Origin of the sequence: Mycolicibacterium xanthum (genome assembly GCF_019710635.1) — a bacterium.
In the GTDB taxonomy this organism is placed as follows: Bacteria; Actinomycetota; Actinomycetes; order Mycobacteriales; family Mycobacteriaceae; genus Mycobacterium; species Mycobacterium xanthum.
The window spans coordinates 1-56,826 of the sequence record NZ_JAIFZS010000040.1 but is presented as its reverse complement, the minus strand read 5'-3'; the positions used below and the strand labels follow the sequence as shown (position 1 = coordinate 56,826).

Sequence of the window (56,826 nt, the reverse complement as noted above, 5' to 3'; positions counted from 1 at the left end):
CGCCGACGTGGTGGTGTCCGATCTGCTGGCGGTCGCCGTCCGCGACAACTTCGACCGCACCGACTCGATGGCCGACGCGCTGGAGTCCGGCAGTGAGATCCAGACCTTGATCGCCACCAGGCAGCCGGTGGTGTGCCTGGACTTCGACGGCACGCTCTCGGAGATCGTCGACGATCCCGGCGCGGCCCGGTTGATCCCCGGGGCCGAGGCCACACTTGCCGCACTGGCCGAGCACTGCCCGGTCGCGGTGCTCAGCGGCCGGGATCTGGCGGACATCCGGAGCCGGGTCGGCGTGCCCGGTATCTGGTACGCGGGCAGTCACGGCTTCGAGCTGGTGTCGCCCGAGGGCGAGTACCACCAGCACGAGGCGGGCGCCGAGGCGGTCCGGTCGCTGGCGGCCGCGGTCGCCGATCTGCAGCAGCGGCTGGCCACGGTCGACGGGCTGTTGATCGAAGACAAGAAGTTCGCGGTGGCGGTGCACTACCGCAACGTCGCACCCGAACGCATCGACGAGGTGGTGGCCGCCGTGCGGACCATCGGCCAGCATCACCGGCTGCGGGTGACGGGCGGGCGGATGGTGGTCGAGGTCCGGCCCGACGTCGACTGGGGCAAGGGCACGGCCCTGGAGTGGATCATGGAGAAGATCAACGGCACCGATCTGATGCTGCCGATCTACATCGGCGACGACGTCACCGACGAGGACGCCTTCGACGCGATCCGGCTCAACGGCATCGGGGTGGCCGTGCGTCAGGCCGACGGCGAGGATCGGCGGTCGGCGGCCCGTTTCGTCCTCGACGATCCGGAGGCCGTCCTGCGGTTTCTGCAGCGGATCGTCGGCCGGCTCGCCGCCGAGAAGAAGGTCACTCCCAGCCCCTGGGAGCAGACTTACGGCGGCTACGACGCGCACGACGAGAAGCTGCGCGAGGCCCTGTGCACCATGGGTAACGGATACCTGGCGGTGCGGGGCGCGGCGCCGGAGTCGTCGGCGGGCGAATTCCACTACCCGGCAACCTATGTGGCGGGGATCTACAACCGTCTCACCGACGAGGTCGCCGGTACCGTCATCGACAACGAGAGCCTGGTGAACCTGCCGAACTTCCTGTCGTTGACCTTCCGGATCGACGGCGGGCCGTGGTTCGACATCGACGCCGCCGACATCGCCTCCTATCTGGTCACCATCGACCTGCGCCGGGCCACGCTGACCCGCGACCTCGTGTTCTGCGACCCCACCGGGCGCAGGACCCGGATCATCCAGAAGCGCTTCGTCGCGATGCACCTGCCGCACGTGGCCGCCATGGAGACGACGGTGGAACCGCAGAACTGGTCGGGCCAGTTGGAGTTCCGTTCGCTGATCGACGGCGACGTGGCCAACCGCGGGGTGGAACGGTACCGCGACCTGTCCTCGCGCCACCTCGAGGTCGTCGAGACCAGGGCACTGTCCGACGACTCGGTGTTGTTGAGCGCGGAGACGGTGGAGTCGCGAATCCGCATCGCCGTCGCGCTGCGCACCCGCGTGCGCGGCGAACCGGGCGCCCGGCGCAGCCCGTGCACCGGGGATCTCCGCGTCGGCCATGACGTCACCGTCGAGGTCGGCGAGGGCCGGAGCGTCACGCTGGACAAGGTGGCCACCGTCTTCACCAGCCGTGATCACGGCATCTCCGGGCCGGACGCCGCGGCCGAACGCGAGCTGATCCGGGCCGGTGGGGTGCCCGACCTCGAGGTCGGCCACCGGCTGGCGTGGGCACACCTGTGGGAGCGGGTCAACATCGAGCTGGCCGACAACACCGACCTGTCGCGCATCGTGCGGATGTATCAGCTGCATCTACTGCAGACGGTGTCCCCGCACACCGCCGATCTCGACGTCGGGGTGCCCGCCCGCGGGTTGCACGGCGAGGCCTACCGCGGACACGTGTTCTGGGACGAGCTGTTCGTGTTCCCGGTGACGAACATGCGGCTGCCGGAGGTCACCCGTTCGCTGCTGAGGTACCGGTATCGCCGGCTGCCCGAAGCGCGCCGGGCGGCGGCGCTGGCCGGTCATGCCGGAGCGATGTTCCCCTGGCAATCGGGCAGCGACGGGCGCGAGGAGAGCCAGCAGCTGCATCTGAATCCGCGCTCCGGGCGGTGGAACCCGGATGCCAGCGCCCGGGCGCATCACGTCGGCATCGCCATTGCCTACAACGTGTGGCAACACTACGAGGTGACCGGTGACGGCAGCTTCCTGATCGACTACGGGGCCGAGATGCTCGCCGCGATCGCCCGGTTCTGGGTCAGCCTGGCCCACCTCGACGAGGCCAGGGGCCGGTACGTGATCCGCGGCGTCATCGGCCCCGACGAGTTCCATTCCGGTTATCCGGGAAGAGATTTCGACGGCATCGACAACAACTCCTACACCAACGTGATGGCGGTGTGGGTGATCCTGCGTGCGTTGGAGGCCCTCGAGCGGATGCCGCTGTACTACCGGCTGGCGCTGCTGGAGAGACTGGGGATCACCGATGAGGAGCTGTGCCGCTGGGAGGACGTCAGCCGGCGGATGTTCGTCCCGTTCCACGACGGGGTGATCAGCCAGTTCGAGGGCTACCAGGAGCTGGCCGAGCTGGATTGGGACGGTTACCGTGCCCGCTACGACGACCTCAAGCGGCTCGACCGCATCCTGGAGGCGGAGAACGACAGCGTCAACAACTACAAGGCGGCCAAACAGGCCGACACGTTGATGCTGTTCTACCTGTTGTCCGCCGACGAGCTCTACGAGCTCTTCGACCGGCTCGGCTACCCGTTCACCCCCGACCAGATCCCCAGGACCATCGACTACTACTGCTCCAGGACGTCGCACGGCTCGACGTTGAGCGCCCTGGTGCACGCATGGGTGCTGACCCGCGGCAACCGGCGCGTGGCGATGGGGTACTTCGAGCAGACGCTGGCCTCCGACATCGCCGACGTCCAGGGGGGCACCACGGCCGAGGGCATTCATCTGGCGGCGATGGCGGGAAGCATCGACCTGGTGCAGCGCTGCTTCACCGGGCTGGAGATGCGGCGGGACCGCATCGTGGTCGGACCGATGTGGCCGCCGTCGCTGGGCACCCTCGAGTTCACCTTCCGCTACCGCGGTCATCGGCTCCGGCTGGCGGTGACCGGGCGTACCGCGACGTTGAGCGCCGAACCGGGCGATGCCGCCCCGGTGATGGTGCAGTGCCGTGACGACTGCCGGACGCTGGCGGCGGGCCGCACGATCGTCTTCGCCGACTGAAGGCCGGATTGTCGTCTTCGTCGACTGAAGGCCGGATTGTCGTCTTCGTCGACGGAAGCCGGATTGTCGTCTTCGTCGACCGGAGCCGGATTGTCGTCTTCGCCGACGAGATACGGGACTTCCGTCCCTAGTGACGGCCCGGCCACCGTGGTCTGCTACAGAAGCAGGCACCGGCCGGGTCCAGGGCCGGCGCGCCCAGCGAGCGGAGGCGCATCATGACAACCGCGCGACGGGCTGCGGGCAACACCCCGCGGCGGGTCTTTCGCGATCGACGCGAGGCGGGCCGGGTACTGGCCGGTCTGCTCGCCGGCTACCGGGGCCGGGAGGGCGTGGTCGTGCTCGGTCTGGCGCGCGGCGGGGTCCCGGTGGCCTGGGAGGTGGCGGCGGCCCTCGGGGCTCCGCTGGATCCGTTCATCGTGCGCAAGCTGGGTGTTCCCGGCCATGAGGAGTACGCGATGGGCGCGCTGGCCAGCGGTGGACGGGTCGTCCTCAACGACGACGTCGTGCGGGCCGCCGGGATCACGCCCGAGCAGTTGCGCGAGGTCGCCGAGCGGGAGGGGCGCGAACTGCAGCGCCGTGAGGCCACGTACCGCGGTGGCCGCCCCCCGCTGGAGGTGGCGGGCAAGACGGTCATCCTGGTCGACGACGGGCTGGCCACCGGTGCGAGCATGTTCGCCGCGGTGGGGGCGCTGCGCGACCGCGATCCGGCCGAGATCGTCGTCGCCGTTCCCGCGGCCCCCGAGTCGACCTGCCGTGAGTTCGCCGGCCTGGTCGACGAGGTGGTCTGCGCGTCCATGCCGACACCGTTCCTCGCGGTGGGCGAGTCGTTCTGGGACTTCCGTCAGGTCACCGACGACGAGGTCCGGGGTTTGCTGGAGACCCCGACCGGGCAGGAACAGGAGGTTCCGGCAGCCGAATCGCCCGCGCAGGTCATCGCGCGGTGTGCCGTCGAGGCGCCGTCGGGCGTGCCGCCGTCCGCTGCGCTGGAGGCCATCGTCGGGGATGCCCGCATCGTCCTGATCGGCGAGAGCTCGCACGGGACCGACGAGTTCTACCGGGCCAGGGCGGAGATCACCAAGTGGCTGATCGAGGAGAAGGGGTTCTGCGCGGTCGCTGCCGAGGCGGACTGGCCCGACGCCTATCGCGTCAACCGCCACGTCCGCGGGGTCGGTGACGATGCCTCGGCGGACGCGGCGCTTTCCGGGTTCGAGCGCTTCCCCGGATGGATGTGGCGCAACACCGCCGTCCGCGACTTCGTGGACTGGCTGCGTGACCACAACGCCGGCCGACGGTCGGCGGGCGAGCGCGAGACGGGGTTCTACGGGCTGGATCTCTACAGCCTGCACCGGTCGGTCCGCGAGGTCATCGCGTATCTGGACACCGTCGATTCGGCGGCGGCGCAGCGGGCGCGGGAACGCTACGGGTGTTTCGACCACACCGCGGCCGACGACGGGCAGGCCTACGGTTACGCCGCCGCGTTCGGCGCCGGGCCGTCCTGCGAACGGGAGGCCATCGATCAGCTGGTCGATCTGCAGCGCAACGCGCTGGACTACCTGCGTCGCGACGGGATGCTGGCCGAGGACGCACTGTTCTACGCCCAGCAGAACGCCCAGACCGTGCGCAACGCCGAGGTGTACTACCGCGCCATGTTCGGGTCACGGGTGACGTCGTGGAACCTGCGGGACCGGCACATGGCGCAGACGCTGTCGGCGCTGCTGGCCCATCTCGACCGGCACGGTAGCGCTGGAGGCGCCGATCCGGCCCGGATCGTGGTGTGGGCGCACAACTCTCACGTCGGGGACGCCCGGGCCACCGAGGTCGGCGCGGACGGCCAGCTCACCCTGGGGCAGCTCGCGCGTGAACAGTACGGCGACGCCACCCGGCTGATCGGTTTCACGACCTACACCGGCACGGTCACCGCGGCTACCGAATGGGGTGGCCCCGCCGAGCGCAAGGTGGTGCGGCCGGCGCTGGCCGGCAGCATCGAGGACCTGTTGCACGACGCCGACAGGTCGCCGTTCGTGGTGTCGCCGTTGCTCGCCGGTGAGGCCGCCGGGCCGTTGGACGCGGTGCGACTCGGGCGCGCGATCGGCGTGATCTACCTCCCCGCCACGGAGCGGCAGAGCCACTACTACCACGTGCGGCCGGGTGACCAGTTCGACGCGATCATCCACATCGACACGACCACGGCCCTGGAGCCCCTGGAGGTCACCAGCCTCTGGGTCGCCGGCGAGACGCCCGAGACCTACCCGAGCGGCCTGTGAGCGGGTCGTCGATCGTCACCCTGACGATGAACCCCGCACTCGACATCACCACCGATGCCGACGAGGTGCGGCCCACCAGCAAGATCCGGTGCGTCGCCGACCGGTGCGACCCCGGCGGCGGGGGGATCAACGTCGCGCGGTTCGCCCATGTGCTGGGCGCGTCGGTCTCGGCCGTCTGCACCGCGGGCGGCCCGGCCGGCGCCCGGCTCGTCGAGCTGCTCACGGCATCGGGTGTGGCGAACATCGCGGTGCCGATCCGCGGATCGACCCGCGAGAGCTTCACCGTCAACGAGCGCACCACCGGCCTGCAGTACCGGTTCGTCCTGCCGGGCCCCGCGCTCACCCTCGCCGAGCAGGCGCAATGCCTCGACGTCCTGCGCAGCGCCGCGGCTTCCGCGGAGTTCGTGGTGGCCAGCGGAAGCCTGCCACCCGGTGTCGCCCCGGACTTCTATCAGCGTGTCGCGGCGGTGTGCCGGGACGCCGGCGCGCGCCTGATCCTCGATTCGTCCGGCGGCGGGCTGGCGCACATGCGCGGCGGGGTGTTCGTGCTCAAGCCGAGCGTGCGTGAGCTGCGGGAGTGCTTCGGCCACCCGCTGAAGACCGAGTCCGAGCAGTTGGCCGCGGCCCGTGAACTCATCGAGCGGGGAGTGACGGAGGCCGTGGTGGTGTCACTGGGAGCCGACGGCGCCCTGCTGGTGACCCGGCGCGAAAGCCTCCGGTTCTCGGCCATCCCGGTGCACGCAGTCAGCGGCGTCGGTGCCGGTGACGCGATGGTCGCGGCGATCACCGTCGGGCTGAGCCGCGGCTGGCCGCTGCGCGAGGCCGTGCGGTACGGCATCGCGGCAGCGGCGGCCAAACTGCTCACCGTCGGCACCTCGGCCTACGTCCGCGCCGATGTCGAACGCTACTTCGGTATGGTCGCGATGCCGTCGGAGATATCGGAGGTGCCGGAAGCGGTCCAGCCGTCCGGAGCGCCGGAGATGCAGCCCTGCCTGGACTGACCGTCGGGTGGGGCGGAGTTCCGCGTCAGCGGTGGTCGTCCTCGTGCCGAAGTGCGATGGCCAGCAGCTCGTCGCGAACCGTGGAATCCGGCAGTGCATTGATCCGCGCATAGAGGCGACGTCGATCGACGGATCGCTTCAGGTCTGCGCGAAACTGCGCGAAGGACATGGTGACTCAACTCCTTGATCGGTCCCCGGATTGCGGGGATCTGTTTGCTGTTCCGCTGATCCCGATGGGGATCACCCATCAGTGGAACACCTCGATGGTCCTTGTTAATTCTGGGTAAATCAACTTTGGCGGTGTGAGATTGGCTACATGTGACCAGATCTGGATGAGGGCCCGGCGTTGGTGCGGGGGTGAGGGTGAGGTGGCGTACCTGCCGGCGGTGGTGTGACCGCGGTCGCGTCGACCGGAAGGTTCCGGTGTCCATGTTTGCTGTGTGATTTGTCAGGGCACGGCGGGATGCCGGCCGTCGGCCGGGACGCGCGCTCACCCCGCCGCCACGGCCTGTTGTAATCTCGCCGCATGGAATTACTACGGTCTGTAGTTGTCCTGCTGCACATCATCGGCTTCGCCGTCACATTCGGGGCGTGGGTGGCCGAGGCGGTGGCGGGGCGGTTCCGGGTCACCCGCCTGATGGACTACGGGCTGCTGGTATCCCTGCTCACCGGCCTGGCATTGGCCGCGCCCTGGCCCGCCGGAATCGAGTTGAACTACCCCAAGATCGGCCTCAAGCTGGTGATCCTGGTGATCCTCGGCGGCCTGCTGGGGATGGGCGGCGCCCGCCAGCGCCGCACCGGTGAACCGGTGGCCCGGGGGGTGTTCGTCGCGGCCGGGGTGCTGGCGTTCGCCGCGGCCGCGGTCGCCGTGCTGTGGTGAGGCGCGAAGCTACTGCTCACCCAGGCCCATCAGCTCGGTGACGCCGTGGTCGCGGCCGGCGGTGTAGCCGCCGTCCACCGCGATGGCCTGTCCGCTGACGAAGCTGGCATCCGGCGACACCAGGAACGCCGCGACCGCGGCCACCTCGTCGGGCCGACCGAACCGCCGCAGCTTGTGTTCGTGCCGCAGGCCCTCCCTGGGGCCGTCCATGCCCGGGATGCCCATCACCGACTCGAACAACGGCGTCTCGATGAACCCCGGGCAGATGGCGTTCACCCGAATGCCGCTGGGCCCGTAGTCGATTGCCGCATTCTTGGTCAGCAGCACGACACCGCCCTTGGAGGCGTTGTACGCGCTGCCGCCGGCGGTGCCCTCGAGGCCCTCGATGCTCGACAGCGTGACGATCGCGCCGCGCTCGCCGCCGCTGCGCGGCTGCGTCATCATCTGCGCCAGGGCCGCCCGCATCACCAGGAAGGTGCCCTTGAGGTTGACGTCGAGCACCCGGTCCCACTCCTCGTCGGGCAGCAGGTGCACCGGGCCGCCGCCGCCGACGCCCGCCGAGTGCACGACGCCGTCGAGCCGGCCCGTCGCGGCGAGCACCGCGTCCACCGCACGCGCGATGGTCGCGGCGTCCAGCACGTCGCCGGTCAGGTAGGTGAAGCCCGAGGGCAGATCGGGTGCGTCACCGGCCAGATCGATCCCGACGACCGCGGCGCCCTCGTCGAGCAACCGGGCGGCGGTGGCCCGCCCGATGCCGGATGCCGCGCCGGTCACCAGAATGCCTTTGCCCGCAAGACCGTTCATCGTCGCTCCCCGTGCTGGTCTGGCATCGGGCAAGTATGGCCCACCGGCCTGTCGGCGCGGGGGTGTTCGTGCGCCGGGGCCCGCTCGTGGGCGCCGACCGGGCGCCGTCGTACGCGACATGCCGCGCGCGGTCGTGCAGACACGCGCGCTCGGCCGGTGGAGGGTGGGTCTTACCATCCGAGGATGAGCTCTGTGTCCCGGCAGTTCGTGACCGACGGGCACGGCGGGGTGCGGATCGCCGCCGACCGTTTCGGAGACCCGGGTGCGCGGGCGGTGGTCTTCCTGCACGGCGGGGGCCAGACCCGCCGCTCGTGGGGCAGGGCGGCGGCGGCCGTCGCCCGGCGCGGGTGGCAGGCGGTGACCGTCGACATGCGTGGTCACGGCGAGTCCGACTGGTCGCCCGACGGTGACTACCGGGTGTCCAGCTTCGCCGCCGACATCCAGGCCATCCTTGCGACGTTGCCGGCCCGACCGGTGCTGGTGGGGGCGTCGCTGGGCGGGCTGACCTCGATGCTGCTCGCCGGTGAGCTGGCCCGCGGGATCGCCGCCGCGGTCGTGCTGGTCGACATCGTCCCGGACATGGACCCGTCCGGCGCCGAGCGGATCCACGCGTTCATGGCCGACAAGATGGTCGAGGGCTTCGGCTCGCTCGACGAGGTCGCCGACATGATCGCCGAGTTCAACCCGCATCGGCCCCGGCCCGCCGATCTGGACGGCCTGCGCACCAACCTGCGCCGCAGGGGAGACCGCTGGTACTGGCACTGGGACCCGCAGTTCATCGACGGCTCGGCGGTCTTCCCGCCGATGGAGGTGGCCGACACCGACCGGCTGCACGCCGCGGTCGCAGCCATCCTCGACGACGGCGTGCCGATGCTGTTGGTGCGCGGCCAGGTCAGCGACCTGGTCAGCCGGCAGCGGGCCGACGAGTTCCTGGCGCGTTTCGACCAGGTCGAATTCATCGACGTCGAGGGTGCCGGGCACATGGTGGCGGGCGACCGCAACGACCTGTTCGCCGACGCGGTGCTCGGCTTCCTGGACCGGTGCGGCGCCGGCGAACCCTGACCTTCCATCAGCGGAACTCGCTACGGTCTGCTGCCTGCCGCGGGTGGCCGGTGCGACGCCCGTCATCGCAGCGAAACGACGACCTTGCCCCGTGCGGTGCGGTCCTCCAACGAGGCGATCGCCTCTGCGGCCCGCTCGAGTGGGAACACCATCGGCTCGGGGGCGCTGACCGCGCCCGAGGCCAGTAGCGGCTCCAGGTCGGCCCACTGCTCCTGCAGGTAACCCGGGTGTCCCGCCGTCCAGGCCCCCCATCCCACGCCGACCGCGTCGACATTGTTGAGCAGCAGCCGGTTCACCTTGACGGTCGGTATCTCACCGCCGGTGAAGCCCACCACGAGCAGTCGGCCGCCGGGCGCCAGCGAGCGCAGTGAATCGGTGAACCGGTCGCCGCCGACCGGGTCGACGACGATGTCGACGCCGCGGCCGCCGGTCAGCTCTTTGACCGCGTCCTTGAAGCCGTCGGCGAGCACCACGTCGGAGGCGCCGGCCGCGCGCGCGACGTCGGCCTTCTCCGTGCTGCTGACCACCGCGATGGTGCGGGCAGCGCCGAACGCGGGCGCCAGCCGCAGCGTGGAGGTTCCGATGCCGCCGGCGGCCCCGTGCACCAGCACCGTCTCGCCGGGCGCCAGCCTGCCCCGGTTGCGCAGCGCGAAATGGACCGTCAGATCGTTGAACAACAGCCCGGCGCCCGCCTCGAAGGACACCGAATCGGGCAGCTTGAACACCCGCTCGGCCGGCAGAGCCACCACTTCGGCCATCGCCCCGCACAGCATCGTCAGGCCGGCGACCCGGTCGCCCGGGGCAACGGGTGCGTCGCCGGGCGCGCTACGCACCACCCCGGCGATCTCGGCGCCCGGCGTGTAGGGCATCGCGGGCTTGTACTGGTAGAGCCCGCGGGACTGCAGCGCATCGGGAAAGGCGACCCCGGCGGCGTATACGTCGATCAGCACGCTGCCGTCCCCGCCGGTGGGTTCGGCGATGTCGACGAGCTCGGCGGCCTGTGGCCCGTCCAGCCTGGCAATCTGTATCGCTCGCATCCGACCATTTAACTGCACGGGTGTCGGGCGTCCCGGGGCGGCGTCCGGCGGTAAAGTCGGCTTCCCGGCCGATTCGATGGCAACGTCGCCAGCAACCGAGGAGCACGCCGATGGCACGAGGTGGTGCCGACCGACTGCGCGGCGGGTTCGCGCCCGCGCGAACCCTTCCTCCCGGCCGGATCGTCGACGTGCGCTCCGTCGACGGGGTGCGCCTGCACGCCGAGGTGTTCGGTCCCGAGGACGGCTACCCGGTGGTGCTGGCGCACGGCATCACCTGCGCGCTGCGGGTGTGGGCGTATCAGATCGCCGACCTCGCCGAACATTACCGGGTGATCGCGTTCGATCACCGCGGCCACGGCCGAAGCTCGGTTCCGCCGCGCCGGGGCGGCTACACCATCGACTACCTCGCCGCCGATCTCGACGCGGTGCTCGACGCGACGCTGCGGCCCGGCGAACGTGCCGTCGTCGCCGGTCACTCCATGGGCGGGATCGCGATCACGTCGTGGGCCGAGCGTCACCCGCACCTGGTGGCCCAGCGCGCCGATGCGGTGGCGCTGATCAACACCACCACCGGCGACCTGCTGCGCAACGTCAACTTCCTGCCGGTGCCCGCCCAGCTCGCCCGGGCCCGGGTGCGTGCGGCCGGAACGCTGCTCAAGGCCTTCGGTGGGGCGCCGCTGGTGCGGGTGGCCGACCGCCCGAGCCGGCGGTTCGTCTCGACCATCGCGGTGGGCCGTGACGCCGACCCGGCCATCGTGGATTTCGTGTTCGAGTTGTTCAACGCCACCCCGCCCGCCGGGCGCGGCGGCTGGGCGCGGGTGCTGGTCGATCATCTCGGCCCGCAGCACATCGGGATGAGAAACCTGACCGTGCCGACGTTGGTGATCGGCAGCCAGAAGGACCGGCTGTTGCCGATGGTGTCTTCCCGGCGCATCGCCGCCACCGCGCCCAACCTGGCGAGATTCGTCGAGCTCACCGGCGGTCACTGCGCCATCCTGGAACGCCCCGTCGACGTCAACGAGCAGTTGCGCTGGCTGATCGACTCCGTGGGTCAGGCGCGCCGGGCGAGTTCCTGATGCGCCTCGGCGGCGGCCCGCCGGCCTGAGCGCACCGCACCGTCGAGGAACCCGGTCCACCGGTCGGCGGTCTCGGTGCCCGCCCAGAAGATGCCGTCCACCGGTTCGTGCAGGCAGCGCCCGTGGCTGGTCCACGCCCCGGGTGGCACCGCGGCGGTGGGGCCGCCCGGGGCGAACCGGTCGGCGCCCCAGCGGTGGTCGAGGTAGTCCACCGGGCGCAGCGCGGCATCGCCGAACAGCGTGGCGAAACCGGACAGTGCGGACTCGCGCCGCTGTGCGTCCGGCAGCGGGTCGAATGTCCGGGCGTCGGTGAACCCGAGCAGGATGCCCGGGCCGGAATCGTCCGGGCTGACGTCGAACGTGATGAACACCGGGCCCTCGTCGGACAACGCCTCGCCGGAGTGGCCGTCGGCCCGCCAGAACGGTGTGTCATAGGCCGCGTAGGCCTTGCTGAGGTTGCCCTGCGGCCAGTGCCGGTGCAGTTCGGCGTGCCGGGGCGGTAGTGGCGGATCGAACTGGATCGCGGCGCGATGCGCCGGCGGGACGGCCACGACCACCGTCCGGGCGGCGAAGGCGCCGCGCGGAGTCGTCACCGTCAGGGTGTCGTCGGCGCCGCGGCGGATGCACCGCACCGGAGCGTCCAGCACCACGCGCTCGCCGAGCTGCCCGGCCATCCTGACCGCGATCTGCTGGGTGCCCGCCGGGAACCGGTCCTGCTGGGCGCCGCCCTCGACGTCGAGCATGCGGTCCAGCCCGCCGGCCGCCTTGACGTAGCGCACCGCGTGCAGCATCGACACGGTGTCGGGTTCGGCGCCCCACGTGACCCGCGACATGATCGCCATCAGATCCCGGGTGGAGGCGCCGGCGCCCACCGAGCGCAGCCACTGCTCCAGCGACACGGCGTCCAGGCCTGCGGCCAGCGGCGAGATCCACGGCTCGGCGACCGGAACCTTTCTGCTGACCCGGTCGAAGCGCCACTGGATGCGGGAGACGTCGAGCAGTTCGATGATCGACAGCCGCGGGATCGTGCTGCGGTAGGAGCGCACCTTGCCGCGCCAGCGGATCAGGTTCTTGCCGCGGCGGAAGGTCGGCACCGATTCACAGCCGAGCTCGGCGGCCAGCTCGGCCACCGCGTCCTGTGTCGGCCCGACGAAGGTGGCACCGAGGTCGACCGGTACGCCTGCCAGCGTCGCGGTCAACGAGCGCCCGCCGACCCGGTCGCGGCCCTCGAGGACGACGACGTCGCGCCCGAGCCGGGTCAGTTCCCGGCCGGCGGCGAGTCCGGCGAATCCCGCCCCCACGACGACAACGTCGAGAACATCGGCAACGTCCCCCATGCCCCCATCTTGGCGGATTCGGCGACGACTCCGGGCAGAACACGTCGGGTAGCGACGATTCGCACACCGAAATCGCTTAGGGTCGGGGTTCGTGCGGGTGATGACGGCCCTGTTCGGGCCCACCGACGCGGTCGACCGGGCCCGGGCGCTGCGCGAGGCCGGCGCCGCCGGGGTGTTCACCTTCGAGGGGCCGCACGACGTGTTCACGCCGCTGACGCTGGCATCGACGGTCGGCGGGCTGGACCTGATGACCAACGTCGCGATCGCGTTTCCCCGCAACCCGATTCACCTCGCCCACCAGGCCGTCGACCATCAGCTGCTGTCCGGCGGCCGGTTCACCCTGGGGCTGGGCACCCAGATCCGCACCCAGATCGAGAAGCGCTTCGGCGCCGACTTCGACCGCCCGGTCGCCCGGATGCGCGAGCTGGTCGGTGCGCTGCGGGCGATCTTCGCGGCGTGGAGTTCGGGGGAGCGTCTGCGCTTCGCCGGCGAGTTCTACCGGCACACGCTGATGACGCCGACGTTCAGCCCGCGGTCGGACTTCGCGCCGATCCCGATCTACGTCGGGGCGCTCGGGCCCCAGCTCACCCGGATGACCGCCGAGGTGGCCGACGGGCTGCTGGTGATGCCGTTCGGGTCCAAGCGCTTCCTGCACGAGGTCACCCTGGCCGCGGTCGCCCGGGGCCTGGCGGCGGCCGGACGGGACCCGGGCCGGTTCGACGTCGTCCCGGAGATCATCGTCTCGGTGGCCGGAGAACCCGGAGCCGAACCCGACCACGCCGCCGCGCGCCGGCTGCTGGCGTTCTACGGGTCCACCCCCGCCTACCGGCCGGTGCTCGACGTGCACGGCTGGGGTGACCTGCAGCCCGAGCTCAACGCGCTGTCCAAACAGGGGCGATGGGCCGAGATGGGCAAGCTGGTCGACGACGACGTGCTGCACACGATCGCGGCCTGCGGCAGCCCGGCCGAGGTGGCCGCGCACATCCGCGACCGGGTCGACGGCGTCGCCGACCGGGTCTGCCTCTATCAGCCGGGGCCGATCGCGGTGGATTCATTGAGCCAGATCATCGACGCGCTGGGGTAGTGGGCCATATCGTGGTACGTGGCCGGACCAAGGGAGGTTTGCAGGTGCACCAGCACGATTCATCGGCGGAATTCTCGGACGTGCTGATCATCGGCGCGGGGATCTCCGGTATCGGGGCCGCCTACCGCATTCAGGAACGCAATCCGCAGATGACCTACACGATCCTGGAGCGGCGCTCGCGCATCGGCGGCACCTGGGATCTGCACCGCTACCCCGGCATCCGCTCGGACAGCGACATCTTCACGCTGTCGTTCCCGTGGGAGCCGTGGGCCCGCCCGGAGAACGTCGCCGACGGCGCGGACATCCGCGAATACCTGGTCGAGACGGCCCACAAGCACGACATCGACCGGCACATCCGCTTCGACACCCGGGTGGTGTCGGCCGACTGGGACTCGGCGACCGACACCTGGTCGGTGCTCACCGAGTGCAACGGCACCCCGCAGACCCTTCGGGCCCGGTTCCTGTTCTTCGGCACCGGTTACTACGACTACGACGAGCCCTACCGCCCCGAATTCCCCGGCCTGGATTCCTTCGCCGGCCCGGTGGTGCATCCGCAGCACTGGCCCGAGGAGCTGGACTACGCGGGCAAGAAGGTCGTCGTGATCGGCAGCGGGGCGACCGCGATCAGCATGATCCCGGCGCTCGCGCAGCGCGCCGGGCACGTCACGATGCTGCAGCGCTCGCCGACGTATCTGCTGTCCGGGCAGCGCGTCAACCCCGTCGTGAACCTGTTGCGCAGGGTGCCGCCCCGCCGGCTGGGCTACCGGCTGGCCTGGCTGTACAACGTGGTGTTCATCGTCGCCGTCTACGCGCTGGCCCAGCGGGCGCCGCGCCTCATGCGGCGGATCATCCGTGCCGTCGCGAAGGGCTACCTGCCGGAGGATTATCCGGTCGACGTGCACTTCAAGCCCGAGTACGACCCCTGGGATCAGCGGATGTGCCTGATCCTGTCCGGCGATTTCTACAACTCGATCGCCGAAGGCCGGGCCGAGGTGGTGACCGACCGGATCGACCACATCGACGACTCCGGCGTGGTGCTCCGCTCAGGAGCGCACCTGGATGCCGACATCATCGTCACCGCCACCGGGCTGCGGTTGCAGGCCCTCGGTGGGGTCGCGCTCAGCGTGGACGGCGACGAGGTCAAACCGGCCGACCGGTTCGTCTACAAGGAGTACCTGCTCGAGGACGTGCCCAACCTGGCGTGGTGTGTGGGCTACATCAACGCGTCGTGGACGCTACGGGCCGACCTGACCGCGCGCGCGGTGGCAAAGCTATTGGGCTACATGGATTCTCACGGCTACACCCACGCCTACCCGCACCTCGGCGACGAACCGATGGGGGAGAAGCCGGCGTGGAACCTCAAGGCGGGCTATGTGCTGCGGGCACCGCACGTGCTGCCGAAATCGGGGACGCGGCGGCCGTGGAATGTGCGGCACAACTTTGTCCTCGACTCGATCGAGCACCGGTTCGACCGGATCGACGAGTCGATGGTCTTCGGTCGCACGCGGGTGGAGGCAGCCAAGACTGCGTAGCCTTTCTCCCCCCGCCGAAATGGCATTCCGGCAGGGGCGCTCTCGACTTTTCCCTGCCGGAATGCCATTTCGGCGGCCTCGGCGGGCCGTCAGGGCGCTACCGACAGCCAGTCGGCGAAGCCCGACGGGTCGTGGCGGCCCAGGGCGCCGTGCTCGAACAGCCCCCACCCCTCGTGCTCGGTGCCGTCGGCGTCCCGGCAGACCGCCCGGCCGACGTGATCGATGACGCCGAACCCGGCCCGCCCGACGATCGCCGGATCGGTCATGTCGTAGGTGAGGCGTTCGGTGAAGTTCTCGCCCTTCCACACGCCGTGCAGCCAGTCGGAGTCCCCGCCGTAGCCGCCGCCGACATGGATCGGCAACGGCAGTTTGGACTCCACGTCGAAGCGCAGCGGCGCACCGGCCGTGTCGGTCGCGTCGATCGTGGCGCCGGTGGGGATCCGGGTGCCGGAGCGGTAGTGGATCTTCACCCGCGGCCAGCCCAGCTGCTCGACGCGGCCGTCCTTCCAGATCCGCGTGCAGTCGTTGAGCGACCGGAACCCGTGCGGGTCCTCCTGGATGATGATGACGATGCCGAAGTCGTCGAACGCCATCGGCACGTAGAGCCACCACATTCCCTCGAACGGCGGGTCGTCGGGCCGGCCGGCGGGTTCGGGCTCGCCGATCGGCCGGATGCCCCAGGACCGGTCCCGGGTGCCGATCCAGCGGGCCGGGTCGACGGCGATGTCCTCGCCGTCGATCGACAGCCGGCCGCTCCACGTGCCGACCTGCGCGAAGCGCTGGGCGTCCAGGGTGATCCGGTTGCCGCGCCGCATGATGTGCGGCTGCTCCTGGACGACGTCGAACAGTCCCTCCCAGGTCAGATCTGCCGCGATGCCCTCGGTCTCGTCGAGGACGATGCGCAGCTTGCGCAGCGGTTCGATCACCTCGATGCGGTAGTCGCCGACGTGCTGGTTCAGCCGGTCCTGGTCGATGGCGTCGGACAGGTGCACCGCGGTCTGGGTGTCACCGCGTCGTACCAACAGGAACGCGTCCTTGACCCCGAGGTTGGGGTAGTAGCCGATTCCGGTGATGACGAAGACGTCCCCGGTGCGGTCGTGGGCGTTGTAGTAGGCCCGGTCGTAGAAGTTGCGGTCCGACGAGCCGGGCCAGGCAATCGGCTGCGGCACCTGATGTACCGGGTATTCGTCCATGGGTCCGAGCATCAGCCGGCCTCTCCGATCATTCGTTTCAGCAGTGACGCGTGGTAGAAGAGCGTCTCGATGTCCTCGGGCCGCTCGATCTCGCCGAAGTGCACCCGTCGTGCTCCGGTGCGCATGAACACGCACGCCCACACGACCCCCGAATAGACGTAGAACCAGTGCAGGTCGCCGAGCGTGATGCCGGTCATGTCACGGTAGGTGGCGCGCACATCCTCTTCACGCAGGAAGCCGGGCATGCCGGGCAGTCCGGCGAGCTTGGTCAGCTCCTGGAAAACCATGTGCGCGTAGCTGATCCACGCCACATCGAACTCGCGTGGGCCGACGGTCGCCATCTCCCAGTCCAGCACCGCGACAGGAGTGAAGTCCCGGTACATCACGTTGCCGATGCGCGAATCGCCCCACACCAGAACGGGTTCGGTGGCGGCGACGTCGTCCGGGAAGTTCTCCTCCAGCCACCCCAGCGCGCGCTCGACCAACCCGGAGCGCCCGATGTCGGGCACGCTGAAGGCGTACCAGTGCTTGAGCCACGCGAAGTGTCGGTGCAGCGCGGTCTCACCTGGCGGGTCGGTGTCCTGCAGGAACCCGAAGATGTACTGCGCGTTGGGAATCGAGTGCAGCTTGGCGAGCACCTCGACGGTGTTGTCCTGCAGTCGGCGTTGTTGGTCGGGGGTGGCGTCGTAGAGCCAGTTGTCGCCGAACGTGTAGGGCATGACATCTGGGGGCACAACACCGTCGATGCGGTCCATCAGGAAGAACGGCCGGCCCAGTACGTCCCCGGTCGGTTCCAGCCAGCGCACCGGGGGTACCGCGACGTCGGTCAGCTCGGCCACCAACCGCATCACCTCATGCTGATGGTCGAGGCGGTAGTGCTCGAAGACGGGGATGTCGGCGTCGCTGGGGGCCACCCGGGCCACCCACTGCCTTTCGACCGGGCGCCCGTCCTCCAGCCACCGTCCGGACAGTAGGATGGTCTCCGAGGACATGCCGTTGGAGTCGACGCCGCTTTCGACGGTGATCTCCGGAGTCCTGTCGGGAAGCAGCTTCGACAGCCACTGCGACAGGGCCGCGGGCACGTTCGTCAGGTCGCGACTGGACCTCTGGAGCCGTCCGACGTCCTCGACGGCTGGTTCACTGGGCACGGACCGAATCCTTCCCGCCACAATTACGATACCGGGGGTAGCGATATGAAAGCAGACCCGTTGTCGGCTGACAAGACCCCGAGCGCAGGCCGCCCGCGGGATCCGCGTATCGACGCTGCCATATTGCGCGCGACCTCGGATCTACTTGTCGAAATCGGATACTCGAACGTGACGATGGCCGCGGTGGCCGAACGCGCGGGCACCACCAAGACCGCGTTGTATCGCCGGTGGTCGAGCAAGGCCGAGCTGGTGCACGAAGCCGCCTTCCCGGGTAGCCCGTCGGCGATCCAGACCCCGCCCGGCGACATCGCCGCCGACCTGCGCGCGATGGTCGGGGCGGCCCGCGACGTGTTCACCAGCCCGGTGGTACGGGCCGCGCTGCCCGGGCTGATCACCGACATGTCGGCCGACGCCGCGCTGAGCGGCCGGGTCAGCGCGCGTTTCGGCGATCTGTTCGCCGCGGTCCGGGCACGGCTGCACGACGCCGTCGAACGGGGTGAGGTGCGGGCCGATGTCGAACCCGACCGGCTGGTCGAGCTGATCGGCGGCGCGACCCTGCTGGCGGTGCTGCAGTCGTCCGACGACCTGGCGGCCCCGTCATGGGTGGACGACACCGCCACGATCCTGCTTCGCGGGGTGCTGGCCCCGTAGGCCGAGCGCGCGCGTCTGCGCGGCGGCGCGCCGCGCCGGCCGTGCAGCAGCGCGCGCTCGCTGGGCTCAACGGGGCTCGATCTGCTCCTTGTTGTGCTGCGCCACAGCGTTGAACCGGATGTCGAGGGTGTCGAAGTCGCGGTGCTGGGCGAACGCGATCGTCTCCTCGGCGGCCAGCGCGGGATCGAGCACGGCAGCAGCCCCGGTGGTGTAGATCTCCTTGAGGCTGCGCATCGTCGGGCGCGGGACGTCGGCGATCTGCGCCGCGAGCCCGACGGCGCGCCCCAGCAGGTCCGCGTGGGCCACCACCTCGGTGACCAGCCCGATCCGTTCGGCGCGCGCGGCGTCGACGACCTCGCCGGTCATCGACAGCCGTCGTGCCATCGCGGCGCCGACCAGCTGGGGCAGCCGCGCGGTCATCCCGCCCCCCGGGAGGATGCCGACCCTGGCGTGGGTGTCGGCGAACACGGCCCGCTCCGACGCGATGAGGAAATCGCAGCCCAACGCCATCTCCAGGCCGCCGGTGAAGGTGGCGCCGTTGATCGCGCCGACGATCGGGGTGCGCATGTTGGCCACCGCGGCGATGCAGCTCTGCGAGCGGAACTCGGCGAAGTACGACAACCCGTCGCGGGCCGCCTCCTTGAGGTCGACGCCCGCACAGAACGCGGGGTCGGTGCCGGTCAGTACCACCGCGGAGACCGCCTCGTCGTCGTCGGCGGCGGTCAGGGCCGCATACGAGGCCCGGATCAGGTCGCGATTGAGCGCGTTGCGGGCGGATGGCCGGTTGAGGGTGATCACCCGCACGCCGCCCTCGTCGGCGGTCAGCACGAGTTGCTCGGTGGTCATGGCTAATTCGTATCAGAGCAGCCGTGTCACAGGAAGTGGTCGGCCGAGTTGGCGAGATCCAGCAGCGGCTGCGGCAGCGCGCCGAGCGCGAACGTGACCGCCGCGGTGAGGGTGACGACCGCGGTGGTCAGCGCGCTGGGCAGCACCACCGCCGGAGCGTCCTCGGGCGGGTCGGTGAAGAACATCAACACGATCACCCTGACGTAGAAGTATGCCGCGATCGCGCTGGCGATCACGCCGACCACCACCAGCGGAATCGCCCCACCCTCGCCGGCGGCCTTGAACACCGCGAACTTGCTGACGAACCCGCTGGTCAGCGGGATCCCGGCGAAGGCCAGCAGGAACAGTGAAAAGACGGTAGCGACAAGGGGATAACGCTTGCCCAGCCCCGCCCAGCGGGCCATCGCGGTGTCCTCCTCGCCGGCGCCGTCGCGAACCAGGCTCACCACGGCGAACGCGCCCACGGTGGAGAAACCGTAGGCGAACAGATAGAACAGGGTCGACGACAGCCCGGCGGCGTTGCCGGCGATGACACCGGTGAGGATGAACCCGCTGTGCGCCACCGCCGAATAGCCCAGCATCCGCTTCACGTCGGTCTGGGTGACCGCGGTGATCGTGCCGATCACCATGGTCAGGATCGCGATCGCCCAGAGCACCGGCCGCCAGTCGTCGCGCAGTTCGGGCAGTGCGACGTAGAACAGGCGCAGCATCGCGCCGAACGCGGCGATCTTCGTCGCTGCGGCCATGAACGCCGTGATCGGCGTCGGGGCGCCCTGGTACACGTCGGGGATCCACGAGTGGAACGGCACCGCACCGACTTTGAACAACACGCCGACCAACAGCAGCCCGGCGCCGATGAGGGCCAGCGAGGTCTTGCCCGAACCGGCCGCCACCGCTTCGGCGATGCCGTCGAGGCGAAGGGTGCCCGCATAGCCGTACAGCATCGCCGCGCCGTACAGGAAGAACGCCGACGAGAACGCGCCCAGCAGGAAGTACTTCAGCGACGCCTCCTGAGACAGCAGCCGCCGCCGCCGGGCCAGCCCGCACAGCAGGTACAGCGGCAGCGACAGCACCTCCAGCGCGATGAACATCGTCAGCAGGTCGTTGGCGGCCGGAAACAGCAACATGCCGCCGACGGCGAACATGGTCAGCGGGAAGACCTCGGTCTGCACCGCACCGGCCTTGGTCGCCAGCTGTTCGGCCACGCTGCCGGGCACCGCCGAGGCCTGCGGGGTGAACGCGTCCAGTCCCCGGCCGTCGCCGGCGTCCCGGTCCGGTGTGGGGATGCGGCGTTCCGCGATCAGCAGGATGCCGAGCACGGTGACCAGCAGAATGGTTCCCTGCAGGAACAACGCGGGCAGGTCGATGGCGACGGCGCCCATCACCGCGCTGAAGCCATTGCCGCCGTGCAGATCCCGGGCCAGCGCCAGGACGGCGACGAAGGCGGCCGCCAGGCCCGCGAGGCTCAGCGCGATCTGGGCCGGGTAGCGCAGCCGGCGCGGCAGGAATGCCTCCAGCAACACGCCGAGCACCGCCGCGCCCAGCACGATCAACATCGGTGCGAGCAAGGAGTATTCGACGTCGGGCGTGGGCAGGGTCATCGCACCGGGCCTTCCGCGATCCGGGGTGCCGGGTCGGTCTGTTCGATCGTGGTCAGCGTGTGGGCCACCGCGGGGTCGATCACGTCCAGCGCGGGCTTGGGATAGAACCCGAGCACCAGCAGCAGTGCGATCAGCGGTGCGACCACCACGAGCTCGCGGGGCGCCAGGTCACGCATCCGGGAGCTGCCGTCGGCGAGATCGTGCGGCAGTGGTCCGGTCATCATCCGCTGGTACATCCACAGCACGTAGATCGCGGAGAGCACCAGTGCGCCGGCCGCCACCACACCGAACACCGGATAGCGGGTGAACGTGCCGATCAGCACCAGGAACTCGCTGATAAAGGGCGCCAGTCCGGGAAGTGCCAGGGTGGCCAGACCGGCCACCAGGAAGGTGCCCGCCAGCACCGGCGCGATCTTCTGCACCCCGCCGTAGGCGCTGATGAGCCGAGTTCCCCGCCGGGACACCAGGAACCCGGCGATCAGGAACAGGGCGGCGGTGGAGATCCCGTGGTTGACCATGTACAGCGTCGACCCGGCCTGCCCCTGGGACGTCATCACGAAGATGCCGAGGATGATGAACCCGAAGTGGGATATCGACGTGTAGGCGATCATCCGCATGACGTCGATCTGGCCGATCGCGACCACGGCGCCGTAGATGATGCCGATCACCGCCAGCGTGATGATCAGCGGACTGAACAGGGCGGCGGAGTCGGGGAACAACGGCAGGCAGTACCGGAGCATGCCGAACGTGCCGACCTTGTCCATGATCGCCATCATCAGCACCGCGCTGGCCGGCGTGGCCTGCACCGCCGAGTCGGGCAGCCACCGGTGCAACGGCCACAGCGGCGCCTTCACCGCGAAGGCGAACATGAACCCGCCGAACAGCAGATGCATCACCATCGGGTTCACCGCGAACGAGCCGTCGGCGACCGCGGCGACGATCTGGCGGAAGTCGAACGTCCCGGCGGCGAACGCGTCGCTGCCCGATGTCGCCACGTACAGGCCGACGACCGCGGCGAGCATGATCAGACCGCCGAACAGGTTGTACAGCAGGAACTTCACCGCCGCCCTGCTGCGATCCTCGCCGCCGAACCCGCCGATCAGGAAGTACATCGGGATCAGCATGGCCTCGAAGAACACGTAGAACAGCAGGATGTCCAGCGACACGAGCGAGATCAGCACCATGCCCTCGACGGCCAGCGTCAGCGCGAAGTAGATGTGCGTCGAGCGCCCGCCCCAGCTCTGCCGGTCACGCGCGTCGTTCCAGCCGGCGACGATCAGCAGCGGCACCAGCACCGCGGTGAGCACCACCAGGGCCAGCGCGATCCCGTCGACGCCGAGGATGTAGCCGGTGCCGAAAGACGGTATCCAGCGGTAGGATTCGACGAACTGATACTGCTCGCCGGATGGATCGAAGCCGATCGCCACGACCGCGGTGACCGCCAGCACCACCAGCGACACCACCAGCGACACCCACTTCACCAGGCCGCGTGCGGTCGCCGGCAGCAACATCACCGCTGCCGCGCCGAGCATCGGAACGGCCCACAACACCGTCAGCCAGGAAAACGATGTCACCACAGGTTCACCGCCAGGATCGTCGCGACGACCAGCGTCGCGCCCACCAGCATTGACAACGCGTAGGACCGGGCGAAGCCGGTCTGCGCCTGCCGGAACAACTCCGAGATGCGACCGACGCCCGACGCCAGCCCGCCGGCCACCCCGTCGACGACCTCGTCGTCGATCTCGACGAGCTCCTCGGTGAAGACCTGCCCGGGCCGCATGAAGACCGTCTCGTTGAACGCGTCGCCGTAGAGGTCGTGGCGGGCCGCCACGGTCAGCGCGTTGCCGGTGGGGGGCTGTTCGGGCACGGGCCGGGTGGCGTACATGCGGTAGGCGATCACGATGCCGACCGCGACGACCGACAGCACGATCGCGGTGAGCACCCACACCGGCATCACGTGGTGGATCTCGCCGGCGCCGACGACCGGTTCGAGCCAGTGCTCGAGCGTGCCGCCGACGGCCAGCGCGGCACCGGCGGTCACCGAGCCGACCGCCAGCAGGATCATCGGCCAGGTCATCACGGCCGGGGCCTCGTGCGGATGCGCGTTGTCCGCCCAGCGTTTGGGCCCGAAGAACGTCATCAGCATCACCCGGGTCATGTAGAACGCGGTGATCCCGGCACCGGCGATGGTGGCCGTGCCCAGGATGATGCCCTTGGCGCCACCGGATCCGAGGGCGGCCTCGATGATGCCGTCCTTGGAGAAGAACCCGGCCAGCGGGGGGATCCCGATGATGGCCAGATACCCCAGCCCGAAGGTGGCGAAGGTGATCGGCAGCGCGGTGCGCAGCCCGCCGTAGCGGCGCATGTCGACTTCGTCGTCCATGGCGTCATGACCGATCCGGCGCCGAGGAACAGCCCGGCCTTGAAGAAGCCGTGGGTCAGCAGGTGCATGATCGCGAACGCATAGCCCGCCGGGCCCAGCCCGGCGGCCAGCACCATGTAGCCGATCTGGCTCATCGTGGAGGCGGCCAGCGCCTTCTTGATGTCGTCCTTCGCGCAGCCGATGATCGCGCCGAACAGCAGGGTGACCGCCCCGACGACGACGACGGCGGTCTGGGCGTGCGGGGCCAGGTCGAACACCGGCGCCGAGCGCACGATCAGGTAGACCCCGGCGGTGACCATGGTGGCCGCATGGATCAGCGCGGACACCGGGGTGGGACCCTCCATCGCGTCGCCGAGCCAGGACTGCAGCGGCACCTGGGCGGATTTACCGCAGGCGGCCAGCAGCAGCACCAGGCCGATCCCGGTCAGCATCGCGCCGGACAGTTCGGGGGCGGCGCCGAACACCGCGTCGAAGGAGACCGCGCCGACGGCGGTGAACATCAGCATCAGCGCGATCGCCAGGCCGATGTCGCCGACCCGGTTGACGACGAACGCCTTCTTGGCCGCCGTCGCGGCCGAGGGTTTGTACGACCAGAACCCGATCAGCAGGTAGGACGCCAGGCCCACGCCTTCCCAGCCCACATACAGGCCCAGGTAGTTGTCGGCGAGCACCAGCAGCAACATCGCGGCCAGGAACAGGTTCAGGTATCCGAAGAACCTTCTGCGGTCGGGGTCCTCTTTCATGTAGCCGATGGAGTAGATGTGGATCAGCGAGCCGACACCGGTGATCAGCAGCGCGAAGCACATCGACAGCTGGTCGAGCTGAAGGCCGAAGTCCACCCGCAGCTCCCCGACGGGCACCCAGCTGAACAGGGCTTCGTGAACGGCGCGGTGTTCGGCGTCGCGGCCGGTCATGTCGACGAACAGCACTGCGGCGCAGGCGAACGACGCCAGCGCGGCGCCGGTGCCCAGCAGATGGCCCCACCGATCGGACCGGCGGCCGGCCAGCAGCAGGATCGCCGCCCCGGCCAGCGGCAGGGCGATCAGCAGCCACACGGGTAGCGTCATCGGGGCCTCAGTGTTTGAGCAGGCTGGCGGCGTCGACGTTGGCCGAGCGCCGGGTCCGGAAGATGGTCATGATGATCGCCAGGCCGATCACGACCTCGCAGGCGGCGACCACCATCGTGAAGAACGCCACCACCTGCCCGTCGAGGTGCCCGTGCATCCGGGAGAACGCGACGAACGCCAGATTGGCCGCATTGAGCATCAACTCCACACACATGAACATCACGATCGCGTTGCGCCGCAACAACACCCCGGCCGCGCCGATCGTGAACAACAACGCCGACAGATACAGATAGTGGTCCGGGCTCACTTCTCCTCCCCGTTCGAGTCGGGCACGGGGCGCACCTGCAGGATCGCGCTGACCGACAGCTCCGAACCCGAGCCGTCGGGCAACCGCGCCGGGACGTCGACGGCGTTGTGGCGCGCGTAGACCCCGGGATTCGGCAACGTCGTCGGGTGCCCACCCGGGGCGAACCGCTCGATCGCCAGCTCCCGCTGGGTCTTGCGCCGGCCGAAGCGCTCCCGGTGCGCCAGCACCATCGCCCCGAGCGCCGCGGTGATCAGCAGTGCACCGGTCAGCTCGAACGCCCACAGGTAGCGGGTGAAGATCAGCGCGGCCAGACCCTCGACGTTGCCGCTGCCATCGACATTGCCGCCGCCCTCCCCGAGACCGGGGATACCTGCCGCCGACACGCTGCCGATTCCGGCGATCAGCAGCACGCCGAACCCCAGACCGATGACGATCGCCGCGATGCGTTGCCCCCGAAGCGTTTCCACCAGTGACTCCGACGAGTCGACACCGATCAGCATCAGCACGAACAGGAACAGCATCATGACCGCGCCGGTGTACACCACCACCTGGACCACCCCGAGGAACGGGGCACCCAGGGTGATGTAGAGGATCGCCAGCGCGATCATCGTCGTCGCGAGCGCGATCGCCGAGTACACCGCCTTGGGCGCGGCCACCACGCCCAAGGCCCCGATCACCGCCACCGACGCCAGCAGCCAGAACGCGATGGTCTCGATCATCGCGTCTCCTGGTGGAGGGGCTTGACGTTGCCGAGGTAGTAGTCGTCATCGGTGGCGCCGGGGGCCATCGGGTGCGGGGGCTGCTGCATCCCCGGTTCCAGGGGGGCGAGCAGCTTGTCCTTGCCGTAGATCAGGTCGGAACGGTTGTCGTCGGCCATCTCGTAGTCGTTGGTCATGGTCAGTGCGCGGGTGGGGCAGGCCTCGATGCACAGCCCGCAGCCGATGCAGCGCAGGTAGTTGATCTGGTAGACCCGGCCGTAGCGTTCGCCGGGTGAGTAGCGTTCGGTGTCGGTGTTGTCGGCGCCCTCGACGAAGATCGCGTCGGCCGGGCAGGCCCAGGCGCACAGTTCGCAGCCGATGCACTTCTCCAGGCCGTCGGGGTAGCGGTTGAGTTGGTGGCGGCCGTGGTAGCGCCGGGCCACCGGGCCGGGTTTCTCGGGGTACTGCTCGGTGACCGGTTTCTTGAACATCGACCCGAAGGTGACGGCGAATCCCGCGATGGCGTCGAGGAACTTAGGCATGGGCTTGCTCCCTGGTTCGCTCCGGCAGCGGCGGCACCGGGTAGGCGCCGGTGTCGGCCGCCGGGGTGGGTGGTTCGGCACTGCGGCGCAGGCGTCTGGCGTGCAGCCGGCGCCACGCCAGCACCGCCGCGGCCGCGCCCAGCACCGCGGCAACGCCGATCAGCGTGGTGATCCAGGCCTGGTAGCCCTCGTTGCTCAGGGTGTGGGTGACGGCGACGATCATGATCCAGCCCAGTGAGGCCGGGATCAGGATCTTCCAGCCCAGTGCCATGAACTGGTCGTACCGCAGGCGGGGCAGCGTGGCGCGCAGCCACATGAACACGAACAGGAACATCCACACCTTGGCGGTGAACCACAGCAGCGGCCACCAGCCGGTGTTGGCGGCGTCGATGATGCTGATCGGCCAGGGGGCGTGCCAGCCGCCGAGGAACAGGGTGGTGGCCAGCGCGGAGACGGTGGTCATGTTGACGTATTCGGCGAGCATGAACATCGCGAACTTCAGCGACGAGTATTCGGTGTGGAAGCCGCCGACGAGTTCGCCCTCGGCCTCGGGCAGGTCGAACGGTGCCCGGTTGGTCTCGCCGACCATCGCGGTCAGATACACCAGGAACGAGGGCAGCAGCAGGACGACGAACCAGGTGTTCTCCTGGGCGGCGACGATACCCGAGGTCGACATGGTGCCCGAGTAGATGAACACCGCGGCGAACGACAGCGCCATGGCGATCTCGTAGGACACCACCTGCGCCGAGGAGCGCAGCCCGCCCAGCAGCGGGTAGACCGATCCCGAGGCCCAGCCGGCCAGCACGATGCCGTAGACCCCGATGGAGGTGACGGCCAGGATGTAGAGCACGGCCACCGGCAGGTCGGTCAGCTGCAGCGCGGTGCGGTGGCCGAACACGGTGATCTCCCCGCCCAGCGGGATGACCGCGAAGGCCATGAACGCGGGGATCACCGAGATGACCGGTGCGGCAAGGTAGATCGGTTTGTCCACGCCGGCCGGGATCAGGCCCTCCTTGAGGGCCAGCTTGACGCCGTCGGCCAGCGACTGCAGCAGCCCGCGCGGGCCGACCCGGTTGGGCCCGAACCGCATCTGCATGCGGCCCAGGATCTTGCGCTCGATCAGGATCGCCGCCAGCACCGTCAGCACCAGGAAACCGAACACGCCGACGGCCTTGGCGAGGATCAGCCACCACGGGTCGTGGCCGAACAGCGTGGGGTCGGGATAGGTCATGCGGGCCCCCGTCCGATCGACACGACCGCACCGGCGGTCACCCCGAGCGCGCCGTGCACGTCGCTGCCGGGGGAGTTCAGCGGCAGCCACACCACCCCGTCGACCATGTCGATCACCTCCACGGGAAGCGTGACGGCTCCCCGTTCGGTGCCGACGGTAACCGGATCGCCGGTGGCCGCGTCGATTCCGGCGGCCGTCGCCGCCGACATCCGCACCACCGCCGGCCGCGCCGTGCCGGCCAGGTACGGTTCGCCGTCCTGCAGGCGGCCGGCGTCGAGCAGCAGGCGCCACCCGGCCAGCACCGCCTGCCCGCGGCCGCAGTGCTGCGGCGCCGCCGGGACCTGCGGAGCCGCCGGTCGTTCGCCGGACCACAGGCCGAACCGGGCACGTTCGTCCTCGGCCGCCGCCGCGGTCGGCAGGCCCAGCGCCACACCCATCTCGTCGGCCAGGAAGTTCAGCACCCGTAGGTCGGGCACCGCGTTGGTGTGCAGCGACGGCTCGAACGCGCGGCGGCGGCCCTCCCAGGTGAGGAACGATCCGGCCTTCTCCACCACCGGCGCGACGGGGAACACGACGTCGGCGCGTTCGGTGACCGCGCTGGCCCGTAGTTCCAGGCTCACGACGAACGGCGCCGCATCGATCGCCGCGAGGGCGGCGTCGGGATCGGGCAGGTCGCCGAGCTCGACCCCGCCCACCAGCAGGGCGGCCAGGTCACCGCCGCGCGCCGCGGTCAGGATGGCGCCGGTGTCGCGGCCGACCGTTGCGGGCAATTCGTCGACGTGCCAGTCCGATGCGGTCAGCCGGCGGGCGGCCTCGTCGGCGACCGGGCGTCCGCCGGGTAGCAGGCCGGGCAACGCGCCGGCCTCGACCGCGCCACGGTCCCCGGCCCGGCGCGGGATCCACGCCAGCCGCGCTCCGGTCTGCTGTGCCAGCCGGATCGCCGCCGACAGCGCGCCGGGTGAGGTGGCGAGCCGTTCGCCGACCAGGATGATCGACCCGGGCGTGTTCAGCAGGTCGTGGTCGGCCAGCCCCGCCAGCGCCTCGGCCTCGCCGCCGGGTGCCGCGGCGATCAGCGTCGCGGACAGCTTGGCCAGTCCGCGGCCGGCCAGCGGTGCGATCGACAACACCTCCAACCCCCGGCGGCGCACGGCCTTGCGCAGCCGCAGGAAGACGATCGGCGACTCCTCTTCGGGTTCGAGGCCGGCCAGCAGGACGGCCGGCGCGTTCTCCAGGTCGGTGTAGGTCACCGTCATCGGCCGGCCAGCGACGGCGGACGCCAGGAACCGGGCCTCCTCGTCGCTGTGGGGGCGGGCACGGAAGTCGATGTCGTTGGTGTTCAGGACGATTCGGGCGAATTTGGCGTAGGCGTAGGCGTCTTCGACGGTGGCGCGGCCGCCGACCAGCACCCCGGTGCTACCTCGCGCGGCCAGAAGTCCCGTTGCGGCCACGGACAGTGCCTCCGACCACGAGGCCGGGCGCAGGGTGCCGTCGTCGCGGACCAGCGGTGTGGTGATGCGGTCGCCGGTGGTGGTGTAGGTGAACGCCCAGCGGCCCTTGTCGCAGTTCCATTCCTCGTTGACCTCGGGGTCGTCGCCGGCCAGGCGGCGCAGCACCTTTCCGCGCCGGTGATCGGTGCGCTGGGCGCACCCCGACGAGCAGTGTTCGCAGATGCTCGGGCTGGAGACCAGGTCGAACGGGCGGGCCCGGAACCGGTAGGCGGTGCCGGTGAGGGCGCCGACGGGGCAGATCTGCACGGTGTTGCCCGAGAAGTAGGACCGGAAGGGTTCACCGGGGGCGATGCCGACCTGTTGCTGGGCGCCGCGTTCGAGCAGGTCGATGAAGCGGTCGCCGGCGATCTGGTCGGAGAACCGGGTGCAGCGGGCGCACAGCACGCAGCGTTCGCGGTCGAGCAGCACCTGGCTGGAGATGGCGATCGGTTTGGGGAAGGTGCGTTTGACGCCTTCGAAGCGGGTTTCCGGGCGCCCGTTGGACATGGCCTGGTTCTGCAGCGGGCATTCGCCGCCTTTGTCGCAGATCGGGCAATCCAGTGGGTGGTTGATCAGCAGCAGTTCCATCACGCCGTGCTGGGCCTTGTCGGCGGCCTCGGAGGTGAACTGGGTGCGCACCGCCATGTCCGGCGCCACGGTGGTGGTGCACGACGCCAACGGTTTGCGCTGACCTTCGACCTCGACCAGGCACTGGCGGCACGCGCCGACCGGGTCGAGCAGCGGGTGATCGCAGAAGCGGGGGATCTGCACCCCGATGAGCTCGGCGGCCCTGATCACCAGGGTGCCTTTGGGAACGCTGATTTCGACATCGTCGATGGTCAGGGTGACGATTTCCACCGGTGGTGCGTCACGGCGGTCCTCGGCCAGGGTCATGCGCCCACTCCTTGCGGTGCGGCCAGCATGGCGGCGTACGGGTCGAACGGGCATCCGCTGCCGAGGTGTGCCCGGTATTCGTCGCGGAAGTACTTCAGCGAGGAGGTGATCGGGCTGGCCGCGCCGTCGCCGAGTGCGCAGAACGACTTGCCGAAGATGGCGTCGGCGATGTCGAGGAGTTTGTCGAGGTCGGCTTCGGTGCCGTCCCCGGTTTCCAGCCGCTGGTAGATCTGGGCCAGCCAGTAGGTGCCCTCCCGGCAGGGGGTGCACTTGCCGCAGGATTCGTGGGCGTAGAACTGGGTCCACCGGCGCACCGCGCGCACCACGCAGGTGGTCTCGTCGAAGATCTGCAGCGCTTTGGTGCCCAGCATCGAGCCGACCGAGGCCATCCCCTCGTAATCCAGTGGCACGTCGAGGTGTTCGGCGGTCAGCAGTGGTGTCGAGGACCCGCCGGGCGTCCAGAACTTCAGGCTGTGCCCGGCCCGGATACCGCCGGCGTAGTCGAGCAGCTCGCGCAGCGTGATGCCCAGCGGAGCCTCGTACTGGCCCGGGGCGGCCACATGACCGGACAGCGAGTACAGCGTGAACCCGGGCGACTTCTCCGAACCCATCGACCGGAACCAGTCCACCCCATTGAGCATGATCGGCGGCACGCTGGCGATCGATTCGACGTTGTTGACCACGGTCGGGCACGCGTACAGTCCGGCGACCGCCGGGAAAGGCGGCCGCAGCCGCGGTTGGCCGCGCCGACCTTCCAGCGAGTCCAGCAGCGCGGTCTCCTCGCCGCAGATGTAGGCGCCCGCCCCGGCGTGCACGACGAGCTCGAGGTCGAAACCCGAACCGTGGATGTCGTCGCCGAGATGGCCCGCGGCATAGGCCTCGGCCACCGCGGCCTGCAACCGCCGCAGCACCGGCACCACCTCACCGCGGACATAGATGAACGCGTGGTGCGCCCGGATCGCATACGCCGCGATGATGACGCCCTCGACCAGGAAGTGCGGGGTGGTCAGCATCAGCGGAATGTCTTTGCACGTACCGGGTTCGGACTCATCGGCATTGACGACCAGATAATGCGGCTTGGCGCCCGCACCCTCATCCCCCTGGGGAATGAACGACCACTTGGTGCCGGTCGGAAAGCCCGCGCCGCCGCGGCCGCGCAGGCCGGAATCCTTGACCGTGGCGATGACGTCGTCGGGGCTCATCGCCAGGGCGCGTTCCAGGGCGCGGTAACCATCGTGGCGCAGATAGGTTTCCATCGACCACGGTTCGGGGTCGTCCCAGAATCGGCTCAGCACAGGGGTCAGCGGCGTCGTCACGAATCCGCCGCCCGCTCATCGGTGACCGGTGCCGCCATGCCGTGTTCCTTCGCGAACCGCAGGCCGGCCAGCGTCGCCGACCCGGCGGGCGCACCCGGATCGGCGGTGTCGGCGTGCGGCAGCCCGGCCAGCGTCCGCGACGTCTCCCGGAACCCGCACAGCGCTGCGCTGCGCGACGGCGCCGGAGGTTGTCCCGCACGCAGCGAATCGACGAGATCCTTTGCCGTGGTGGGTGTCTGGTTGTCGAAGAACTCCCAGTTGATCATCACCACGGGGGCATAGTCGCAGGCGGCATTGCATTCGATGTGTTCGAGCGTGACCGTGCCGTCGTCGGTGGTCTGCCCGGGAGCGATGCCGAGGTGATCGGTCAGCGCTTCGAGGATGGCGTCGCCGCCCATGATCGCGCACAGCGTGTTGGTGCACACACCCACCAGGTAGTCGCCGGTCGGGGTGCGCCGGTACATCGAGTAGAACGTCGCCACTGCGGTGACCTCGGCGTCGGTGAGGCCGAGTTGGTTTGCACAGAAGGCGATTCCGGCCGGGGTGAGGTAGCCGTCCTGGGCCTGTACCAGATGCAGCAGCGGCAGCAGCGCCGAGCGGGGCTGCGGGTAGCGGGCGATGATCACCGCGGCGTCGGCGGCCAGGCGGGTGGTGACCTCGGCGGGGTAGTCGGCCGGCCCGTGGATCGGGGGGCCGGGTTCGTCGGGCCGCTGCCCGAGTTCGAGAAACACGCTCACCTGTGCTGTCTCCTCTTCGCGCAAGCGCTCATCGGCGTTCTGTTCTTCGCGCAAGCGCTCATCACCGGTCCACTCCGCCCATGACCGGATCGATCGATGCCACCGCCGCGATCGCGTCGGCGACCATGCCGCCCTCGCACATCGCGGCGACGGCCTGCAGGTTGGTGAACGACGGGTCGCGGTAGTGCACCCGGTAGGGCCGGGTGCCGCCGTCGGAGACCATGTGCACCCCGAGCTCACCGCGCGGCGACTCGACCGCGACGTAGACCTGTCCGGCCGGCACCCGGATACCCTCGGTGACCAGCTTGAAGTGGTGGATCAGGCCCTCCATCGAATGGCCCATGATCTTGGCGATGTGTTCGGGGGAGTTGCCCAGACCGTCGGGTCCGAGCTTGAGGTCGGCAGGCCAGGCCAGCTTCTTGTCGGTGATCATCACCGGCTGCCCGGACGTTCGCTCGAGCCGGTCGATGCACTGTCGCACGATCTTGAGCGATTCGTGCATCTCCTTGACCCGGATGAGGTACCGGCCGTAGGAATCGCAACCGTCATCGGTGACGACGTCGAAATCGTAGGTCTCGTAACCGCAATACGGTTGGGCCTTGCGCAGGTCATGGGGCAGGCCGGTGGAGCGCAGCACCGGGCCGGTGATCCCCAGTGCCATGCATCCGGTCAGGTCGAGGTAGCCGATGCCCTGGGTGCGGGCCTTCCAGATGTAGTTCTCGTTGAGCAGGTCCTCCATGTCGCGAAGGCGCCTGGGCAGCAGGTCCATCAGTTCGTGCAGCTGGGGCATCGCCTCGGCGGGCAGGTCGACGGCCACACCGCCGGGGCGGATGTAGGCGTGGTTCATCCGCAGCCCGGTGATCGTCTCGAACACCGACAGGATCGACTCGCGCTCCCGGAACCCGAGGAACATCGCGGTCATCGCCCCGAGCTCCATGCCGCCGGTGGCCAACGCGACCAGGTGGCTGGAGATGCGGTTGAGCTCCATGAGCATCACCCGGATCACCGAGGCGCGTTCGGGGATGTCATCGGCGACATCGAGCAGTTTCTCCACGCCCAGGCAGTAGGCGGTCTCGTTGAAAAACGGTGACAGGTAATCCATGCGGGTCACGAACGTCACGCCCTGCGTCCAGGTGCGGTACTCCAGGTTCTTCTCGATGCCGGTGTGCAGATAACCGATGCCACAGCGGGCCTCGACGATGGTTTCGCCCTCGATCTCCAGGATCAGCCGCAACACGCCGTGGGTGGAGGGGTGCTGGGGACCCATGTTGACCACGATGCGTTCCCCGGCGTGCTCGGCCGCATTGCGCCGTGCCGCGGTCACCACGGTGTCCCAGTCCTGGCCGCCGACGACGACCACCCGTTCGGGCGGTGATGGGGACTCGGTCATCAGCTGTAGGCCCTCCGCTGATCGGGCGGGGGAATCTGGGCGCCGTGGTACTCCACCGGCACACCGCCGAGTGGGTAGTCCTTGCGTTGCGGATGGCCGACCCAGTCGTCGGGCATCTCGATGCGGGTCAGTGCCGGGTGCCCGTCGAACACGATGCCGAAGAAGTCGTAGGTCTCGCGTTCGTGCCAGTCGGTGGTCGGATACACCCCGAACAGCGACGGAATGTGGGCATCGGCATCCGGGGCGGCGACCTCGACGCGGATGCGGCGGTTGTGGGTGATCGACATCAGCGGATACACCGCGTGCAGTTCGCGGCCGCGCTCGTCGGGGTAGTGCACCCCACTGACCCCCAGGCACAGCTCGAAACGCAGACCGGGTTCGTCCCGCAGCACCCGTGCGACCGTGACCAGATGCTCGCGCCGCACCTCCAGGGTCAGTTCGTCCCGATACACCACGATCCGTTCGACCGCGCCGGCGAAGGTGTCCTCGCCGAGTGCCGCGGCCAGTGCGTCGACGACGTCGTCGAAGTACCCGCCGTACGGGCGCGCGGATCCGCCGGGCAGCGCGACCGGACGCACCAGTCGCCCGTAGCCCGACGTGTCGCCACTGCCGCGGGCACCGAACATGCCGTGGCGCACCCCGATCACCTCGGGCCCGGCATCACCCTGCTCGGCATTCGCCATCCTCTGTTCTGCGCCCTGTTCTTCGCCCGAGTGGCTCATCACCTCAGCAGGCCCTTCAATTCGATCGTCGGGGGCACCGCCAGCGCCGCCTCCTCCGCCTCGCGGACCGCCTCCTCGCGGTTGACGCCCAACGGCATCTCCTGAATCTTGTCGTGCAGCTTCAAGATCGCGTGCAACAGCATCTCCGGGCGCGGTGGACAGCCGGGCAGATAGATGTCGACCGGCACCACATGGTCGACACCCTGCACAACGGCATAGTTGTTGAACATGCCGCCCGACGACGCGCACACACCCATCGCCAGCACCCACTTCGGTTCGGCCATCTGGTCGTAGATCTGGCGCAGCACCGGGGCCATCTTCTGGCTCACCCGCCCCGCCACGATCATCAGGTCGGCCTGGCGCGGGGTCGCCGAGAACCGCTCCATCCCGAACCGTGAGATGTCGAACCGCGGCCCGGCGGTGGCCATCATCTCGATCGCGCAACACGCCAGGCCGAACGTGGCCGGCCACAACGACCCCTTGCGGACATACCCGGCGACCTTCTCCACCGTGGACAGCAGCACCCCGCCGGGCAACCGTTCCTCTAGTCCCACTGAAGGCCTCCCCGGCGCCAGACGTAGGCGTAGGCGACAAACACGACGACCATGAACAACAGCATCTCCACCAGCGCGAACACACCCAGACTGTTGAACGCCACCGCCCACGGGTAGAGAAACACGATCTCGATGTCGAACACGATGAACAACATCGCCGTCAGGTAGTACCGGATGGGAAAGCGCTGTGCCGTGGCGGCCACCGCGGGATCGGACTCGTCCATGGGTTCGATCCCGCACTCGTAGGCCTCGAGCTTGGCGCGGTTGTACCGCCTCGGGCCGATCAGCAGGGCGATCCCCACCGACCCGACGGCGAACACGGCGGCAATGGCACCAAGCACCAGGATTGGCGTGTACAGGCTCATACGGCGCAGGCGCTCCTCGGGGGCTATCGATGTGAGCTAGTCCACAGCCTAGCCTGTTTTCGATGAAGCCCACACATTTTGGTTAGTATCGCCATGTCGGCGTTTTGTGATGCCCTATTGCCTCCAACAGGCAAGGGCGACAAGGCTTTTGATTGTGTTCGGCGCGCCGGGATCCGCTACTCGGCGGTACGTAGCAGCGACGTGACCGCATCGCCCAGCCTGATCGGGTCGATCGGGTGGGGGACCGCCGCCTCGGCGCGCGACCACCGGGCCAGCCACGCGTCGTCGGGGCGGCCCGTCAGCACCAGCACCGGCGGGCAGTCGTCGATCTCGTCCTTGAGCTGCTTGGCGATTCCCATGCCACCGGCCGGGCTGGCCTCGCCATCCAGAATCGCCAGGTCGAAACCGCCCGCATCCATCTGCTGGATCACCATCGGGCCGGTCGCGACCTCGACATAGCTCAGCTCGGGAAGCGCGGGGTGCACCCGCTTGCCGAGCGCGAGCTGCACCTGCTCCCGGGTTCTCGGGTTGTCGCTGTAGACGAGGATCCGCAGCGGGCCGGGCGCCGGTGACGGCCCGGAAGGTGGCACGGCCATGCGCGCGATGTTAGCCGGGCATGAAAACGACGTCCCCGGAAACGGCGGCCTCGTCGGCGACCATTCCGAGCAGGTTGCCGTCCATCCCGAAGGCGTGGTGGTTCGGCGTGGCCGCGGTCGTCACCCGGATCGCTCCGTCGGGGAGGGACTCGAGGCCGGCGGTCGCGTTCACCCCGGCCGCGGCGCCCTTCACCGTGACGCCGATGTGCAGGTCGACGGTGTCCGGCGCGGTCGACACCGCGTCCGTGATGGTCGGATGCTTCTGCGCGTCGAAGTATGCGGGCGAGGCCAGGTGCCCGTCGCGCCTGGCGATGCCGGTGTCCGGCGATGCCACGTCGATCGAGATCGAGCCGAATGTCATTCCATCGCCAGTGATCTGGGCGGATCCACGCACCCTCGAAAAGGTGCCCCGCACGGTCACCAGACCCCACGCCGAACGGCAGGCGAAGGCGACAGTCGACCGCCCGGGATCCAGCCGCTGCCAGTCGAGCACGTCGTAGCGCCGCGCGACGGTGGAATCGATGAACCAGCGGATGACCCGGACCGATCGCTCGCGGCCGTTGGGGCGGTCGTCCCCGCTCTTCCAGACCGTGACCGACGGGTCGAACAGCTGCTCCACCGCGGCGACGTCGCTCCGCTCGATCGCTGCGAACAGCCGGTCGGCGACGTCGAGGACGGTGCTGACATCGGTGGCGGGCATCGTCTTGACCTCAACTCCACTTCAGGTTTAACACTGAAATCATGGACCTGACCGACACACTCTCCCGATTCGACGAGTTCTACAAGAACCAATCCCCGCCGTGGGTCATCGGTGAGCCCCAACCGGCCATCGTCGAGGTCGTACGGGCCGGCCTGATCAGCGGCCGGGTGCTCGACGTCGGGTGCGGTACCGGCGAACACACGATCCTGCTGCGCCGGGCCGGCTACGACGTCGTCGGCATCGACGGCGCGCCCACGGCTGTCGAGCAGGCCCGACGCAACGCCGCAGCACACGGGGTCGACGCCCGCTTCGAGGTCGCCGACGCACTGGACCTCGGCGACCGGCCGGCCTACGACACCGTCGTCGACAGCGCCCTGTTCCATGTGTTCGACGACGAGACCAGGGCGGAATACGTTCGCAGCCTGCGCACCGTCACCCGGCCCGGTTCGACGCTGCATCTACTGGCGCTGTCCGACGCCGGCCGCGGGTTCGGCCCCGAGGTCAGCGACACCACGATTCGCGAGGCCTTCACCACCGGCTGGGTGATCGAAGAACTGGCCGAAACCACCTATCGGGGAGTGGTCGGCGAACTGCACGCCGAGGCGCTGGGGCAACCGGTCGGGACCCGGGTCGACGAACCGGCGTGGCTGGCCCGGATCCGCCGGGTCTGACCTCACGGCGTCTCGTCGTACCCGGGGTGGTCGATGGCGAGTCGATGACGTACCAGCAGCCGGAGGACCTCGAGCACCTCGGCTTCGCGGTCGTCGAGTCGCCCGGAACGGATGGCCTGCGCCAGGGCGGCCTCGTCGGGGAAACCGAGGTCCTCCAGCGCGGCGCGCACCCGACCGGCCGACCGGTCGAGGAGTTCGCGCTCGACGGTGCGCAACACGTTGGCGGCGACCCGGGCGTGAAAGCCCACCTGGCCGTCGCAGGCGGCCCGGACGTCGTTGTCGAGGAAGTCCGCGACCGCGGCCACCAACTCGGCGGCGGTCGGCCTGCCCGACATGGGTGCGCTCATCGCGGACCTCCTCCGGTGAGCAGATCCAACAGATCCCACTCGGTCTCGCTGACCCGGCGCCCGATGGCGGCCAGTTCGACCGACCGGATCTCCCCGGACAGGTGCCGCTCGGCCTGGTAGCGGCAGATGACCCCCCAGCGCAGCGTCGCCACCGTCAGCCACCAGCGGAACGCGTTGCGGTCGAGAGCGGTTCCGGCGGCCTCCTGGTAGGCGTCCAGGAATGTCGAGACGCTGCCCAGGCCGCCGGCGCCCCGTGCGGCCGGGGCGCCGAACCGCCAGGCCCGCACGCAGAACCAGGCCAGATCCTCGTACACCTCGCCGACATGGGTCAGCTCCCAGTCCAGCACCGCGGCCAGGCCAGAGGCATCGACGATGAGATTGCCCATCCGGAAATCGCCGTGCACCAGCCGCATCGGCGAGGGCGCCGGCCTGCTGGTGGCCAGGCGCCGAAACGTCCACTCGAAAGTGGCTGTGGTGTCGCCCATCTCGTCGAGCCGGCGACGCCAGTCGGTCAGCTCGTCGGGCGCGGTCAGCCCGATTCCCTCCGGGTCGGCGCGATGGATGGCGGCCAGCGCCTCGGCGCACTGACGCAGCAGCCGGGCCCGGCTCTCGTCGTCGAGGCTGCGCTGGATCCGCCGGACGATGGTCTCCCCGGCGATGGCGTCGCAGATCAGGTACGGGTTGCCCAGTGCGGCAGCAGAATCGTCGGCGGTCAGGATGTGGGGGACGGGTGCGCCCGCCGCGGCCGCACGGCGCTGGACGGCGGCCTCCAGTTCCATACCGGCGTGCACGTCATCGGGTGCACCGGTGCGCAGGATCAGGGCCCGTGGGCCGTCGTCCATCGCGGTGGCGCTGAACGCCCAGGTCGTGCGGCTCGCACCCCCGGTGAGGCGTTGCAGGTCCGCGACGGTGACCTCGCCCAGCACCGGTCGCAGCACCTCCTCGAGCGACCGTGCCAGCCGGGCGCTCACCTGCGCCCGAAACCGAAGAGACGCTGGGCCACCCGCCGGATCTGGATCTCCTCGGCGCCCTCGGTGATCCGGTAGCGGCGGTGGTGGCGGTAGATGTGTTCGAAGGGTTCGTGTCTGCTGTAGCCCACGCCGCCGAACACCTGCATCGCGCGGTCGGCGGCCTCGCAGACCAGGCGGTTGGCGCGGTAGTTGGCCATCGACACCTTGTCGGAGACCTCCATGTGGTGGTTGCCGTCCAGCTGGCACGCCGCGTAGTAGACCAGCAGGCGCACCATCTGGGCTTCGGTCTGCAGTTCCACCAGCGGCCACTGCACCGCCTGGTTGACGGCCAGCGGCTTGCCGAACACCGAGCGTTCCCCGGCGTAGCCGACGGCACGGTCGATGCAGTGCTGGGCCGCGCCGAGGCTGCTGGCCGCCTGCCGGATCCGGTTCTCGTGCAGGAACGTCTGCCCGACCTCCAGGCCGCGGTCCACCTCGCCGAGCACGGCGTCGGTGGGCACCCGGACATCCTCGAGCAGCACCTCGCCGTGGTCGCTGGGCATGTTGAACGTCCACCAGTAGTACGGCACCGAGAATCCGGGGGCGTCGGTCGGCACCAGGAAGGCGGTGATGCCGCGCGCCTGACCGGGCTCGCCGGAGGTCCGGGCGAACACCAGGTCGTGGGTGGCGCGGTGGACGCCGGTGTTGAAACGCTTGGCGCCGTTGATCACCCACTCATCGCCGGCGAGCTCGGCGCGGGTCTCCAGCCAGGTGGCGTCCGACCCGTGGTTGGGCTCGGTCAACCCGAACGCCATCGACCGCCGGCCGGTGATCAGGGCGTCGGTCCATTCCCTCTTCTGGTCGTCGGTGCCGAACCGGTCCATCATGATCACCTGCGGAAAGTTGCCCACCACCGAGGATTCGTCCTGCAGGTCGTTGTGCAGTCCGAGGCCCTTGTGCGCCAGATGTTCCCGGATCACCGCCATGTCGATGTTGGTGCCGTCGCGACCACCGAACCGGGACGGCAACCCGTAGCGCAGCCACCCGGCGGCGTCGGCGCGCCGGCGCATCTCGCCGAGCAGATCCTCCCACTCCCGCCGCGGGATGCCCCCGTTGTCCCAGTCCGTGCGGGCGTTCTCCCTGCGGTGGTCGAAGTATTGGATGTTGTCGGCCTCCAGCGGTTTGATCTCGGCCTCGATGAATGCGTCCATCTCGGCGAGCACCCCCGGAAGGTGTTCGGGAAGGGTGAAATCCACGTTGATCTCCTCAGCGACGGTCTTGGTTGTCAGTACCCGTAGAGCGTTTTCTTCCAGATCAGCGACAGGGTCGCGATGGCGTCCTTGTCGCTGATGTCCAAACCGAGACCGGAGGTCCCGACGAACACGGTGGTGAAGCTCTCGAACAACAGCGCGATCGCCGCCGCGGTGAACCGGGGATCCAGCTCGCTGCCGTAACCCTGTTCCTGGGCGCGCCGCACCGACGCCGCCACGATGTCCATGCCGAACCGGCGAAACTCGTTCTGCACGGCCGCGAACCGCGGCTGGGTGGCCGCCAACTGGGCCACCGCGATCATGATCCCGATGTTCTGTTTGAACATCGTCCAGTAACCGGTCACCACGGTGGTGAAGAAGTCGACGTCGTCGGGCGATTCGGGCAGCTGGACGCTCAGCCCGGACGGCGTGACGACCTCGTGCAGGAACCGCTCGGCCAGTGCGGCCAGCAGGTCCTCCTTGTCGGCGAAGTAGCGGTAGAACACCGCAGGTGACTTTCCCGCCGCCGACGTGATATCGCTGAGCGTGGTTCCGTGAAAGCCGCGCTCGGCGAACAGCTTCCGGGCAGCCTGCTCGATCGCGTCCCGGGTCTGGCGGCCCTTGGCGCTGAGATGCTCCGGGGCGGGCACCACGGACTAGCCCAGGATCCGGTCGCCGGCGCGCAGCAGCGAGCCCGGAAGTCCGTGGCCGACCACGTCCTGGGCCACCCGCGCTGCCGCGATCGCCGCATCCAGGTCCACATCCACGTGGATCCCGCTGTCGCGCAGCAGGTAGACCAGGTCCTCGGTGGCGATGTTGCCGCTGGCACCCGGTGCGAACGGGCAACCGCCGAGGCCGCCGACGGAGGCATCGAGCCGGGTGATCCCGGCGCCGACCGCGGCGTAGGCGCTGGCAAGTCCGGCGCCGCGGGTGTTGTGGAAATGGGCGCCCAACGGGATGTCGCCGACGCGCGGCCGGACCAGCCCCACCAGCTCGGTGACCCGCCGCGGTGTCGCGGTGCCGATGGTGTCGGCGATCGCCAGCCGGTCGACGCCGGCCTGCACCGCCGCATCCGCGATGTCGAGCACCCGACCGCTGGGCGTCGGGCCGTCGTAGGGGCAGTCCCAGGCCGTCGCGATGATCGCCTCGACGGTGACGCCGGAGTCGTGGGCGATGGCCACGATCTCGGCGATCTGGGCCGTCGCCTCGGCCGACGTGCGTCCCACGTTGGCGCGGCTGTGCGAGTCGGCGGCCGACACCACGTACTCGATCGACCGCAGGCCTGCGGCGATGGCGCGTTTCGCCCCGTTGGGGCTGGCCACCAGCGCGGAGAACTCGATGTCGGGAAACCCGTGCAACGCGGCGGCCAACTCGGCGGCATCGGCGAGCGCGGGCACCTTCGACGGTGAGACGAACGCCGTCGCCTCCATCTCACGAACCCCGGTCGCGGCCACCGCGGCGAGCAGCTCGAGCTTGGCCGACAACGGGATGGGATTCTCGATCTGCAACCCGTCGCGCAGCGACACGTCGCGGATGTCCACATGGTTCGGGAGCTCGTTCACAGCACGCCCTCCGCTCGCAGTTCGTCGAGTTCGGCAGCGCTCCTGCCGAGCAGTTCGCCGTAGATCTCGTCGTTGTGCTGGCCCGGTCGTGCCGAACCGGCGAACCGAATGGTGCCCGGCGTTTCCGACAGGACCGGCACCACACCGGGCCCCTTGACGTTGCGGCCGACCCGCTCGTCCCAGTGGTCGGCGATCATGCCGCGCGCGTTGAGCTGCGGGTCCCGGACGACCTCGGCGACGGTGTTGATCGGCCCCGCGATCACTCCGGCCTCCGACAGGGTCGCGATGATTTCAGAAGGCTCACGTCGGGCCGCCCAATCACCGATGATCTTGTCGAGCTCATCCTGATTGCGGCCGCGTGCAACATGATTGGAGAAGCGTTCGTCGGTGGCCAGATCGGGCTGCCCCATGGCCTGACAGAGGCGCCGGAACACGGTGTCCTGATTGGCCGCGATCACCACCCAGCTGCCGTCGGCGGTCGGGTAGATGTTCGACGGTGCGATGCCCTCGAGCCGGGTCCCCGACGGGCCGCGCACCACCCCGCCGACGTCGTAGTCGGGAATCGTCGACTCCTGAACGGCCAGACAGGCTTCCGTCAGCGCCGCGTCCACGACCTGGCCCTCACCGGTCACGGTACGGCGGTACAGCGCGGCGAGCGCGCCCTGCGCGGCGAACATTCCGGCCAGGCTGTCGCCGAGGGACAGCGCGAGCCGCGGGGGCGGGCCACCGGGGAAGCCGTTCATGTGGCGCAGCCCGCTGGCGGCCTCTGCGACCGAGGCGTATCCGGCCTTGTGCGCCTCCGGGCCGGTCTGTCCGTACCCGGACACCCGCACCAGGATGACGCCCGGATTGCGTTCCCGCAGAACGTCGTATCCGAGGTTCCATTTCTCCAACGTGCCGGGCCGGAAGTTCTCCACGATGATGTCGGTGCGCTCGACGAGGTCGAGGAACAGGTCGCGCCCCGCGGGCACCCGCAGGTTCAGGGTGACCGCCTTCTTGTTGCGCGCATGCACGGTCCAGAAGAAGTGCTGCCCGTCCAGCTCGGCCTGTCCCCAGGTCCGCAGCGGGTCGGGGGAGCCCGGCGGCTCGATCTTGATGACCTCGGCGCCCATGTCGCCGAGCAGCCGGCCCGCGAACGGTCCGGAGATCAGCGTGCCGACCTCGACGACGCGCACGCCGTCCAGCGGTCCGGTGGGCGTCATTAGGGCCTCGCGAAGTCGTGTCGCACCAGCCAGTCGGTGACGATGCCCACCGCCTGGCGCAGTTTGTCGCGCTGGTCGGGCCCCGCGTAATAGTGGTTCGCGCCGGGGATCTCGTGTATCTCCTTGTCCGGATGGCCGATCGCCTCGAAGATCCTGCGGGTGTGGCTGGGAGTGCAGGCGTCGTCGGCGAGGTTCCCGATCACCAGCGACGGGACGGCGATGTCGGGCCCGCAGGCCACCGCGTCGCCATGGGCGTCGTCGTAGCTCCACTGCGAGAGCCAGCTGCGCAGTGTGCAGAACCGCGCCAGGCCCACCGGGCTCATGTTCACCACCTGAGGATCGCCCAGGTAGCAGGTTCCCGGGGTGCGTTCGTTGGGATCGACGGTCGGGTCGAGCCAGCGTGGGTCGGCCATGGTGCCGTGTACGACGAAGGCGAACTCGGCTACGTCTGCTCCGGGCGCTCCGCTTGACTTCAGTTCCGTCAACTTCTCCTTGACCCACTTCGTGATCCGCCGGTTGCGGGCGATCTGGGCCTGCCGGTAGCGCTCCAGGAACTCCGCCGTGTACGGCGGCTGATTGGGGTTGTCCGGGTTGTACAGGTCGAGCTCGGGATCACGTCTGGCCGGATCGGACTCGTCGAGGATCGAGGCGTCCAGCCACTCGGTCAAGGTGCCGTGTCTGCTGATGTGCGCGGCCAGCAGCATCAGGCCGTCGGCCGGGATCAGGCCCAGTTCGGTGAGGTCGGGGCCGTCGCCGGACGGGCTGGCGGTGATCGTCGGATGCTGCGCCTGCTGCTGGTAGAAGGCCGACAGTGAACCGCCGCCGCTCCATCCGGCGAGCACCACCTTGGCGTAGCCGAGGCGGTGCTTGGCGTCCTTGATGCACTCGCCGAGATCTTCGACGACCTTCTCCATCAGCAGTGCCGAGTCGGTGCCGCGGAACCGGCTGTTGCAGTAGATGACATGGTGCCCGGCGCGGGCCAGCGCGTTGATCATCGGCAGATAGGCGCCGCCGCCGATCGGGTGCATGAACACCAGCACGGTGTCCGACGGCTTGGTCTTGGGCCTGAGCAGATAGCTCTCCAGGACGACCAGTTCGGCCACCCCGCCGTAGACGTCGCGGACAGCGGAATCATTCTGGTAGGCAACCAGGTACGGAATCCGGTCGTATTCGAACTTGACGGTGGCTTCGGCGGTGGTGGTCATCGCTAGTGCTGCCCCAGATCGTTGGCGAGGATCTCCTCGGACGGAATGAGCCGCTTGCGGGTGTCGACGGCGATCACCGACCAGTCCACCCGGTCGTAGTCGTCGAACTTGCGTCGCGCGCGCTCTCGCGCCTTCTCCGGCGCACCGTGGTGGACGCCCTGCGGGGCATGCGAGATCAGGCCCGGCGGCATCGGGATCCCGTACAGGGAACCGCCGTGGAAGAACGCGATCTCGTCGTAGTCCACATTGCGGTGATACCACGGTGTGCGTTCGGTGCCCGGCACGCTCTCGGCCGGCTTGGGCAGGAAATTCATGATGTACACCCCGGTGGCCTGCATGAACAGGTGCACCGTCGGGGGCAGGTGCACGCTCTCGGAGGTGATGACGGTGTAGTCCTCGATGTTGAACGTGAACGGGAAGTTGTCCCCGCGCCAGCCTTCCACGTCCAGCGGATGATGTTGGTAGAACAGGGTTGTCGGGCCACCGTCATGAATGAGGCGCACCTGGTACTCGCCGGCGTCCTGCGGCCCCTGTCCGTCGTCGATGGGTTCGGGCTCCGGAATCGCCACCTGGGCCGGATCGAAGGGGAAGTGCCGGCCCAGCGTGCCGGCCGGGGGAATCCGGAACTCGTCGGTGGCCTGGATCATCAGCAGCGTGCTCTCTGCGCTGGGGAGCTGGCGCCAGGTGCACGCCTTGGGCAGGTAGATCCAATCGCCCTCGCGGTAGTCCAGCGGGCCGAATTCGGTCTCGAGTCGGCCCGATCCCTTGTGCACGAACGACAGCAGGTCCCCGTCGACGTAGCGGACTAAGAACGGCATCTCCTCGGTGCGCCGACTCAGCAGCACCTGGCAGTCGGTGTTGGAGAACATCAGCAGTGGACCGCCGTGGGGATCGGTGGCGTCACTGGGCTTGAGCTCGGAAGACAGCACGTCGGTGGGGCGCAGCGGACCCACGGTGCGATATGCCGTCGGGTCGTTGCGCCGGTACATGTTCGCGGTGCGGCCGACGAATCCGCCGCGGCCGAGTTCGTCGTCCTTGAGGCCGTCGAGGTCGGCGTGGATGCGCTTGGGCGTCTTACCTCTGCGAAGGTGGACGAAGGATTCCATGACGCCTCCTCGGATCAAAAGTAAAACTGACATTACTTTCAGCTAGTTGGCGGGTCAACGGGTCAAACCATCCGAAACTGCGAGACGAAGATGTGTGATCAGCAAAAATCGCGATTTGGTATATCAGCGCCACCCGATGACAGCCAACGCGATCACGACGGCCACGACACCCACGATCAGACTGAAGTCCACCAGATCTAGTGTCGTGTCCTTCCCGTCAGGGTTGCGTCACCAGAACCTTTTGTTCACCGAACCGCCACCTGTCGTTCCAGCCAGTCACCCCACGATGAGTCCGGCGACAGTCATCGCATCTGGCCGGTCGCTGTCACCTGCGCACCTGAGCGACGTGTCAACTGTCCTCACGCCACAGTGCCCATCTGGACCGACGGCGGCAACACCGATTCGACGATCTCACCCTGGCCTGCGGCCCCGACAACCGCATCGTCAACGACAACGGCTGGACCACCCGCACCCGCACAGACGGCCGCACCGAATGGATCCCACCCCAGCCCTGGACACGGCCAAGCCCGCGTCAACAACCACCACCACCCCGAACGGTACCTACTCCCCGACGACGAGGACGACGACCCGTAGTCGGTGGTGCCGTGCACGATGTCGGGTACCCGACGCGGTCACCGCGAGGGTGTGAACGCGCGCAGCCGCAGGCTGTTGCTCACCACGAACACCGAGCTGAAAGCCATTGCAGCACCGGCGATCATCGGGTTCAGCAGGCCCGCGGCAGCGAGGGGGAGGGCGGCCACGTTGTAGGCGAACGCCCAGAACAGGTTGCCCTTGATCGTGCTCAATGTCTTGCGGGACAACCGGATCGCGTCGGGGACGGCACGCAGGTCGTCGCCGACGAGGGTCAGGTCGCTGGCCTCGATCGCCACGTCGGTGCCGCTGCCCATGGCCAATCCGAGGTCGGCCTGGGCCAGCGCCGCGGCGTCGTTGACGCCGTCGCCCACCATCGCGACCACCCGGCCCCGGTCCTGCAGGCGCTTGACGGTGTCCACCTTGTCCTGGGGCAGCACCCCGGCCACCACCTCGTCGATGCCCACCTGCGCGGCCACCGTCCGGGCCACGGCTTCATTGTCGCCGGTCACCATGATCGGTGTCAGCCCGAGCTCCTTGAGCAGTGAAACCGCCTCGGCGGAGCTCGGTTTGATCGCGTCGGCCACCATCAGCAGGCCGCGGGCGTGCCCATCCCAGCCCACCGCGACGGTGGTCCTGCCGTCGTTCTCCGCGCGCTGCGCCGCGTCGGCCAGCTCGTCGGGGACGTCGTAGGCGCGTTCGGAAAGCAGCCGCACCCGGCCGACCAGCACCGCTCGGCCATCAACGCTGCCCTCCACGCCCAGGCCCCGCAGGTTGGTGAACGCGGCGACGGCGGGAAGCTCCCCGAGCTTCGTGCGGGCGCCCGCGGTGATCGCCCGTGCGATCGGGTGTTCCGACGAACCCTCCACGGCGCCCGCGATGCTCAGCACCTCGTCGGGCTGCTCGCCGTCGGCGGCCAGCACGTCGACCAGGGCCATGGTGCCCGTCGTCACGGTTCCGGTCTTGTCGACGATCACGGTGTCCACGCGCCGGGTGGATTCGAGCACCTCGGGTCCCTTGATCACGATTCCCAGCTGCGCGCCGCGCCCGGTTCCGACCATCAACGCCGTCGGGGTCGCCAGACCCAGCGCACACGGGCAGGCGATGATCAGGACGGCCACCGCAGCGGTGACGGCCGCAGACACCGAGAACCCCGCGCCGATCCAGAACCCCAGGGTGGCCGCCGCCAGTGCGATCACGATCGGGACGAAGACCCCGGAGACCCGGTCGGCGAGCCGCTGTGCCTGCGCCTTCCCGTTCTGCGCGTCCTCGACCATCCGGGCGATCTGCGCCAGCTGGGTGTCGGCGCCCACCCGGGTGGCCCGCACCACCAGAATGCCGTCGGCGTTGACGGTCGCGCCGACCACGTCGTCCCCGGGCTGCACCTCCACGGGCACCGATTCGCCGGTCAGCATCGAGGCGTCGACCGCGGAGCTGCCCTCGATGACCTGTCCGTCGGCGGCGATCTTCTCGCCCGGGCGGACGACGAACTCGTCGCCGGTGCGCAACTGGTCGATCGGAATCCGGTGCTCGGTCCCGTCGCGGCGGACCGATACCTCTTTGGCGCCCATCTCGAGCAACGCGCGCAGCGCGGCTCCGGCCCGGCGCTTGGCCCTCGCCTCGAAGTAGCGGCCCGCCAGGATGAAGGTCGTCACGCCTGCGGCGGCCTCGAGGTAGATGTTTCCCGAGCCGTCGCTGCGGGTGATGGTCAGCTGGAATGCGTGGGTCATCCCGGGCATGCCGGCGGTGCCCCAGAACAGGGCGTAGAGCGACCATCCGAACGCGGCGAGGGTGCCGACCGAGATCAGGGTGTCCATCGTCGCGGTGCCGTGGCGCAGGTTGGCCCACGCCGCCTGGTGGAACGGCCACGCCCCCCAGACGACCACCGGCGCCGCCAGCGTCAGCGACAACCACTGCCAGTTGGTGAACTGCAGCGCCGGGATCATCGCCATCGCGATCACCGGCACCGACAGCGCCACGCAGATCAGCAGGCGCCGGAGCAATGCGGCGGCCGGGTCGTCGGGTTCGTCGGTTGTGTCGGTGTCGGCGGGCTGCGGCAGGGTGGCCTGATAGCCGGCGCCTTCCACGGTCGCGACGAGTTCGTCGGGGGTGACCGGGTCGTCGTAGGCCACCCGGGCCTTCTCGGTCGCGAAATTGACGGTCGCGGTCACGCCGTCGAGCCGGTTCAGCTTCTTCTCGATGCGGGCGGCGCACGATGCGCAGGTCATGCCGCCGATGGACAGCTCGACAGACGTCGTCATGGTCGGTCACCTCCGGCCGGATGGCCGTGCCGGCCCGTCGGTGCGGGCACCACGACCTCGGAGTCGGGGCCGGGGGTGGGGCCCAGCGAATGTCCCACCCACATCCCGATCGCGAACACCGCGACCAGCACCGCGGCAAACGCGGCGATGCGTGCGGGGGCCGTCATCGGTGCTCCATCAGCCCGCCAGCTCGTAGCCGGCCTCTTCGATGGCGTTGCGGATCGCATCGGGGTCGACGGGTGCGTCGGCGTCGTTTCGGTGAATCGTGACGGTGCCGGCGGACAGGTCGACGTCGACGCCGGTCACGCCGGCGACGTGGGTGAGCTCGCTTCGGACGGCGGTCGCACATCCTTCACAGCTCATGCCCGCGACGGTGATCGTGGTGGTACTCAATGAACGTCCTCTCGTCGGTGCGGGTAAGGTCCCTATCTTCCTGTGTACCATACCCCCCTAGGGTATGCAAGAATGTGGGCGCGCGTGAAAGCATCGCGGCATGCGAATCCTCGTTCAGCGGGTCACCTCGGCGCAGGTCACGGTCGCTGGCGAGGTGGTCGGCGCAATCCGGCCGCAGGGCCAGGGGCTGCTTGCGCTGGTCGGCGTCACCCACACCGATGACCTCGCGATCGCCCGACGAATGGCCGAGAAGCTCTGGCAGCTCAGGATTCTCGACGACGAGAAGTCGGCCGGCGATGTCGGCGCGCCCGTCCTGGTGGTGAGTCAGTTCACGCTGTACGCGAACACGGCCAAGGGCCGCAGACCGACGTGGAACGCCGCCGCGTCGGGCACCGTCGCCGAACCGTTGGTCGACGCGTTCGCCGCCGCGCTGCGTGAGCTCGGCGCCGAGGTGCAGGTCGGCGTGTTCGGCGCCGACATGCAGGTCGAGCTCGTCAACGATGGTCCGGTGACCGTGCTGCTGGAGATCTGAACTATTGGACGGCCGTCATGGACACGCCCTCCGACGGCTGGATGATCACGAAGCCCTGGCCGTGAAACGACACCTGCAGGGCCTCGCCGGAGCCACGGCCGATCAGGGCGCCGGCCTTGAAGCTCGACTTCAGCTGGGTCTGCAGGTGCGCCGACCAGGCCACCACCGCGTTGGTGTCGGCGAAGGTCGGGGCCTCCGCCGCGTTCAGCACCACCGGCGGCCCGTCGGTGGTGATCGCCACCCAGCCGGTGCCCCGAAGGGTGGTGTTGAACAGCCCGCCGGTGGCGATGCTGCCGCCTTTGACGCGTTCGATGTTCCAGTCCAGGCCTGACGAGAAGGCCAGCACGTTCTTGCCGCTGACCGACAGGCCGGAGTCGGTCAGATTGAGCAGATGCACGTCGTAGCCGAACTCGGCGAGGAAGACGTCGCCCTGTCCGGCGCAGCGCATCAGCGGCAGTCCTTCGCCGGTGAACGCCTTCTTGAGAAATTTCGACGCCCCGCCGCCCTCGAAGGAGAAGTCGACGTTTCCCTGGTAGGCCACCATCGACCCCTGCCGGGCCATGAACGGTTCGCCCAGGCGGACCCGCAGCAGCTTGGCGTTCTGGTTGGCGATCGCCTTGGCTTCCTTCTCGCTGTAGCGCCCGTCGACCAGGTCGCCGGTGATTCCGCTGAAGCCGTCGCCGGCACCGGTGACGGGTTGCGCGGGCATGGCCTGGTGCTGCGGCGAGGCCGGAGCGGACGGTTGGGCGGCGGGAGGCGGACCCAGCGGCGATCGGCTCACCTGGCCCTGGTGTGACACCTGATCCGTCCACTGCCGGCCGTCGTGCCAGCGGTATTCGTAGCGTCCCTCCGGGTCGGGCTGCCAACTGCCTTGTCCGGGTCCGGTCACCGCCGCCTCCTCGTATGTTCGGTGCCCCCACATTAGGCCGCGGACCGGCTCTGAGCTGGCATCATTGAGGGATGGCAAAGGAAATCGACCGTCAGCGCGCGCAGGGCGCCCTCGCGGTGATCAGGCAGCACCCGGGCATGGTGCTCTTCGCGGTCTCGCCGGCGCTCGTCGCGCTGGCCGCCGTGTGGTGGTTGTTCGGCGCGGGGTGGGCGGCGCTGCTGTTCATCGCCATGGCCGTTGCCGGAGGCGCAGCGGTCCTGATGAAACGCGGCTGAAGCCCGTTCGCCGTCGGCGAACCCGACCCCAGCGCCCCTGTAACGGTGTAAGCATGTAATCATGAGACACCATCCACACAGCCGACGGTCGGGCCGCTCCGGCGGTTGGCAGCAAGCCGACCAACCCGATGCCGGAGACGCCGCCGACTGGTTCGCCGGTCGCCTCCCGGATGACTGGTTCACCGGGGACCCCGAGGTCCTCGTCGACCGCGAAGAGATCACCGTGATCGGACACCTTCCCGAACCCGGCGGCGGCACCGAGAGCGAGGCCCACGCGTCGGGCCGGGCGGCCCGCTTCCGCGAGCAGACCCGATCCGAGCGCATGCAGATCGCCGACGAGGCCGAGGCGCGTTACCGGCGAAAGGTCGCCTGGGGCGTGGAGGTCGGCGGTGCCGAACCGGAGCGAATCCTGTTCACCCACCTGGCGGTTCCGGTCATGACCCGGCTGCGCCAGCCCGAGCGTCAGGTCCTCGACACGCTGGTCGACGCAGGCGTGGCGCGGTCGCGCTCCGATGCTTTGGCGTGGTCGGTCCGGCTGGTCGGCGAACACGCCGACGAATGGCTGGGCAAGCTGCGTGACGCGATGCGCGAGGTCGACGACCTGCGTGCGCAGGGCCCGCAGCTCTAACCGGCCCGCGCCACCGAGACGTAGGACGAGTTCAGCGCGGCGGTCTGCGAGAGCGGGTCCACCGGATCGCCGTCGACCAGCAGGTTCCGATTGACTCCGTACACCTGTGGCGGTGACCCGCCCCGCGGGTCGAAAACCCTGGAGCCCCAGCCGTGGTCGATGACCACCACACCCGGGCGGGGGCGGTCGTCCACCGACGCGGTCAGTTCGACCGCGCCGACCCGGGAGCTGACCCTGACCAGGTCGCCGTCGGCCACCGACAACCGCTTCGCGTCGTCGGGATGGATGACCACCCGGGTGCCCCTGCCCGCAGGATGCAGGCCCGGCAACTCGTTGAGCCACGAGTTCATCGAGTGCCGGCTCCTGCGATTGGCAAGCTGTAACGGGTAGTCGGCGGGCGGTCGTTCCGGCGGTTCGGCCAGCAGTTCGCGGGCACGGGCGACGAACTCCGGCGGTGCCACATGTACCCGTTTGTCCTCCGTGCGCAGCGCGTCGCGGAACCGCCCGAACTCGCGCGGGCCCAGCACCCATCCGTGCGGGTGCGCGAGCACGTCGCGCCATCTGATCCTGCGTCCGTTGAACTTTCGGCCGGTCGCGACCAGCAGCCGGTCCACCCACCGTGGTCCGAACTCGATGCCCGGGCGACCCGTCAGCCCGCTCAGTGCCCGGCTGCCCCGGATGAAACCGTTGATTCCACGCACGCCGAACAGCGGCCGCTTCATCGCCAGGGCCAGGTCGGTGAAGATGCGCCATTCCTCGCGTGCCTGCGGCGGCGGATCCACCGCGCGCACCCCGTAGTGCAGATAGGGCTCGTCGTGCAGGCCGCTGGTCAACGCCAGCAGGTCGTCGCGTTCCAGCCAGTGCACGGCCGGCAACAGCCAGTGCGCATGCCGGTGGCTCTCGCGCTGTACGAAGTCGATCGCCACCAACAAGTCGAGGCCGGCCAGTGCCCGGTCCAGTTTGGCGCCGTCGGGGCCGGAAACCACGGGATTGCCGCTGTTGATGAGCACGGCGCGGATCTGGCCGCGCCCCGCGGTGGTGATCTCGTCGGGCAGTTCACTGAGCGCGTGCGCGCCGGCGACCATGCCGCGTCCACGCAGCCTGCTGGTGTGGGGTTTGGTGCCGGCCAGGTCGGCCAGGCGCAGTGCGTCGACGTATCCGGGCTCGAAGCGCCGCCCGCCCGGGCGGTCCATTCGGCCGGTGATCACGTTGAGGACCTGCCCCAACCACTCGGCGACGGTGCCGGTCAGGTGCAGCGAGACCCCGGTTCGCGTCACCACCATGGCGTGTTCCGCGGTGGCGAAATCTGTTGCAGTGTCGATGATCTGGGACACCGGTAGGCCGCAGCGCCCGGCCAGGTCGACGAGGTCGGCGGCGGCGACCAGGTTCCGCAGTTCGTCGGTCCCGGTGGCCAGATCGCGGCAGTCGGCCCGGTGCTCGAGGCCACCGTCGAGGATCACCTTCACCATCGCCAACAACAGGGCCCAGTCCTGACCCGGGCGCACGGCGAGGTGGACGTCGGCGTGATCGGCGGTCTCGGTTCGCAGCGGGTCGACCACGACGATCTTGGCGCCGCGCCGTCGGCGATCCAGCGCTCGCCGCCATCCTCCCGGGACCGATTCCACCCAGTTCCACGCGCTGACAGCGGGGTTGGCGCCGACGATGAGGAAGAAGTCGCAGTTGTCGACGTCGGAAACCGGGACCATCAACGGCGAGCCGAACATCTCCTCCGCGACGACGTGCAGCGCGTTCTGGTCCACCGAGCCGACGGCATAGCGGTTGTTGGTGCCCACGGCGTCCAGCCAGCCGTTCATGAACATCAGGTTCGACGACGAGTACCCGGCCGGATTCCCGTAGTAGGCGGCGACCGCATCGGGGCCGCCCGATTCGACGATCGCATTGAGCCGGGCCGCGATGTCGCCGATCGCCTCGGCCCAATCGGTTTCGACGTATCGCTCGCCCACGCGCTTCATCGGCGCGAGGATGCGACGAGGGTGATCCACGGATTGGTGCGCGGTGCGGCCCTTGGCGCAGAAGTCTTGCCAGCTGTGCGGATTCTGCTTGTCCGGGGCGATCTTCAGGACGTGGTTACCGTCGACGGTGACCTCGATACCGCACGATGCCAGGCAGTAGCGGCAGAATGTGTGCACAGTCCGGGGCATGCTGCCATGTTGCCCGGTGGTTGCCGGGGCCGTCCGCCGATTGCGATTGAGCAGACCGCTTGATCGGCGGGCGGCGGGGGCCGCATCCGACCCGTGATCCGGCCGCCGCGGTCAGGCCTGCGTCATCGTCCAGTACTCGCCGCGGCGGGCAAGCAATTCGGCGTGGCTGCCCCGTTCCACGATCCGGCCGGCCTCCAGCACCAGGATCACGTCCGCGTCGCGGATCGTCGAGAGGCGGTGCGCGATGATGAAACTCGTGCGGTCGCGGCGCAACCGACCCATCGCATGCTGGATCAGCACCTCGGTGCGGGTATCGACCGAGCTGGTCGCCTCGTCGAGGATCAACAACTGCGGCTGGGCCAGCACCGCGCGGGCGATCGTGAGCAGCTGTCGCTCGCCGGCGCTGATGTTCGTGCCGCCGTCGCTGACCCGGGTGTGGTAGCCATCCGGGAGGGTGTGCACGAAGCGGTCCACATAGGCCGCGGTTGCCGCGGCGATCACCTCGTCCTCGGTGGCGTCCGGGCGGCCGTAGGCGATGTTGTCGTAGATGGTGCCGGCGAACAGCCAGGTGTCCTGCAACACCATCCCGATCCGGGACCTAAGCGAGCGCCGATCCACCGACGTGATGTCGACGCCGTCCAACAGGATCCGGCCCGAGTCGACGTCGTAGAACCGCATCAACAGGTTCACCAGCGTGGTCTTGCCCGCACCGGTCGGGCCGACGATTGCGACGGTGCTACCCGGCTCGGCGACCAGCGAGAGGTCCTCGATGACCGGGGTGCCGCGCTGGTAGCTGAACGACACGTGCTCGAACTCCACACGGCCGCTTCGCCGCCCGCCCGGGGAGGGCAGCACGTCCGGCGGGTCCGGCGGCTCCTCCTCGGCGTCGAGCAGGTCGAAGACGCGTTCGGCACTGGCGATTCCCGACTGCAGGGTGTTGTACATGCCGGCGATCTGGGTCAGCGGTTGGTTGAACTGCCGGACGTACTGGATGAACGCCTGAATCCCGCCGAGGGTGATCTGGCCGGTCGCCACCTGCATACCCCCGACGACCGCCACCGCGACGTAGCTGATGTTGCCGATGAAGATCGTCGCGGGGGAGACCAGGCCGGACAGGAACTGGGCGCCGAAGCTGGCCCGATAGACGTCCTCGTTGAGCTCGCGGAACTGTTCCTCGGCCTGCGCCCGGTGCCCGAAGGTCTTGACCACCGTGAACCCGCTGTAGGTCTCCTCGATGTGCGCGTTGAGCCTGCCGGTGTTGGTCCATTGCGCCACGAACAGCGTGCGCGAGCGTCGCGCGATGGACCGGGTGATCCACAGTGACAGCGGCACCGTCACGACGGTCAGCAGTGTGAGCAGCGGCGAGATCGTCACCATCATCACCAGCACCGCGAACACCGTGAGCACCGAGGTGAGCAGTTGGGTGATCGTCATCGACAGCGACGTCTGCACGTTGTCCACGTCGTTGGTGACCCGGCTGAGCACCTCGCCGCGATGGCGCGCGTCGAAGTATCGCAGCGGAAGCCGATGCACCTTGTCCTCGACGTCGGAGCGCAGCGCGGCCATGGTCCGCTGAACCACGACGTTGAGCAGCCGGGCCTGGAGCCAGACCATCAGGGCGGCAACGAGATACAGCGCCAGCGCCAACGCCAGCGTGCGGCCCACCGCGGCGAAGTCGACCCCCTGGCCGGGCACCACGTTCATCCCCGACAGCAGGTCGGCGAACGTGTCGTCGCCGCGCGCCCGGGCCGCCTCGATGGCCTGCTGCTTGGTCAGGCCGGCCGGCAGCTGGCGACCGATCACCCCGTTGAACAGCAGATCCGTCGCGTGGCCGAGGATGCGCGGGCCGATAACCCCGATCGCGATACCGCCGACGCCCAGCAGCATCACCGCGATCGTCAGGCCGCGATGCGGGGTCAGCCGCCGGACCAGCCGGATCGCCGATCCTTTGAAGTCGCGGAACCGGACCTGTGGGGGTTCGTTCATCCGCATCGGGCGCGCCAGCGGGCCGGTCACGGCTCACCCACCGCCACCGACTGCGAATCCGCCAATTCCCGGTAGGCCGCGCAGGAGTTCAGCAGGTGCTCATGGGTCCCCGCGCCGACCACCCGGCCGTCGTCGAGCACCACGATCTGATCGGCACCGGCCACCGTCGAGATCCGCTGCGACACAATCAACACCGTGGCACCGGTGGAGGCTTCGGCCAGCGCGGCCCGCACCCGGGCGTCGGTGTGCACGTCGAGCGCGGAGAACGAGTCGTCGAAGAGGTAGATCGCGGGCCGGCGGATCACCGCGCGGGCGATCGCGAGCCGTTGGCGCTGCCCACCCGAGAGGTTCATGCCGCCCTGCGCGACGCGCAGCCCGAGCCCGTCGGGATGGCCGCCGACGAAATCATCGGCGCAGGCCACCCGTAGCGCAGCCCACATCTCCGCCTCGGTGGCCACATGCCCCGCGGCGGCGCCCAGCTGCAGGTTCTCGGCGACCGTGCCCGCGAACAGATAGCCCCGCTGAGGCACCAGCCCGATCGCCGACCACAGCCGCTCGATGTCGAACTCGCGGACGTCGATCCCGTCGATGCGTATGGAGCCCGCGGTGACGTCGTAGAGCCGGCAGACCAGCGACACCAACGTCGACTTGCCGGACCCGGTCGACCCGACGATCGCGGTGGTGGTGGCCGGCGGAACGGTCAGGGAAACCTCCTGCAGCACCGGGCGGTCGGCGCCCTCATAGCTGAACGTCGCCGCGTCGAAACGGATCTCACCGGCGATCCGGGTGGGTGAGACCGCCGCCGGCGGGCTGGCGATGGCCGGCCGGGTGTCGAGCACCTCGGTGATCCGCTCGGCGCACACCGACGCGCGCGGGATGATCACCAGGATGAACGTCGCCATCAGCACGGCCATCAGGATCTGCATGAAGTAGGCCAGGAACGCGATCAGCGAACCGACCTGCATCCGGCCCTCATCGATACGCAGCCCGCCGAACCAGATCAATGCGACGCTGGACACGTTGATGACCAGCGTGGTCACCGGCAGCATCAGCGCCTGCCAGCGTCCCGCTTCCAGCGCGGTGTCGGCCAGCGCATGATTGGCCTCGGCGAACCGGTTGCGCTCGAACGGTTCACGCGCGAACGCGCGCACCACCCGCAGGCCGGTCAGCTGTTCGCGCATCACCCTGTTGATGCCGTCGATCTGGCGCTGCAGCCGCCGGAACACGGGCAGCAGGTGCGACACGATCCAGTAGTTGGCGACCGCCAGCACCGGCACGCTGACCAGGAGCAGCCAGGACAGCCCGGCGTCCTGGTGGATGGCCATCGCGATACCGCCGACGGACATGATCGGGGCGGTGATGAGCATGGTGCAGGTCAACTGCACCAGCAGCTGGATCTGCTGGACGTCGTTGGTGGTGCGGGTCAGCAACGACGGCGCGCCGAAGCGGGCCGTCTCCTCGGCCGAGAAGCCCGTGACGTGGTGAAAGATCGCCGAGCGCAGGTCGCGCCCGACGCTCATGCTCGCCCGGGAGCCGAAGTAGACCGCCCCGACCGCGCACACCACCTGCAGGGCGGTCACCGCGAGCATGACCGCACCCAGGTGTGCGATGCGCTTCAGGTCGCCCTGCGTGACGCCGTCGTCGATGATCGCGGCGTTGACCGTCGGCAGGTAGAGCGTCGCCAGCGTGCTGATCACCTGCAGCACCGCGACCACCGCGAACAATGCGCGGTAGGGCGCCACCTGGCGTCGCAGCAGCCCCCAGAGCATCCCGCTACTGTCGCACACCGGCCGCGCTGCGCGGGTGTTCGCCGCACGCACCTGAGAATCGTTTAAATGAGCAGGTCACACGGCATGTCGGTGGTTGACCCGTGGGGCTGCCGCTACAGTGCATGGCGTGAACCGCAGCTTCCGCAGACGACACCGGCCCGCGCTGGCCGTGCTGGCTGCGGCGATGATCCCTGTGCTGGCCGCATGCGGCGGCTCGGAATCGGACTCGCCGGAGGTACCGACCACCGACACGCCGCAGCAGGGGGTGTCCCACGGCCCGTTCTTCCCGGAGTGCGCCGGCATCAGCGACGAGGAGATCGCCAAGCAGACGGAGGTGCCCGGGCTGGTGAACACCGCCAAGACGTCGGTGGGGTGCCAGTGGCTGTCCGGTGGCAGCATCCTGGGCCCGCACTTCTCCTTCACCTGGTTCCGGGGCAGCCCGATCGGCCGTGAACGCAAAACCGAGGAACTCTCCCGCACCAGCGTCGAGGACATCAACATCGAGGGCCACGACGGGTTCATCGCGGAGAACGAGGATCTCACGCTGGGCCTGAGCCTCTGCGAGATCGGCATCCAGTTCGACGACGACTTCATCGAATGGTCGATCAGCTACGCGGCCAAGCCGTTCCCGGACCCGTGCGACGTCGCCAAGGAACTCACCCGCCAGTCGATCGTGAACTCCAAATGAGGGCCCGGCGGCTGGCGACGGGTGTGGCGGCGGCGATGTCGGCGCTGGTCGTCCTGACCGGCTGCACCCAGACCGTGCAGGGCACCGCGGCCAAGTCGGGCTCCGGCGACGTGCCCCGCAACAACGACTCGCAGCGTCAGTATCCGAACCTGCTCAAGGAATGCGACGTCCTCACCGAGGACATCCTCGCCGAGACCGTGGGTGCCGACCCGCTCGACATCCAGAGCACCTTCGTCGGCGCGGTGTGCCGCTGGCAGGCCGCCAACCCGGCCGGGCTGGTCGACATCACCCGGTTCTGGTTCGAGCAGGGCAGCCTGGACAACGAGCGTCAGATCGCCTCCGAGCTGAACTACCAGGTCGAGAGCCAGCGGATCGCGGGCATCGATTCGATCGTGATGCGGCCCGACGACCCCAACGGCGCGTGCGGCGTGGCCAGCGACGCCGCCGGGGTGGTGGGCTGGTGGGTCAATCCGCAGTCGCCCGGGATCGACGCCTGCAGCATGGCGATCAAGCTGATGGAGCTGACGCTGGCCACCAGGGCCTGACCGTCCCCGCGCGCTCAGCGCGCCCCGGCCGTCTTGCGCGCTCAGCGCGCCCCGGTAATCTTGCG

52 protein-coding genes and 1 pseudogene (1 of these 53 only partly in view) are annotated in these 56,826 nt (G+C 69.3%); 15 read left to right on the top strand and 38 right to left on the bottom strand.

From position 1 onward, the window contains the following. The 3 genes from otsB to JDV09_RS16310 form a co-directional block, all read left to right on the top strand. Positions 1-3,244, top strand: partial view of a trehalose-phosphatase gene (gene otsB, locus JDV09_RS16320; protein WP_221370187.1) — the 3' portion only. The gene continues 329 nt to the left of window position 1, outside the view; only the last 3,244 of its 3,573 coding nucleotides appear in the window; its start codon lies off the left edge, out of view; the stop codon is at positions 3,242-3,244. Between the two features lie 215 nt (positions 3,245-3,459). Further along, on the top strand, positions 3,460-5,508 hold the full coding sequence (locus tag JDV09_RS16315) for an erythromycin esterase family protein (protein ID WP_221370186.1): 2,049 nt from the start codon (positions 3,460-3,462) through the stop codon (positions 5,506-5,508). Next, positions 5,505-6,509, top strand: a complete 1,005-nt coding sequence (locus tag JDV09_RS16310) for a 1-phosphofructokinase family hexose kinase (protein WP_308124145.1) — start codon at positions 5,505-5,507, stop codon at positions 6,507-6,509. Before JDV09_RS16315 ends, JDV09_RS16310 begins: the two co-directional genes overlap by 4 nt. A 25-nt stretch (positions 6,510-6,534) precedes the next feature. Here JDV09_RS16310 and JDV09_RS16305 read toward each other — a convergent pair whose 3' ends face one another. Beyond that, positions 6,535-6,678 carry a hypothetical protein gene (locus JDV09_RS16305; protein ID WP_221370185.1) on the bottom strand — a complete coding sequence of 48 codons (144 nt, stop codon included), beginning with the start codon at positions 6,676-6,678 and terminating at the stop codon, positions 6,535-6,537. Between the two features lie 357 nt (positions 6,679-7,035). Between JDV09_RS16305 and JDV09_RS16300 the strand changes: the two genes are divergently transcribed. Next, complete coding sequence (locus JDV09_RS16300) at positions 7,036-7,389, top strand: Fe-S protein (protein WP_221370184.1); 354 nt, start codon at positions 7,036-7,038, stop codon at positions 7,387-7,389. A 9-nt stretch (positions 7,390-7,398) separates the two neighbouring features. Here JDV09_RS16300 and JDV09_RS16295 read toward each other — a convergent pair whose 3' ends face one another. Further along, positions 7,399-8,193: an SDR family NAD(P)-dependent oxidoreductase gene (locus tag JDV09_RS16295; RefSeq protein WP_221370183.1), complete on the bottom strand. Its 795-nt coding sequence runs from the start codon at positions 8,191-8,193 to the stop codon at positions 7,399-7,401. A 183-nt stretch (positions 8,194-8,376) separates the two neighbouring features. Here JDV09_RS16295 and JDV09_RS16290 point away from each other — a divergent pair, with 183 nt between their 5' ends. Continuing rightward, a complete protein-coding gene (locus JDV09_RS16290; protein ID WP_221370182.1) occupies positions 8,377-9,255 on the top strand; it encodes an alpha/beta fold hydrolase in 879 nt (292 codons plus the stop codon). Between the two features lie 62 nt (positions 9,256-9,317). On the opposite strand, the gene JDV09_RS16285 is transcribed toward JDV09_RS16290, so the two are convergent. Next, positions 9,318-10,292 carry an NADPH:quinone oxidoreductase family protein gene (locus JDV09_RS16285; protein ID WP_221370181.1) on the bottom strand — a complete coding sequence of 325 codons (975 nt, stop codon included), beginning with the start codon at positions 10,290-10,292 and terminating at the stop codon, positions 9,318-9,320. Between the two features lie 110 nt (positions 10,293-10,402). Between JDV09_RS16285 and JDV09_RS16280 the strand changes: the two genes are divergently transcribed. Continuing rightward, the gene (locus tag JDV09_RS16280; RefSeq protein WP_221370180.1) at positions 10,403-11,368 is read left to right on the top strand and encodes an alpha/beta fold hydrolase; all 966 of its coding nucleotides are present in this window, start codon (positions 10,403-10,405) and stop codon (positions 11,366-11,368) included. On the opposite strand, the gene JDV09_RS16275 is transcribed toward JDV09_RS16280, so the two are convergent. After that, positions 11,344-12,705, bottom strand: coding sequence for a flavin monoamine oxidase family protein (locus JDV09_RS16275; protein ID WP_221370179.1), 1,362 nt, complete (start codon positions 12,703-12,705; stop codon positions 11,344-11,346). The two genes, JDV09_RS16280 and JDV09_RS16275, sit on opposite strands and share 25 nt — an antisense overlap. A gap of 100 nt (positions 12,706-12,805) precedes the next feature. On the opposite strand from JDV09_RS16275, the gene JDV09_RS16270 reads away from it, so the two are divergent. After that, positions 12,806-13,789: a TIGR03617 family F420-dependent LLM class oxidoreductase gene (locus JDV09_RS16270; protein WP_221370203.1), complete on the top strand. Its 984-nt coding sequence runs from the start codon at positions 12,806-12,808 to the stop codon at positions 13,787-13,789. 44 nt (positions 13,790-13,833) lie between these two features. Further along, positions 13,834-15,321: a flavin-containing monooxygenase gene (locus tag JDV09_RS16265; RefSeq protein ID WP_221370178.1), complete on the top strand. Its 1,488-nt coding sequence runs from the start codon at positions 13,834-13,836 to the stop codon at positions 15,319-15,321. Between the two features lie 89 nt (positions 15,322-15,410). Here the strand turns inward: JDV09_RS16265 and JDV09_RS16260 are convergent, their stop codons facing one another. Beyond that, the gene (locus JDV09_RS16260; protein ID WP_221370177.1) at positions 15,411-16,526 is read right to left on the bottom strand and encodes an Rv3169 family protein; all 1,116 of its coding nucleotides are present in this window, start codon (positions 16,524-16,526) and stop codon (positions 15,411-15,413) included. Continuing rightward, positions 16,526-17,662 (bottom strand): phosphotransferase family protein, encoded by a 1,137-nt coding sequence (locus JDV09_RS16255; protein WP_221370176.1) that lies wholly within the window; start codon positions 17,660-17,662, stop codon positions 16,526-16,528. Before JDV09_RS16255 ends, JDV09_RS16260 begins: the two co-directional genes overlap by 1 nt. A gap of 45 nt (positions 17,663-17,707) precedes the next feature. Here JDV09_RS16255 and JDV09_RS16250 point away from each other — a divergent pair, with 45 nt between their 5' ends. Beyond that, positions 17,708-18,313 carry a TetR/AcrR family transcriptional regulator C-terminal ligand-binding domain-containing protein gene (locus JDV09_RS16250; RefSeq protein ID WP_221370175.1) on the top strand — a complete coding sequence of 202 codons (606 nt, stop codon included), beginning with the start codon at positions 17,708-17,710 and terminating at the stop codon, positions 18,311-18,313. Between the two features lie 66 nt (positions 18,314-18,379). On the opposite strand, the gene JDV09_RS16245 is transcribed toward JDV09_RS16250, so the two are convergent. The 17 genes and pseudogenes from JDV09_RS16245 to JDV09_RS16165 all read right to left on the bottom strand — a co-directional run bounded on the left by JDV09_RS16245 (position 18,380) and on the right by JDV09_RS16165 (position 35,749). Continuing rightward, positions 18,380-19,159 carry an enoyl-CoA hydratase gene (locus JDV09_RS16245; protein WP_221370174.1) on the bottom strand — a complete coding sequence of 260 codons (780 nt, stop codon included), beginning with the start codon at positions 19,157-19,159 and terminating at the stop codon, positions 18,380-18,382. A 26-nt stretch (positions 19,160-19,185) separates the two neighbouring features. Further along, positions 19,186-20,760 (bottom strand): NADH-quinone oxidoreductase subunit NuoN, encoded by a 1,575-nt coding sequence (gene nuoN / locus JDV09_RS16240; protein ID WP_221370173.1) that lies wholly within the window; start codon positions 20,758-20,760, stop codon positions 19,186-19,188. Then, positions 20,757-22,337: an NADH-quinone oxidoreductase subunit M gene (locus JDV09_RS16235; RefSeq protein ID WP_221370172.1), complete on the bottom strand. Its 1,581-nt coding sequence runs from the start codon at positions 22,335-22,337 to the stop codon at positions 20,757-20,759. Before JDV09_RS16235 ends, nuoN begins: the two co-directional genes overlap by 4 nt. After that, positions 22,331-24,210: pseudogene (gene nuoL / locus JDV09_RS16230) on the bottom strand (NADH-quinone oxidoreductase subunit L). Before nuoL ends, JDV09_RS16235 begins: the two are co-directional and overlap by 7 nt. A gap of 7 nt (positions 24,211-24,217) precedes the next feature. Beyond that, positions 24,218-24,517, bottom strand: coding sequence for an NADH-quinone oxidoreductase subunit NuoK (nuoK, locus tag JDV09_RS16225; RefSeq protein WP_221370171.1), 300 nt, complete (start codon positions 24,515-24,517; stop codon positions 24,218-24,220). Continuing rightward, entirely contained in the window at positions 24,514-25,236 is a 723-nt protein-coding gene (locus JDV09_RS16220) for an NADH-quinone oxidoreductase subunit J (protein WP_221370170.1), read from the bottom strand. The genes nuoK and JDV09_RS16220 overlap by 4 nt, the downstream gene beginning before the upstream one ends. After that, positions 25,233-25,757, bottom strand: a complete 525-nt coding sequence (gene nuoI, locus JDV09_RS16215) for an NADH-quinone oxidoreductase subunit NuoI (RefSeq protein ID WP_221370169.1) — start codon at positions 25,755-25,757, stop codon at positions 25,233-25,235. Before nuoI ends, JDV09_RS16220 begins: the two co-directional genes overlap by 4 nt. Next, on the bottom strand, positions 25,750-26,988 hold the full coding sequence (nuoH, locus tag JDV09_RS16210) for an NADH-quinone oxidoreductase subunit NuoH (protein ID WP_221370168.1): 1,239 nt from the start codon (positions 26,986-26,988) through the stop codon (positions 25,750-25,752). Before nuoH ends, nuoI begins: the two co-directional genes overlap by 8 nt. Beyond that, positions 26,985-29,369: an NADH-quinone oxidoreductase subunit G gene (locus JDV09_RS16205; RefSeq protein WP_221370167.1), complete on the bottom strand. Its 2,385-nt coding sequence runs from the start codon at positions 29,367-29,369 to the stop codon at positions 26,985-26,987. Before JDV09_RS16205 ends, nuoH begins: the two co-directional genes overlap by 4 nt. Next, positions 29,366-30,685, bottom strand: a complete 1,320-nt coding sequence (gene nuoF, locus JDV09_RS16200) for an NADH-quinone oxidoreductase subunit NuoF (RefSeq protein WP_221370166.1) — start codon at positions 30,683-30,685, stop codon at positions 29,366-29,368. The genes JDV09_RS16205 and nuoF overlap by 4 nt, the downstream gene beginning before the upstream one ends. Continuing rightward, complete coding sequence (gene nuoE, locus JDV09_RS16195) at positions 30,682-31,446, bottom strand: NADH-quinone oxidoreductase subunit NuoE (protein ID WP_221370202.1); 765 nt, start codon at positions 31,444-31,446, stop codon at positions 30,682-30,684. The genes nuoF and nuoE overlap by 4 nt, the downstream gene beginning before the upstream one ends. A 37-nt stretch (positions 31,447-31,483) precedes the next feature. After that, positions 31,484-32,812 carry an NADH dehydrogenase (quinone) subunit D gene (gene nuoD, locus JDV09_RS16190; RefSeq protein WP_221370165.1) on the bottom strand — a complete coding sequence of 443 codons (1,329 nt, stop codon included), beginning with the start codon at positions 32,810-32,812 and terminating at the stop codon, positions 31,484-31,486. Further along, on the bottom strand, positions 32,812-33,495 hold the full coding sequence (locus tag JDV09_RS16185) for an NADH-quinone oxidoreductase subunit C (protein ID WP_372452938.1): 684 nt from the start codon (positions 33,493-33,495) through the stop codon (positions 32,812-32,814). Before JDV09_RS16185 ends, nuoD begins: the two co-directional genes overlap by 1 nt. A gap of 38 nt (positions 33,496-33,533) precedes the next feature. Next, complete coding sequence (locus tag JDV09_RS16180; RefSeq protein WP_221370163.1) at positions 33,534-34,088, bottom strand: NuoB/complex I 20 kDa subunit family protein; 555 nt, start codon at positions 34,086-34,088, stop codon at positions 33,534-33,536. Beyond that, the gene (locus tag JDV09_RS16175; protein WP_221370162.1) at positions 34,079-34,453 is read right to left on the bottom strand and encodes an NADH-quinone oxidoreductase subunit A; all 375 of its coding nucleotides are present in this window, start codon (positions 34,451-34,453) and stop codon (positions 34,079-34,081) included. Before JDV09_RS16175 ends, JDV09_RS16180 begins: the two co-directional genes overlap by 10 nt. Before the next feature lie 176 nt (positions 34,454-34,629). Next, a complete protein-coding gene (locus JDV09_RS16170) occupies positions 34,630-35,049 on the bottom strand; it encodes an Rv3143 family two-component system response regulator (RefSeq protein WP_221370161.1) in 420 nt (139 codons plus the stop codon). A 10-nt stretch (positions 35,050-35,059) separates the two neighbouring features. After that, positions 35,060-35,749, bottom strand: coding sequence for a YceI family protein (locus JDV09_RS16165; protein ID WP_221370160.1), 690 nt, complete (start codon positions 35,747-35,749; stop codon positions 35,060-35,062). Between the two features lie 41 nt (positions 35,750-35,790). Here JDV09_RS16165 and JDV09_RS16160 point away from each other — a divergent pair, with 41 nt between their 5' ends. Next, positions 35,791-36,420 (top strand): class I SAM-dependent methyltransferase, encoded by a 630-nt coding sequence (locus tag JDV09_RS16160; RefSeq protein ID WP_221370159.1) that lies wholly within the window; start codon positions 35,791-35,793, stop codon positions 36,418-36,420. A gap of 2 nt (positions 36,421-36,422) precedes the next feature. Here the strand turns inward: JDV09_RS16160 and JDV09_RS16155 are convergent, their stop codons facing one another. The 11 genes from JDV09_RS16155 to JDV09_RS16105 form a co-directional block, all read right to left on the bottom strand. Continuing rightward, positions 36,423-36,767, bottom strand: a complete 345-nt coding sequence (locus JDV09_RS16155; protein WP_221370158.1) for a DUF6285 domain-containing protein — start codon at positions 36,765-36,767, stop codon at positions 36,423-36,425. Further along, positions 36,764-37,738: a phosphotransferase family protein gene (locus tag JDV09_RS16150; RefSeq protein WP_308124144.1), complete on the bottom strand. Its 975-nt coding sequence runs from the start codon at positions 37,736-37,738 to the stop codon at positions 36,764-36,766. The genes JDV09_RS16155 and JDV09_RS16150 overlap by 4 nt, the downstream gene beginning before the upstream one ends. Then, entirely contained in the window at positions 37,735-38,973 is a 1,239-nt protein-coding gene (locus JDV09_RS16145; protein WP_221370157.1) for an acyl-CoA dehydrogenase family protein, read from the bottom strand. Before JDV09_RS16145 ends, JDV09_RS16150 begins: the two co-directional genes overlap by 4 nt. Positions 38,974-39,002: 29 nt before the next feature. Further along, the gene (locus JDV09_RS16140) at positions 39,003-39,617 is read right to left on the bottom strand and encodes a TetR/AcrR family transcriptional regulator (RefSeq protein ID WP_221370156.1); all 615 of its coding nucleotides are present in this window, start codon (positions 39,615-39,617) and stop codon (positions 39,003-39,005) included. A 6-nt stretch (positions 39,618-39,623) separates the two neighbouring features. Then, positions 39,624-40,529: a hydroxymethylglutaryl-CoA lyase gene (locus JDV09_RS16135; RefSeq protein ID WP_221370155.1), complete on the bottom strand. Its 906-nt coding sequence runs from the start codon at positions 40,527-40,529 to the stop codon at positions 39,624-39,626. Then, a complete protein-coding gene (locus JDV09_RS16130; protein ID WP_221370154.1) occupies positions 40,526-41,731 on the bottom strand; it encodes a CaiB/BaiF CoA transferase family protein in 1,206 nt (401 codons plus the stop codon). Before JDV09_RS16130 ends, JDV09_RS16135 begins: the two co-directional genes overlap by 4 nt. Next, positions 41,731-42,936, bottom strand: a complete 1,206-nt coding sequence (locus JDV09_RS16125; protein WP_221370153.1) for an alpha/beta hydrolase — start codon at positions 42,934-42,936, stop codon at positions 41,731-41,733. Before JDV09_RS16125 ends, JDV09_RS16130 begins: the two co-directional genes overlap by 1 nt. A 2-nt stretch (positions 42,937-42,938) precedes the next feature. Then, positions 42,939-44,042 (bottom strand): homogentisate 1,2-dioxygenase, encoded by a 1,104-nt coding sequence (locus tag JDV09_RS16120; RefSeq protein WP_221370152.1) that lies wholly within the window; start codon positions 44,040-44,042, stop codon positions 42,939-42,941. A 632-nt stretch (positions 44,043-44,674) separates the two neighbouring features. Continuing rightward, positions 44,675-46,894 carry a heavy metal translocating P-type ATPase gene (locus JDV09_RS16115; RefSeq protein ID WP_221370151.1) on the bottom strand — a complete coding sequence of 740 codons (2,220 nt, stop codon included), beginning with the start codon at positions 46,892-46,894 and terminating at the stop codon, positions 44,675-44,677. After that, complete coding sequence (locus JDV09_RS16110; RefSeq protein ID WP_221370150.1) at positions 46,891-47,061, bottom strand: hypothetical protein; 171 nt, start codon at positions 47,059-47,061, stop codon at positions 46,891-46,893. Before JDV09_RS16110 ends, JDV09_RS16115 begins: the two co-directional genes overlap by 4 nt. 10 nt (positions 47,062-47,071) lie before the next feature. Next, a complete protein-coding gene (locus JDV09_RS16105) occupies positions 47,072-47,287 on the bottom strand; it encodes a heavy-metal-associated domain-containing protein (protein ID WP_221370149.1) in 216 nt (71 codons plus the stop codon). A gap of 100 nt (positions 47,288-47,387) precedes the next feature. On the opposite strand from JDV09_RS16105, the gene dtd reads away from it, so the two are divergent. Continuing rightward, positions 47,388-47,819, top strand: a complete 432-nt coding sequence (gene dtd, locus JDV09_RS16100; protein ID WP_221370148.1) for a D-aminoacyl-tRNA deacylase — start codon at positions 47,388-47,390, stop codon at positions 47,817-47,819. A 1-nt stretch (position 47,820) separates the two neighbouring features. Here dtd and JDV09_RS16095 read toward each other — a convergent pair whose 3' ends face one another. After that, positions 47,821-48,708 carry an AIM24 family protein gene (locus tag JDV09_RS16095; RefSeq protein WP_221370147.1) on the bottom strand — a complete coding sequence of 296 codons (888 nt, stop codon included), beginning with the start codon at positions 48,706-48,708 and terminating at the stop codon, positions 47,821-47,823. 71 nt (positions 48,709-48,779) lie between these two features. Between JDV09_RS16095 and JDV09_RS16090 the strand changes: the two genes are divergently transcribed. Both JDV09_RS16090 and abmR read left to right on the top strand, forming a co-directional pair. Next, entirely contained in the window at positions 48,780-48,983 is a 204-nt protein-coding gene (locus JDV09_RS16090; RefSeq protein ID WP_221370146.1) for a hypothetical protein, read from the top strand. A gap of 61 nt (positions 48,984-49,044) precedes the next feature. Then, positions 49,045-49,611: an ATP-binding transcription factor AbmR gene (gene abmR, locus JDV09_RS16085; RefSeq protein ID WP_221370145.1), complete on the top strand. Its 567-nt coding sequence runs from the start codon at positions 49,045-49,047 to the stop codon at positions 49,609-49,611. Here the strand turns inward: abmR and JDV09_RS16080 are convergent. From JDV09_RS16080 to JDV09_RS16070, 3 genes are all read right to left on the bottom strand, one after another. Beyond that, positions 49,608-51,773: a molybdopterin-containing oxidoreductase family protein gene (locus JDV09_RS16080; protein WP_221370144.1), complete on the bottom strand. Its 2,166-nt coding sequence runs from the start codon at positions 51,771-51,773 to the stop codon at positions 49,608-49,610. The two genes, abmR and JDV09_RS16080, sit on opposite strands and share 4 nt — an antisense overlap. Positions 51,774-51,884: 111 nt before the next feature. Further along, on the bottom strand, positions 51,885-53,789 hold the full coding sequence (locus JDV09_RS16075) for an ABC transporter ATP-binding protein (RefSeq protein ID WP_308124143.1): 1,905 nt from the start codon (positions 53,787-53,789) through the stop codon (positions 51,885-51,887). Further along, positions 53,786-55,528 carry an ABC transporter ATP-binding protein gene (locus tag JDV09_RS16070; protein WP_221370143.1) on the bottom strand — a complete coding sequence of 581 codons (1,743 nt, stop codon included), beginning with the start codon at positions 55,526-55,528 and terminating at the stop codon, positions 53,786-53,788. The genes JDV09_RS16075 and JDV09_RS16070 overlap by 4 nt, the downstream gene beginning before the upstream one ends. Positions 55,529-55,646: 118 nt before the next feature. Between JDV09_RS16070 and JDV09_RS16065 the strand changes: the two genes are divergently transcribed. Then, positions 55,647-56,216: a DUF3558 domain-containing protein gene (locus JDV09_RS16065; protein WP_221370142.1), complete on the top strand. Its 570-nt coding sequence runs from the start codon at positions 55,647-55,649 to the stop codon at positions 56,214-56,216. Beyond that, on the top strand, positions 56,213-56,761 hold the full coding sequence (locus JDV09_RS16060) for a DUF3558 domain-containing protein (RefSeq protein ID WP_221370141.1): 549 nt from the start codon (positions 56,213-56,215) through the stop codon (positions 56,759-56,761). The genes JDV09_RS16065 and JDV09_RS16060 overlap by 4 nt, the downstream gene beginning before the upstream one ends. The last annotated feature ends 65 nt before the right edge of the window (positions 56,762-56,826 follow it).

What these genes read in the sequence shown, in the direction of transcription:
- JDV09_RS16315 (WP_221370186.1), top strand. Translation starts at nt 3,460, where the DNA reads ATGACAACCGCGCGACGGGCTGCGGGCAACACCCCGCGGCGGGTCTTT.
- JDV09_RS16305 (WP_221370185.1), bottom strand. Translation starts at nt 6,678, where the DNA reads ATGTCCTTCGCGCAGTTTCGCGCAGACCTGAAGCGATCCGTCGATCGA.
- JDV09_RS16300 (WP_221370184.1), top strand. Translation starts at nt 7,036, where the DNA reads ATGGAATTACTACGGTCTGTAGTTGTCCTGCTGCACATCATCGGCTTC.
- JDV09_RS16295 (WP_221370183.1), bottom strand. Translation starts at nt 8,193, where the DNA reads ATGAACGGTCTTGCGGGCAAAGGCATTCTGGTGACCGGCGCGGCATCC.
- JDV09_RS16290 (WP_221370182.1), top strand. Translation starts at nt 8,377, where the DNA reads ATGAGCTCTGTGTCCCGGCAGTTCGTGACCGACGGGCACGGCGGGGTG.
- JDV09_RS16285 (WP_221370181.1), bottom strand. Translation starts at nt 10,292, where the DNA reads ATGCGAGCGATACAGATTGCCAGGCTGGACGGGCCACAGGCCGCCGAG.
- JDV09_RS16280 (WP_221370180.1), top strand. Translation starts at nt 10,403, where the DNA reads ATGGCACGAGGTGGTGCCGACCGACTGCGCGGCGGGTTCGCGCCCGCG.
- JDV09_RS16275 (WP_221370179.1), bottom strand. Translation starts at nt 12,705, where the DNA reads ATGGGGGACGTTGCCGATGTTCTCGACGTTGTCGTCGTGGGGGCGGGA.
- JDV09_RS16270 (WP_221370203.1), top strand. Translation starts at nt 12,806, where the DNA reads ATGACGGCCCTGTTCGGGCCCACCGACGCGGTCGACCGGGCCCGGGCG.
- JDV09_RS16260 (WP_221370177.1), bottom strand. Translation starts at nt 16,526, where the DNA reads ATGCTCGGACCCATGGACGAATACCCGGTACATCAGGTGCCGCAGCCG.
- JDV09_RS16250 (WP_221370175.1), top strand. Translation starts at nt 17,708, where the DNA reads ATGAAAGCAGACCCGTTGTCGGCTGACAAGACCCCGAGCGCAGGCCGC.
- JDV09_RS16245 (WP_221370174.1), bottom strand. Translation starts at nt 19,159, where the DNA reads ATGACCACCGAGCAACTCGTGCTGACCGCCGACGAGGGCGGCGTGCGG.
- nuoN (WP_221370173.1), bottom strand. Translation starts at nt 20,760, where the DNA reads ATGACCCTGCCCACGCCCGACGTCGAATACTCCTTGCTCGCACCGATG.
- JDV09_RS16220 (WP_221370170.1), bottom strand. Translation starts at nt 25,236, where the DNA reads ATGATCGAGACCATCGCGTTCTGGCTGCTGGCGTCGGTGGCGGTGATC.
- nuoI (WP_221370169.1), bottom strand. Translation starts at nt 25,757, where the DNA reads ATGCCTAAGTTCCTCGACGCCATCGCGGGATTCGCCGTCACCTTCGGG.
- nuoH (WP_221370168.1), bottom strand. Translation starts at nt 26,988, where the DNA reads ATGACCTATCCCGACCCCACGCTGTTCGGCCACGACCCGTGGTGGCTG.
- JDV09_RS16205 (WP_221370167.1), bottom strand. Translation starts at nt 29,369, where the DNA reads ATGACCCTGGCCGAGGACCGCCGTGACGCACCACCGGTGGAAATCGTC.
- nuoD (WP_221370165.1), bottom strand. Translation starts at nt 32,812, where the DNA reads ATGACCGAGTCCCCATCACCGCCCGAACGGGTGGTCGTCGTCGGCGGC.
- JDV09_RS16185 (WP_372452938.1), bottom strand. Translation starts at nt 33,495, where the DNA reads ATGGCGAATGCCGAGCAGGGTGATGCCGGGCCCGAGGTGATCGGGGTG.
- JDV09_RS16175 (WP_221370162.1), bottom strand. Translation starts at nt 34,453, where the DNA reads ATGAGCCTGTACACGCCAATCCTGGTGCTTGGTGCCATTGCCGCCGTG.
- JDV09_RS16170 (WP_221370161.1), bottom strand. Translation starts at nt 35,049, where the DNA reads ATGGCCGTGCCACCTTCCGGGCCGTCACCGGCGCCCGGCCCGCTGCGG.
- JDV09_RS16165 (WP_221370160.1), bottom strand. Translation starts at nt 35,749, where the DNA reads ATGCCCGCCACCGATGTCAGCACCGTCCTCGACGTCGCCGACCGGCTG.
- JDV09_RS16160 (WP_221370159.1), top strand. Translation starts at nt 35,791, where the DNA reads ATGGACCTGACCGACACACTCTCCCGATTCGACGAGTTCTACAAGAAC.
- JDV09_RS16155 (WP_221370158.1), bottom strand. Translation starts at nt 36,767, where the DNA reads ATGAGCGCACCCATGTCGGGCAGGCCGACCGCCGCCGAGTTGGTGGCC.
- JDV09_RS16130 (WP_221370154.1), bottom strand. Translation starts at nt 41,731, where the DNA reads ATGACGCCCACCGGACCGCTGGACGGCGTGCGCGTCGTCGAGGTCGGC.
- JDV09_RS16125 (WP_221370153.1), bottom strand. Translation starts at nt 42,936, where the DNA reads ATGACCACCACCGCCGAAGCCACCGTCAAGTTCGAATACGACCGGATT.
- JDV09_RS16120 (WP_221370152.1), bottom strand. Translation starts at nt 44,042, where the DNA reads ATGGAATCCTTCGTCCACCTTCGCAGAGGTAAGACGCCCAAGCGCATC.
- JDV09_RS16115 (WP_221370151.1), bottom strand. Translation starts at nt 46,894, where the DNA reads ATGACGACGTCTGTCGAGCTGTCCATCGGCGGCATGACCTGCGCATCG.
- JDV09_RS16110 (WP_221370150.1), bottom strand. Translation starts at nt 47,061, where the DNA reads ATGACGGCCCCCGCACGCATCGCCGCGTTTGCCGCGGTGCTGGTCGCG.
- dtd (WP_221370148.1), top strand. Translation starts at nt 47,388, where the DNA reads ATGCGAATCCTCGTTCAGCGGGTCACCTCGGCGCAGGTCACGGTCGCT.
- JDV09_RS16090 (WP_221370146.1), top strand. Translation starts at nt 48,780, where the DNA reads ATGGCAAAGGAAATCGACCGTCAGCGCGCGCAGGGCGCCCTCGCGGTG.
- abmR (WP_221370145.1), top strand. Translation starts at nt 49,045, where the DNA reads ATGAGACACCATCCACACAGCCGACGGTCGGGCCGCTCCGGCGGTTGG.
- JDV09_RS16080 (WP_221370144.1), bottom strand. Translation starts at nt 51,773, where the DNA reads ATGCCCCGGACTGTGCACACATTCTGCCGCTACTGCCTGGCATCGTGC.
- JDV09_RS16070 (WP_221370143.1), bottom strand. Translation starts at nt 55,528, where the DNA reads ATGCTCTGGGGGCTGCTGCGACGCCAGGTGGCGCCCTACCGCGCATTG.
- JDV09_RS16060 (WP_221370141.1), top strand. Translation starts at nt 56,213, where the DNA reads ATGAGGGCCCGGCGGCTGGCGACGGGTGTGGCGGCGGCGATGTCGGCG.